The sequence below is a fragment of the Streptomyces sp. NPDC056738 genome (genome assembly GCF_042790435.1).
GTDB lineage: Bacteria > Actinomycetota > Actinomycetes > Streptomycetales > Streptomycetaceae > Streptomyces.
In genome coordinates, this window is the sequence record NZ_JBHTZF010000024.1 from 55,503 (window position 1) to 106,416 (window position 50,914).

At 68.6% G+C, this 50,914-nt stretch carries 44 protein-coding genes and 3 pseudogenes (1 of these 47 running past the window's edge); 33 read left to right on the forward strand and 14 right to left on the reverse strand.

Features of this window, described 5'->3' with window-relative positions; all coding sequences use genetic code 11:
- The 3 genes in view from ACFRIC_RS39080 to rfbB are tightly spaced (each overlapping or abutting the next) and all read right to left on the reverse strand, a layout consistent with a single transcriptional unit that may run on beyond the window.
- Positions 1-209, reverse strand: partial view of a DegT/DnrJ/EryC1/StrS family aminotransferase gene (locus ACFRIC_RS39080; protein ID WP_382796448.1) — the 5' portion only. 925 nt of this gene lie to the left of the window's left edge; 209 of the gene's 1,134 nt are visible here — the first part of the coding sequence; it begins with the start codon at positions 207-209; its stop codon lies beyond the left edge, outside the window.
- On the reverse strand, positions 206-1,219 hold the full coding sequence (locus tag ACFRIC_RS39085; protein ID WP_382796450.1) for an ATP-grasp domain-containing protein: 1,014 nt from the start codon (positions 1,217-1,219) through the stop codon (positions 206-208). Before ACFRIC_RS39085 ends, ACFRIC_RS39080 begins: the two co-directional genes overlap by 4 nt.
- A complete protein-coding gene (gene rfbB, locus ACFRIC_RS39090) occupies positions 1,209-2,231 on the reverse strand; it encodes a dTDP-glucose 4,6-dehydratase (RefSeq protein ID WP_382796528.1) in 1,023 nt (340 codons plus the stop codon). Before rfbB ends, ACFRIC_RS39085 begins: the two co-directional genes overlap by 11 nt.
- A gap of 323 nt (positions 2,232-2,554) precedes the next feature.
- Here rfbB and ACFRIC_RS39095 point away from each other — a divergent pair, with 323 nt between their 5' ends.
- The 23 genes from ACFRIC_RS39095 to ACFRIC_RS39205 all read left to right on the forward strand — a co-directional run bounded on the left by ACFRIC_RS39095 (position 2,555) and on the right by ACFRIC_RS39205 (position 30,566).
- Positions 2,555-3,865, forward strand: coding sequence for an XRE family transcriptional regulator (locus ACFRIC_RS39095; protein ID WP_382796452.1), 1,311 nt, complete (start codon positions 2,555-2,557; stop codon positions 3,863-3,865).
- A gap of 1,089 nt (positions 3,866-4,954) precedes the next feature.
- Complete coding sequence (locus tag ACFRIC_RS39100) at positions 4,955-5,686, forward strand: conjugal transfer protein (protein WP_382796454.1); 732 nt, start codon at positions 4,955-4,957, stop codon at positions 5,684-5,686.
- Complete coding sequence (locus tag ACFRIC_RS39105) at positions 5,683-6,024, forward strand: hypothetical protein (RefSeq protein ID WP_382796456.1); 342 nt, start codon at positions 5,683-5,685, stop codon at positions 6,022-6,024. The genes ACFRIC_RS39100 and ACFRIC_RS39105 overlap by 4 nt, the downstream gene beginning before the upstream one ends.
- Before the next feature lie 62 nt (positions 6,025-6,086).
- Positions 6,087-6,599 (forward strand): hypothetical protein, encoded by a 513-nt coding sequence (locus tag ACFRIC_RS39110; RefSeq protein WP_382796458.1) that lies wholly within the window; start codon positions 6,087-6,089, stop codon positions 6,597-6,599.
- Entirely contained in the window at positions 6,596-9,280 is a 2,685-nt protein-coding gene (locus ACFRIC_RS39115; RefSeq protein ID WP_382796460.1) for an ATP-binding protein, read from the forward strand. Before ACFRIC_RS39110 ends, ACFRIC_RS39115 begins: the two co-directional genes overlap by 4 nt.
- Positions 9,277-9,627 carry a hypothetical protein gene (locus tag ACFRIC_RS39120; RefSeq protein WP_382796462.1) on the forward strand — a complete coding sequence of 117 codons (351 nt, stop codon included), beginning with the start codon at positions 9,277-9,279 and terminating at the stop codon, positions 9,625-9,627. Before ACFRIC_RS39115 ends, ACFRIC_RS39120 begins: the two co-directional genes overlap by 4 nt.
- A 25-nt stretch (positions 9,628-9,652) precedes the next feature.
- A complete protein-coding gene (locus ACFRIC_RS39125) occupies positions 9,653-12,397 on the forward strand; it encodes a hypothetical protein (protein WP_382796463.1) in 2,745 nt (914 codons plus the stop codon).
- A gap of 35 nt (positions 12,398-12,432) precedes the next feature.
- Positions 12,433-13,545, forward strand: a complete 1,113-nt coding sequence (locus tag ACFRIC_RS39130) for a C40 family peptidase (protein WP_382796465.1) — start codon at positions 12,433-12,435, stop codon at positions 13,543-13,545.
- Positions 13,542-14,168, forward strand: coding sequence for a hypothetical protein (locus tag ACFRIC_RS39135; RefSeq protein WP_382796467.1), 627 nt, complete (start codon positions 13,542-13,544; stop codon positions 14,166-14,168). Before ACFRIC_RS39130 ends, ACFRIC_RS39135 begins: the two co-directional genes overlap by 4 nt.
- Complete coding sequence (locus ACFRIC_RS39140) at positions 14,144-16,771, forward strand: ATP/GTP-binding protein (RefSeq protein WP_382796468.1); 2,628 nt, start codon at positions 14,144-14,146, stop codon at positions 16,769-16,771. The genes ACFRIC_RS39135 and ACFRIC_RS39140 overlap by 25 nt, the downstream gene beginning before the upstream one ends.
- Positions 16,768-17,694, forward strand: a complete 927-nt coding sequence (locus ACFRIC_RS39145) for a replication-relaxation family protein (RefSeq protein WP_382796469.1) — start codon at positions 16,768-16,770, stop codon at positions 17,692-17,694. The genes ACFRIC_RS39140 and ACFRIC_RS39145 overlap by 4 nt, the downstream gene beginning before the upstream one ends.
- A gap of 208 nt (positions 17,695-17,902) precedes the next feature.
- The gene (locus tag ACFRIC_RS39150) at positions 17,903-18,511 is read left to right on the forward strand and encodes a hypothetical protein (protein ID WP_382796471.1); all 609 of its coding nucleotides are present in this window, start codon (positions 17,903-17,905) and stop codon (positions 18,509-18,511) included.
- A gap of 1,005 nt (positions 18,512-19,516) precedes the next feature.
- Positions 19,517-20,107 (forward strand): SAF domain-containing protein, encoded by a 591-nt coding sequence (locus ACFRIC_RS39155; RefSeq protein ID WP_382796530.1) that lies wholly within the window; start codon positions 19,517-19,519, stop codon positions 20,105-20,107.
- Positions 20,107-20,928, forward strand: a complete 822-nt coding sequence (locus tag ACFRIC_RS39160) for a hypothetical protein (protein WP_382796472.1) — start codon at positions 20,107-20,109, stop codon at positions 20,926-20,928. Before ACFRIC_RS39155 ends, ACFRIC_RS39160 begins: the two co-directional genes overlap by 1 nt.
- Positions 20,929-21,022: 94 nt before the next feature.
- Positions 21,023-22,399: a CpaF family protein gene (locus ACFRIC_RS39165; RefSeq protein WP_382796474.1), complete on the forward strand. Its 1,377-nt coding sequence runs from the start codon at positions 21,023-21,025 to the stop codon at positions 22,397-22,399.
- A complete protein-coding gene (locus tag ACFRIC_RS39170; protein ID WP_382796476.1) occupies positions 22,396-23,346 on the forward strand; it encodes a type II secretion system F family protein in 951 nt (316 codons plus the stop codon). The genes ACFRIC_RS39165 and ACFRIC_RS39170 overlap by 4 nt, the downstream gene beginning before the upstream one ends.
- Positions 23,343-24,227 carry a hypothetical protein gene (locus ACFRIC_RS39175; protein WP_382796478.1) on the forward strand — a complete coding sequence of 295 codons (885 nt, stop codon included), beginning with the start codon at positions 23,343-23,345 and terminating at the stop codon, positions 24,225-24,227. The genes ACFRIC_RS39170 and ACFRIC_RS39175 overlap by 4 nt, the downstream gene beginning before the upstream one ends.
- Positions 24,228-24,271: 44 nt before the next feature.
- Complete coding sequence (locus ACFRIC_RS39180) at positions 24,272-24,487, forward strand: hypothetical protein (RefSeq protein WP_382796480.1); 216 nt, start codon at positions 24,272-24,274, stop codon at positions 24,485-24,487.
- Entirely contained in the window at positions 24,487-24,912 is a 426-nt protein-coding gene (locus tag ACFRIC_RS39185) for a TadE family protein (RefSeq protein WP_382796482.1), read from the forward strand. The genes ACFRIC_RS39180 and ACFRIC_RS39185 overlap by 1 nt, the downstream gene beginning before the upstream one ends.
- A complete protein-coding gene (locus tag ACFRIC_RS39190) occupies positions 24,909-25,352 on the forward strand; it encodes a TadE family protein (protein ID WP_382796485.1) in 444 nt (147 codons plus the stop codon). The genes ACFRIC_RS39185 and ACFRIC_RS39190 overlap by 4 nt, the downstream gene beginning before the upstream one ends.
- A complete protein-coding gene (locus ACFRIC_RS39195; RefSeq protein WP_382796486.1) occupies positions 25,352-25,792 on the forward strand; it encodes a pilus assembly protein TadG-related protein in 441 nt (146 codons plus the stop codon). The genes ACFRIC_RS39190 and ACFRIC_RS39195 overlap by 1 nt, the downstream gene beginning before the upstream one ends.
- Entirely contained in the window at positions 25,792-29,106 is a 3,315-nt protein-coding gene (locus ACFRIC_RS39200; protein WP_382796488.1) for a hypothetical protein, read from the forward strand. The genes ACFRIC_RS39195 and ACFRIC_RS39200 overlap by 1 nt, the downstream gene beginning before the upstream one ends.
- On the forward strand, positions 29,103-30,566 hold the full coding sequence (locus tag ACFRIC_RS39205; protein WP_382796490.1) for a DUF2637 domain-containing protein: 1,464 nt from the start codon (positions 29,103-29,105) through the stop codon (positions 30,564-30,566). Before ACFRIC_RS39200 ends, ACFRIC_RS39205 begins: the two co-directional genes overlap by 4 nt.
- Positions 30,567-30,570: 4 nt before the next feature.
- Here ACFRIC_RS39205 and ACFRIC_RS39210 read toward each other — a convergent pair whose 3' ends face one another.
- From ACFRIC_RS39210 to ACFRIC_RS39220, 3 genes are all read right to left on the reverse strand, one after another.
- On the reverse strand, positions 30,571-30,738 hold the full coding sequence (locus tag ACFRIC_RS39210; RefSeq protein ID WP_382796492.1) for a hypothetical protein: 168 nt from the start codon (positions 30,736-30,738) through the stop codon (positions 30,571-30,573).
- A gap of 1,194 nt (positions 30,739-31,932) precedes the next feature.
- Positions 31,933-32,379 carry a hypothetical protein gene (locus tag ACFRIC_RS39215; protein WP_382796494.1) on the reverse strand — a complete coding sequence of 149 codons (447 nt, stop codon included), beginning with the start codon at positions 32,377-32,379 and terminating at the stop codon, positions 31,933-31,935.
- A gap of 1,011 nt (positions 32,380-33,390) precedes the next feature.
- Positions 33,391-34,242, reverse strand: a complete 852-nt coding sequence (locus ACFRIC_RS39220; RefSeq protein ID WP_382796495.1) for a hypothetical protein — start codon at positions 34,240-34,242, stop codon at positions 33,391-33,393.
- A gap of 913 nt (positions 34,243-35,155) precedes the next feature.
- On the opposite strand from ACFRIC_RS39220, the gene tcmP reads away from it, so the two are divergent.
- A complete protein-coding gene (gene tcmP / locus ACFRIC_RS39225; protein ID WP_382796497.1) occupies positions 35,156-36,292 on the forward strand; it encodes a three-Cys-motif partner protein TcmP in 1,137 nt (378 codons plus the stop codon).
- A 19-nt stretch (positions 36,293-36,311) separates the two neighbouring features.
- On the opposite strand, the gene ACFRIC_RS39230 is transcribed toward tcmP, so the two are convergent.
- The 4 genes and pseudogenes from ACFRIC_RS39230 to ACFRIC_RS39245 all read right to left on the reverse strand — a co-directional run bounded on the left by ACFRIC_RS39230 (position 36,312) and on the right by ACFRIC_RS39245 (position 38,892).
- Positions 36,312-37,058, reverse strand: a complete 747-nt coding sequence (locus ACFRIC_RS39230; protein ID WP_382796498.1) for a DUF5131 family protein — start codon at positions 37,056-37,058, stop codon at positions 36,312-36,314.
- Between the two features lie 244 nt (positions 37,059-37,302).
- A complete protein-coding gene (locus tag ACFRIC_RS39235; protein ID WP_382796500.1) occupies positions 37,303-37,464 on the reverse strand; it encodes a hypothetical protein in 162 nt (53 codons plus the stop codon).
- A 155-nt stretch (positions 37,465-37,619) separates the two neighbouring features.
- Positions 37,620-38,292, reverse strand: a pseudogene (locus ACFRIC_RS39240) (transposase family protein); the annotation flags it as partial.
- Between the two features lie 444 nt (positions 38,293-38,736).
- Complete coding sequence (locus tag ACFRIC_RS39245; RefSeq protein WP_382796502.1) at positions 38,737-38,892, reverse strand: hypothetical protein; 156 nt, start codon at positions 38,890-38,892, stop codon at positions 38,737-38,739.
- Positions 38,893-39,140: 248 nt separating this feature from the next.
- Between ACFRIC_RS39245 and ACFRIC_RS39250 the strand changes: the two genes are divergently transcribed.
- Both ACFRIC_RS39250 and ACFRIC_RS39255 read left to right on the forward strand, forming a co-directional pair.
- Positions 39,141-39,662 (forward strand): hypothetical protein, encoded by a 522-nt coding sequence (locus tag ACFRIC_RS39250; RefSeq protein ID WP_382796504.1) that lies wholly within the window; start codon positions 39,141-39,143, stop codon positions 39,660-39,662.
- Between the two features lie 184 nt (positions 39,663-39,846).
- Entirely contained in the window at positions 39,847-40,263 is a 417-nt protein-coding gene (locus tag ACFRIC_RS39255) for an NADAR family protein (protein ID WP_382796506.1), read from the forward strand.
- 231 nt (positions 40,264-40,494) lie between these two features.
- Here the strand turns inward: ACFRIC_RS39255 and ACFRIC_RS39260 are convergent, their stop codons facing one another.
- Positions 40,495-41,031 (reverse strand): DUF4240 domain-containing protein, encoded by a 537-nt coding sequence (locus ACFRIC_RS39260; RefSeq protein WP_382796508.1) that lies wholly within the window; start codon positions 41,029-41,031, stop codon positions 40,495-40,497.
- A gap of 53 nt (positions 41,032-41,084) precedes the next feature.
- Positions 41,085-41,969, reverse strand: a pseudogene (locus ACFRIC_RS39265) (transposase); the annotation flags it as partial.
- A gap of 627 nt (positions 41,970-42,596) precedes the next feature.
- On the opposite strand from ACFRIC_RS39265, the gene ACFRIC_RS39270 reads away from it, so the two are divergent.
- On the forward strand, positions 42,597-43,025 hold the full coding sequence (locus ACFRIC_RS39270; protein ID WP_382796510.1) for a LuxR C-terminal-related transcriptional regulator: 429 nt from the start codon (positions 42,597-42,599) through the stop codon (positions 43,023-43,025).
- Positions 43,026-43,104: 79 nt separating this feature from the next.
- Positions 43,105-43,242: a hypothetical protein gene (locus ACFRIC_RS39275; protein ID WP_382796512.1), complete on the forward strand. Its 138-nt coding sequence runs from the start codon at positions 43,105-43,107 to the stop codon at positions 43,240-43,242.
- A gap of 212 nt (positions 43,243-43,454) precedes the next feature.
- Here the strand turns inward: ACFRIC_RS39275 and ACFRIC_RS39280 are convergent, their stop codons facing one another.
- Positions 43,455-44,063: a TetR/AcrR family transcriptional regulator gene (locus tag ACFRIC_RS39280; RefSeq protein WP_382796513.1), complete on the reverse strand. Its 609-nt coding sequence runs from the start codon at positions 44,061-44,063 to the stop codon at positions 43,455-43,457.
- 96 nt (positions 44,064-44,159) lie between these two features.
- Between ACFRIC_RS39280 and ACFRIC_RS39285 the strand changes: the two are divergent.
- The 4 genes and pseudogenes from ACFRIC_RS39285 (at position 44,160) to ACFRIC_RS39300 (ending at position 46,842) form a co-directional block, all read left to right on the forward strand.
- Positions 44,160-44,899: pseudogene (locus ACFRIC_RS39285) on the forward strand (SDR family NAD(P)-dependent oxidoreductase).
- Between the two features lie 12 nt (positions 44,900-44,911).
- A complete protein-coding gene (locus ACFRIC_RS39290; protein WP_382796515.1) occupies positions 44,912-45,565 on the forward strand; it encodes an NADPH-dependent F420 reductase in 654 nt (217 codons plus the stop codon).
- Between the two features lie 114 nt (positions 45,566-45,679).
- Complete coding sequence (locus ACFRIC_RS39295) at positions 45,680-46,072, forward strand: ester cyclase (protein ID WP_382796517.1); 393 nt, start codon at positions 45,680-45,682, stop codon at positions 46,070-46,072.
- A gap of 83 nt (positions 46,073-46,155) precedes the next feature.
- Positions 46,156-46,842: an SDR family NAD(P)-dependent oxidoreductase gene (locus ACFRIC_RS39300; protein WP_382796519.1), complete on the forward strand. Its 687-nt coding sequence runs from the start codon at positions 46,156-46,158 to the stop codon at positions 46,840-46,842.
- 686 nt (positions 46,843-47,528) lie between these two features.
- Here the strand turns inward: ACFRIC_RS39300 and ACFRIC_RS39305 are convergent.
- A complete protein-coding gene (locus ACFRIC_RS39305) occupies positions 47,529-48,401 on the reverse strand; it encodes a TetR/AcrR family transcriptional regulator (protein WP_382796521.1) in 873 nt (290 codons plus the stop codon).
- A gap of 140 nt (positions 48,402-48,541) precedes the next feature.
- Between ACFRIC_RS39305 and ACFRIC_RS39310 the strand changes: the two genes are divergently transcribed.
- A complete protein-coding gene (locus ACFRIC_RS39310; RefSeq protein ID WP_382796523.1) occupies positions 48,542-50,755 on the forward strand; it encodes an MMPL family transporter in 2,214 nt (737 codons plus the stop codon).
- The last annotated feature ends 159 nt before the right edge of the window (positions 50,756-50,914 follow it).

The window sequence follows — 50,914 nt, forward strand, 5'->3', positions numbered from 1 at the left end:
AGGGCGCTGTGCAGGGCAGCGGTGCCGGAGGCGACCGCCACGGCGTCGGGAACGCCGAGGAAGGCGGCGATCTGCCGCTCGAACTCCTCGGTGACGTCGCTGTGTCCGTACTGTCCAGAGGCCAGGATCCGGGCGACCGCCGCGGCTTCCTGCCCGTAGAGGTAGGGGCTGGCGTTGCGTGCGATGCCCGGCTTCGATGACACGGTCACGACGGTCCTTTCCTGGGAGCGGCGAAGAGCGCGAGGTCGGCGGCGTCGCCGACGGCCAGGGTCTCGACGTAGTTGGTCAGGAACACGCCCGCCCGGTAGGCGAGGCGGCCATGATCGACCGGGAGGCCGCACAGGCCGTTGACCATCTGCCCCACGAGATCGGCTCCGGCGGCTTCTGTCAGGGGGAAGCCGCCGGCGATGCGGACGTTGAGTTCCGTGATGCTGACCGTGCCGTCGTCGCGGATGAAGCCCTGGACGCAGCAGACTCCTTGCGCGCGGACGGCCGCCAGCACTCTCGCGACGAGGTCACGCACGGCGGGGGCATAGAAGGTGGTGGAGACCGCGGCAAGGCCTGCCTTCACCAGGTCCCGGCGGCGCAGGATCACCGAGGCTCGCCCGTTGCAGTCCACCAGGCAGTCCGCGGTGAACTCGGTGCCATAGACCCGCTCCTGCACCATGGGCTGAGGGATGAGCTCGCACAGGACGCGCGCGTGCTCGCGCCGCTCGACGAAGTGAACGTGCTGCGCCCCGTGGCCACACCGGGGTTTGACGACCAGCTCCGCCCCGTCGGGGACCTGGCCGATCGCCTCGGGCCGCCAGATGCGCGGCGTCGTGATGCCGTGCCCGGTCAGCACGTCGTGGAAGGCAGCCTTGTCGATGCAAGCGTGCACCGATGCTGCGTCCGGGAGCCACAGACGCACGCCGTCGGCGTCCAGCTGGGGTGCCATGGCCAGCAGCGGCGGGATGTCGTTCTCGATTCCGGCCACCACCGCATCGACGGACAAGTCCCGGCACAGGCCGGTCATGACGTCGCGGTAGCCGGGATCGTCGGCGAGGGGAATGACCTGGGGCACGGTGGCGGGCAACAGGAACCCGCGGGCGAGAGGGTTCGCGTCGGCGGCGATAACCGTGTGGCCCAGCCGGGTCAGGCTGCGGGTCAGCCCGAAGCCCGGGTTGGCTCCGACACCGGTGACCAGGATGCGGCGCGGGACGTGCGGGTCAGTGAGCACGAGCTTCCTCCCCTGCGGGTGCCGACACGGCGGTGGCGCCGGCCGCGTGCGGGTTGCGCGTCAGCGGTGCCCACCGGTCGGGGTTACGCCGGTACCAGTCGATGGTCTCGGCGAGACCATCCTCGAAGTCGCGCTCCGGCCGGTAGCCGAGGTCGGCGAGTTTCGTCCAGGTCATGGAGTACCGCAGGTCGTTCGACCGCCGGTCGGGTACATAGCTGACCGAGTCCCAGCCAGCGCCGGTCAGACGCAGGATGTGGTCGGTCAGCTCTTTGTTCGTGAAGTCGGTACCGCCGCCGATGTTGTAGACCTCGCCTGGGACACCGGCGCGCAGGACGAGGTCGACGCCGGCGCAGTTGTCCTCCACGTGCAGCCAGTTCCGCATGTGCTGGCCCTGGCCGTGGAGCGTGACCTGCTGGCCTCGAAGGAGCCGGGTGGCGAACAGCGGGATGATCTTCTCGGGGTGCTGGTGGGGACCGTAGTTGTTCGAACTGCGCGTCACACACACCGGGACGCCGTAGGTGTGGAAGTAGCTCAGCGCGACCAGGTCGCTGGCCGCCTTCGACGCGGCGTAGGGCACAGTCGGGCGCGGCGGGTCGGTCTCGTGCGCCGAGCCCTGCAGCAGCGGTCCGTAGACCTCGTCCGTCGAGACGTGCACAAACTTGCCGATGCCGTGCCGCATAGCCGCGTCCGCGAGGGTCTGGGTGCCGAGCACGTTCGTCGCCAGGAAGGCGCCAGCGGCAAAGAACGAGCGGTCTACGTGGGACTCGGCGGCGAAATGGACGATCGCCGTGTGCTCCCGCACGAGGGAATCGACGAGGGCGGCGTCGAGGATGTTGCCATGGACGAGCGTCAGCTTCGGGCTGAGAAACGCCTCACCCAGGTTCTCGATGTGCCCCGCGTACGTGAGGGCGTCCAAAACGGTCACCCGGGCAACGTCGTCGGCCTGCAGGATGCGCTTGACGAAGTGCGAGCCGATAAACCCGGCCCCGCCCGTCACGAGCACCCTTTCCAGGGATGCCTCCGCGAAGGTGCGCGGGTTGTCGGTCACGGGGTCCTCCCCCGTGCGCTGAGTGATGTACCGGATGGCGGGTCCGGCTGCGGTGCGATGCCCAGGACATCTGTCACGTCTGACCTCACTGGAAGAGTTGGCATGAACGAATCCGCTCGGCACTCCCGGGCCAGCGACGGATCGCGCATCGCCCGGCCGGTACCGGCGTCTGGCCACGAGGATGGGCTCAGCCGTTCGAGTCCGTCGACCAGTTGAAGGGGGTCCCCCAGGGGGTCCCCCTTGCCAAGGAGTCACCGCCGTTATGCACCGAGTGATTCACTGGAGGCGTGGAAGCAACGCCCCAGCACCCACTCGCAGTTGCGCGCCTTGCAGCCGGCCAGACGATGGATGCATTCGTCTCCGGCATTCATGACGCTGCCGCCCGGCGCGGTCTGCGCTCAGGCACGGACGAGGCACGGGTGCGCAAATGGCAGCGGGGTGTCACACCCAGCGAGGAATCTCAGATCTATATCGCCGAAGCGCTCGGCTGGTCACCAGACATCGTCCGTGCCGACGACTGGCCGAACTGGCTGCCGAACGGGCTGATCGCCCTCGGCCCCCGCAGCTCCGTGCCCGCCCTTCGAGAGGCCCTGCGAACAGCAATGGAACGCCGAACCTTCCTGACAATCAGCGGCGCCGCCGTCACCGCCCTGGCAGCAGACTGGGCAACCGGCTCTCCCGACGCCCTCACCCGGACCATCAACGACGGCAAACCGATCGGCGAGGATCTCGTCACCTACCTGGAAAACTCCACCACGCACCTCGCCGACCTGCCCACCGAGCAACGGCAGCACACACCCGCACTGCTGGACGCCCACTTGGCCACCGTGACCGACCTGCTCGAACACGGCCGCTACACACCCGGCATCGCCCTGCGCCTTCACACCCTCGCGGCATCCCTGTCCCAGACCATCGCCTGGCACCGCTTCGACCAAGGCCACCACACCCGCGCCAGCCAGCACTGGATCGCCGGCCTGCACAACGCCCACGCCGCCAGCGACCACAATCTGGGTGCAGGCCTTCTGGGTGACCTCGCCTACCAAGCCGCCTGGCAAGGCGATCACACCACCGCAGCTCGCATCCTCGAACACGCCCTCACCCGTGCCCAGAACCCCGCCGCCCGCAGCCTCCTCCAACTACGACTCGCCCGCACCCTCGCAGCACGCCATGGCCCCAGCGAACGAAACGCGATCCTCCGCGCCCTGGCCGCAGCCGAACTACACCTGAACGACGCCAGCACCGACCGGCCCGCCTGGTGCGCTTGGATGTCCGAAGCCGACCTCGCTGTCGACTCCGGACAAACCCTCCTCGACCTCGGCGACACTCGCCGCGCCCACCAACTGATCACCGAAGGTGAGCAGATGCTGCCCTCCGCCCGGGACAAGACCCGCGGTGTCTTTCTCACCTACCGAGCCGCAAGCTACCTGGACCAGGAGGAACCCGAACCGGCCGCAGCCGCCGCAGCCGAAGCCCTCCTCCTCGCCCGCCGTATCGGAGCCCCCCGCTGCGTCAAGCTCGTCGACGACCTCCTGCCGCGATTCGAGCCCTACTCTCACGCCTCAGGCGTTCCTGAATTCCTTCACCTCGCCGCGGCGTAGCGCGGTTGACCGCGTCGCCCCAAAGTGGGGGGCGTTTTGTATGCAGTCGCGCACGTGACCGCGCCCGCTCCCCCGCAGCCCGCCGGGAACAATCCGAGATCCATCCCTGCGGGCGCGGGGAGCAGTCGCCCGTGTCGAACAGGCCGTTCTGCTGCTGAGGATCATCCCCGCGGGTACGGGGAGCAGGACTACGAGGACATCAGCTGGTGACCGTCATCGGGACCATCCCCGCAGGTGCGGGGAGCAGACTGCGTGACCTCCGACGCTATCGGGTCGGCAGAGCGTTTCCATTGACTTTCACCGATCTCGGCAAATCAGTCAAAACGCCCCCCTTGCGCGGTCTCGCTTGCAGATCTACATCCATCACCGAGTCTATGAGGGGGTACCCCTACTGCCGGTGGAACTCCAGCAGCCTGCACGCTGGACTGCCGCGGTCGGACTCGTGGTCAGGCCAACCACAGACATCCCCAAGTGCTCGGCAGCAATGCGGAATCCCGGGTTATGCAGCGGTGAGCACGAGGCCCTGCGCAGTTGCTGGACCCAGGCCGCTACCCACATTGAGAAGCCCTCGGTCTTCAGCTGCGCATTCAACCCGGCGGCATGAAGCAGGACCGTCCCGGCTCCTTTCTGGAGGCGGCGCACCCGACGCACCGGGCAGCCCATCTGCGTCCCGGGGCGAGCGTTTAGACCGTCGCTGGAGCCAGCGCTTCCTACCGGGCGCCCTTGGTCAGGCCTGTGGTCGGCCCAACCATGAGGTCAACCATGGGTTTTTTATCCCCATCGTGTCCGTGGTCGGGGCTGCTTGGTCGGGGGGCAGGTCGGGGTCTGCAGGTTTCCTTCGAGGTCAGCAAGTACGTGATCTGACCTGGGGGTTTGACTATGTCTCCTGGCAAGCAGGCACTACGGCATGGCGGTTCCCCTTCACGGGTCGCAGGCGTAGAGCTGGAGAAGATGAGGCGCCGCGTGCGTGTGTCGCGCCTGGTCCTGCTTACTGCGATCACGGCAGGCCCCGTCGCCCTGGGTGTCGCAGTGATGTCCAGGCAGGCTCCTGCAGCGGCTGCCCCGTCGGATGAGAGGGCCTCGGTCTCTGTGCGCACTGCGGCTCCCGGAGCCGACCCGGCGGGCTATGCGCAGCTGTTCATCGACGCCTGGCTGCGCAGCAGCGCCGACAACGCGAGCAGTGCGCAGGCGCGGCTTGTGCAGTCCCTCGCACCTGGCGTCGATCTGCCGGATCCCATCGCCGGTGCGCAAGCGGAGCCGGCGTCGGTGACTGCGGTGCGCAGTGTGCAGCGCGGTACCGGCGTGTGGGCGGTGACGGTGGCTGCGCAGTACGCAGGCGGACAGCTGCGCTACCTCGTCGTCCCCGTGGCAGCCGACGCGAGCGGTACCTCATTCGCCGTGACCGGCGCCCCCGGTGTCGTGGCCGGCCCGGCGCGCGCGGAGGTGAGCCGGTCGCCGTATCGGGTGAGTGTGCCGTCCGAGGGCGATCTGGCCACAGCCATCGGCGAATTCATGGGGGCATACCTGACCGGGTCCGGGGAGGTCGACCGCTATCTCGCGCCTGGGGTGCGGCTGTCGCCCATCTCCCCCACTCCATACGCCGCGGTCACCGTTCAGGATGTGTCAGGCGCTGAGGAGGCTGCAGCCGACGAGAAGGTGCCAGCCGACGGCACGAAAGTGCGAGTCCTTGCCCAGGTGGAAGCCCGGGATGCCGCGGGTCGGTGGCCGCTGTCCTACGAGCTCACGCTCCAGGCCCGTTCGGGCCGTTGGGACGTTGCCGCGATCGAGTCCGGGACCGCTCAGGACGGTGGTGCCCGGTGATTACGGTGCACACTCTGCTGCTCGCCGGGCAGCTCAATGACCTCGGTGACTCGTGGATCAACATGTTCCGGCAGTGGGCGACCAAGGGTCTGCAGGCCGGTCTCGTCTGTCTCGTCGTCACGATCATGATCCAGAAGTTCAGTCTCAAGGCCGGCATCGGTGCCCTGCTCCTGATGGTGATCGCGCTCGGGCTGTACAACTCGCGCAACGACTTGGCGAGCATGTTCGAGGACGAGGTGAAGAACCCATCGAAGAGCGCACCCGCCGTCCCCGGCATCATCCAGTCCGAACTCCCCTTCTCCCGTAGCCACTCGCCGGACGACGGGGGCCGGCTGTGAGCGCCGCTGGATCAGCGGGGCGAGTTGGGCGCTTCTACACCGCGGCTCGACGCCATCCCTGGGTGCTGGGCAAGGTCGCTGACTGGAGGATCCCGCTTGGCCCCTACACGCCTGCGCAGATCGCGGTTGCGGTCGGCGGCGGCTTCCTGCTGGTGAAGACCATCCTTTGGTGGTCGTGGATGGGGCCGGTGCCGATCGTCGCGTGGGTGCTGGCGATCTGGGTGGTGCGCGAGCCGAAGATCGCCGGCCGGGCACCGATGCAGGCCGCCGTGGGCTGGATGCTGCTCGGCTGGCAACCGAGGGGAGGGCGGATCGGCGGCCGTGCAGCGCGCGACCGCGGTCCGCGGCCGCTGCTCGGGGCATTCACCATCGAGGGTGCGCCAGCGCCGGACCTCGCTGTGACGGCCCCGGGGGCTCGGTGCGGTGCCCTTCGGGCGCCGCTCCCCCAACCGGCCGCCGGCCGCTCGTCCGCGCGCCACCGCACGCAACCGGCTGCTCCCGCGGTTCTGGCCGGGCCGGTGTCGGGTGTGCAGCAGCTGGTCGCACTCGCCCAGCAGACGGGGAGTGTGCGGTGAGAGTGCCGATCCGCCACATCGCTGGACACCTGGTGTGGTCAACGCAGGGCAGCGTGTGGGCCCTCTACCGCCTGCATCCGGGCCCGGACACTCAGGGGCAGCGCGAGGAGACCATCCAGGGCACCTATGTGCCCGCAGCTGTCCGGGACGAACAGCTGGCGAAGGTCACTCACTTGGTACGGTCGCTGCCCGGGGCGCGGCTGTTCGGTCTGTGTGCCCAGGTCGACCCGGGTGAGATCGCCCTGCGGATGATCGAGGGCATCGAGCCGGCCGAGCAGGCACCCGGTGCGGGCTCCCACCCGTGGGTGGAGAACGTCGAGGCCGCCTTGGATCTGCTGGACGGCCAGGAGATGCACCGCCGCACCCTGTGGCTGGCTGTACCCCTGGAGAATCAGACCGCGGATGTGCGGGTGCCGGCGTCACTCGGTGCGGCGTGGGCCGAGATCGCGCCGCTGCTGGGCATCCGGCCGGTGCCCGTGGCCCGACGGGAGGTGAGCGCCTGCCGTGAGCAGGCATCCCGGGTGGAGGCCGCGCTCGCTGGCGGTGTCATCTTGCGCCCGGCCCGTCCAGCCGAGATCGTGTGGATGGTCCAGCACGCCCTGCACCGCGGTCTCGCGGAGCCCTTGCTGGCTGAGGCAGAGACCTCCGATCTGTACGCAGGACAGGTCCGTAATGGCGTGCTGCGCTCCCCCAGCTACGCCGACCTCGGCCAGATCCGCCTGCAGGAAGGCGGCCTCGAACCTGGTCTGGACGACGTCGAGGAGCTCAAGAGCACGGGCCGGATCACCAGGTCGGGCCGCACGGCCTGGTGGCGGCTGGACGCGAGTTCGCCGCTGGGGCGGCGCTGGCTGCAGGTCGAGTCCGACGCCGGAATCGGCTACCAGGCGCACCTGGTGCTGGCCGAGTGCCCACCCGCGGTCAGCCAGGACGCCGCGGATCTGTTCGCCCAGCTGGAGAGCCTGGACTTCCCCGTCGACTACACCGTCGACCTCACCCTCGTGCCTGCGGAGAAGGCGCGCGCTCAGGTACGGCGCAAGAAGAACGAACTGATCGACCAAGCCGACCAGTACGACGCCCGGCCGACTGGCATGCCCGCCTCGCTCACGGAGGCTGCCCGCGACCTGGGCGAGCTCGACGCCCGGCTGTCGCGCACCAGCGTGGAGGTCGAGGTGCAGTCGGTGAGCGTGCTGACCGTGTGGGGGCCGACCGCGGCCGCCTGCGACGCCCGGGCCCGCACTTTGGCCGCGCTGCTCGGCGGCGCCGACTACCGCGCGGTGCGCCCAGCCGGCCTGCAAGAATCCCTGTTCACCCTGGGACTGCCCGGAACTGTCCGGCCGGGCGTGGTACGGGAGTTCACCCAGCACCAGGTCAGCGAGGACTGGGCGCTGAACGGCGCGTTCACCGCTTCGGAGGTCGGCGACCCGGCCGGCATGTTCCTCGGCATCGACCTCGACAGCGGCACGACCCGCCCGGTGATGATCAACGTGGCGGACGCGCCCAAGGCCGATGCCTCGGCTTCCATGGGCATCGTCGGGGATCTCGGTGCGGGCAAGAGCGTGCTGCAGAAGCTGATCGCGGAGGCGGTCTGGGCGCGTGGTGGCTGCGCGATCTGCATCGACCGCACTCCGGTTCGCGAGTGGGCGGCCTTCGCCCGCACCGCCGCCGCGGGCCGCGTGCAGATCATCGACGCTGCTCAAGCCGAGGTGTCCATCGATCCGCTGCGCGTGTTCGATGGGCCCGAAGCCCGCCACTACGCCTTGTCCTACCTCACCCTGCAGCTCGGCATCGGCCCCATGAGTACCAGCGGGGAAGTCCTCCACCACGCCGTCGGCCAGGCTGCCGCGGGCAGCAGACCGTCGATGCACCGCGTCCTTGAGGCCCTCGAGGAGATGGCCACGACCGAGGCGGGCCAGCGGAAGGATGCGGCTTCCACTCTCGCTGGCCTGATCCGTGTCGTCGCCACCAGCCCGTTGGCGCGGATGGTGTTCGACCCGGTGCTGGCGCCGGTCCGGCTGGACGCTTCTAGCACCACCGACATGATCGTCATCACCACGACCGGGCTGACGCTGCCGCCCACGGCTGCGTTCGACAAGCCCGAAGTCCTGCGCCAGCAGCCGCTGGAGGCATTGATCGGCCGTGCGGTGCTCTATCTGATCGCGGCGATCGCCCGGCAGACCGCGTTCGAGGATCCTGAACGGTTCACTGCCGTGGTCCTGGACGAGCTGTACTGGCTGACATCCTCGGCCGAGGGCACCGCCCTGGTCCACGAGATCCTCCACGACGGCCGCAAACACGGCGCAGGGCTGCTGGCCGGCTCGCACGACGCCGTCGAACTCGGCCCCGACCGCGGATTGATGGCCTACCGGGCGCTCGCCCGCACCGCCGACCGCGAACGGGCGCGACGCGGCCTGGAGTTCGTCGGACTCGACCCGGACGACGGCGAACTGCTGCGGCTGGTGACCACCGGCCTGTCTCCCGTCGGACGCAAGGGCCGAGAAGGCGAGTTCCTGCTGACCTGCCCGCGGCAGAACACCGGCCGCATCAAGGTCGCCATCCCCCGTATCGAGCGGATCACCGCCTCCATCACCACCACTCCAGGACGCCGCGTGGGCACGGCGCCGCCCGCCGCGTCTGTGCCTGATGAGGCCGTGGCCTCCCGCTCGAAGGGGAACTCCGGATGATCACTTCTTCCTGGGACCGTTCCCGGCGCATCTCCGCAGTGGTGAGTGCGATCACCGTGACCGGCGTGGTCGTCTGCGCGGTGATCCTGGCCCTTGGGGTGGGCCTGCCGGAAGCGTGGTGGCCGCGCACCGGACAGGCCTTCGCCGCCGGCACCCGCAGCGCGCACCACGATCACTGCGCCTTGATCATCGGCCCGGCCAAGGCGTACTGCGAGCGCGGCATCACCAGCGCCGAAAACGGGCCGGGCGGGGCCGGTGCGGTATGGCGGCTGGGGTCTGCCAGTGCGGGTGCGGGTGCCCTGCTGCTGTGGCGGCTGCGGCACGCCTCTGGGCGGAGGCGGCGCTGACGTGTTCCGTCCAGATCGTGCGGCCTTGCGTTCGGCCGGTTTCGTCGTGCTGCTCGCCGGTGTGTTCGTCGTGGTCAACAGCCAGGTCGTCTACGCGGCCGGCAACACAGGCGAGAGCAGAGACTTGCTGTCCCCGTTGGATATCACCTCCTCCGAGGGAGTACCGATCAGCGGGTATGAGCTGAACGCTTCCGGGGGTTCTATCGTCGCGTTCAAGACGCAGGCCCTGGCCTTTGCCTTGTCCGGCCTCTTCACCCTGATCCGGCTCCTGGTCGGACTGGCGGGGTGGGCCGTTGAGGTGGCGTTCCGGTTCCCGCTGCTGAAGATCCTTGCCCGGCCGGCGCAGAAGGCAGCCGACACCTACACGAGCGTGGTCGTCGAATCGCTCGGGCTGAAGGGCCTGCTGCTGGCATGGGCCTTCGTCTTCGCCGGGTTCATGATCGTGCGCGGAAGGGTGGGCCGCGGTCTGGGTGAAATCTTCCTCACGCTGCTCATCGGGGCGCTCGCCTCCTCGACTCTCATCCGCCCCGACACCCTGCTCGGCGCCAACGGCCCTTTGGGCCAGTCCCAGCAGGTGGCCGCCGAAGTCGCCCGGCAAAGCGTCGCCTCCTACGACTGGGGAGGAAAGCTCGCCAGCACTGACCCGTGTGACGGTCTGGCCGGCGGCGCCGAGATCAAGTGTCTGCAGCGTGAGAGAGAGGGGCCCGTGTCCGCGGCGGAGGTGGCCCGGCCCCTGCAGGACTCGATCACGAACGCGTTGATCGTCAAGCCGTACATGCTGCTGCAGTACGGGCGCATCCTCGATCCCGCCAAGCCCGCCGACCGCAAGGCGTATGCCGTCCACCTGAAATGGATCACTGGCGGGTACAAGGTGGGCGCCCAGGTCACCGACGAGGGACGGGCCGCCTGCAAGAAGATCCACGGTCCGGCCAAGAAGTACTGCGAAAGCGGCTACGCCGAAGGCATCCCGAAAGCGGACGAGGAAGGCGGGGGCCTGCCGGCATTCACTCCCGGCGGTCAGCTCCTGGATGCTTCGACCGCGCTCGTCGACGACGAGGACCGCGAGTTCTACAGCTTCGTGCAGGACATGAAGCGGTCCGGCGCCGTCGGCAAGTCCTGCGCCGCCTACGCCGAAAAACCCACCTGGTGGCGCCTCGGCGGCGCCGCCCTGCTGCTGGTCGCCGCCGGGTTCATCTGCGGCATGCTCCTGTCGTCCGCGATCGTGCTGCTGGGCACCCAGGGCATCTGCGCAGCCGCCGCGGCCGCCGGCGCCGTCACCTTCATCGCGGGCATGCTGCCCGGGCCCGCCCGCCAGAGCGTGTGGAAGTGGCTGTCGCTGTGGGGGATCTCCGTCGTGGCCGTGGTCGCCGTCTGCGCGTTCGTGCCGTTCTTCGGCATCGCCATGGACGCCACCATCACCAACGGGCCCGACCTGATGGTGGAGCGGATCCTGTTGATCGATGTGCTGGCTATCGCCGGTGCGGCCGGGCACCGTCGCCTGCTGGCCGGCATCACGTCCTTTGGCCGGCGTATGGCGATGCGGATGCGGTACGCCAAGGTCGGCGGCACCCACTTGCCCGGCGACACCAGCGAACTCGGCGCTGCGCTCGCCATGAACTCCCCCGCCGCGCTCGGCGGCTACAGCGGAGGGTTACGGGCTTTCACCGGCGGCGGTGGCGGCCGGTTCGGGCTGCTGGGCACTCGCCGGCGGCTGATGGGTGCCCTTGCCTCGTTCAGCGACAGCACGGGCATGCCTGCGGACACCGGGGGGATGCTGGCCGATGCCACCGCAGAGGCCCGACGCGGACTGGCCCCTCTCACCGCGGCGGCCGCCGTGGGTGGGCTGGGCGCGCGGCTCGGTGTGAGGGGCGCGCACTGGCTGCTGATCGGCCGGCGCCCAGACCGGGAGCAGCTGGCCCGGTGGCGTAAGCCCACTGCCGACGGCGACGGCGACGGCCCGGGCACGGGTGGACCGTTGGATGGTGATGGCGGGAGCGGTGGTGTCGGCGGCAGTGGGCCGCGTCGACCTGGGGGTCCGCCCGACCGGTACCGCGGCGGGGACGGCCGCATCGTCGACCGCCGCTCGGACAGGACGCTGCACGACCAGAGGGCGGATCGCACTCTGCTGTCCACGCGTGCTCACAACCGTCTGGTGCGTCTTCGCGGGTATCGCATCCTGCACCGGGGCGGACGGGCCGCGTACGGGGCAACGGTCGGGCTTCCGGACAACATTCGGCGGGCCGGTTCGGGTGGGTCGCAGTTTGCGCAGGACGCCCGGCAGCAGGTGCGGGTGTGGGGCAACACCGTCCGCGAGGACGGCCGGGCCTGGGGTGATGCGGGCCGTCACGTCTCCGGGGTCTTGAGGGAACACACGGACGACCGTGGCGGGCCTGGTCCGTTCGTCGGCCGTCGCCGGCCGAGCGGGCCGTCGCCGGCCGCGGTCCACCGCCCGCCTGTCCCCCCGCGTCCTTCCGGGTCCGGCGGATCCAGGCGCGGTAGCGTCCCGTCTTCCTCACCGGCCAGTGCTTCAGCCTTGGGAGCCGGTGCCGCCCCGGTGACGCCGCCAGCCCCGACATCACGACGTCAGGCCAGCAGTACACCGCGGCCGCCGATGGGGAGTCGGCCGCCAGGGTCGGCTCTTCCCGGTGCCGGGAGCGCACGCAGCAGTACACGCGCCGAGGCGGCGGCCCGATGGCAGGAGTTGATGCGAAGGACCGCGCCGCCGGAAGCCGAGCAGCCGCAGCGGGGCGAGGACGGTGAGGAGCCGTGAGGCCGCCCGGGCGCCGCATCCGGCGGTGGGGGTGCATGGTGGCACTGTTGGCGTTCGCCGCTGTGTGCTGTGCTGCGCCGGTAGGGAATGCGATCAGCGCGTATATGGCGCTGAAGACGGGTGCGCAGGACACGGGCGGGATCGCGGAGGGTGGCAGCGCCGCAGAGATTCCGCCGCGGATGCTGACCGCCTACAAGAGGGCTGTCCAGGAGGTCGGACAGTACGTTGCTGGGTGTCGGGGTATGCGCTGGCCGGTCCTGGCCGGGATCGCCAAGGTCGAGTCCAACCACGCCGTGGGCCGCAGCATCGCCGGCAACGGCGACATCCGCCCGAAGATCTACGGGGTGCTCCTCAACGGCTCCGGCGCGGGCGGGAACACGACCGTCTTCCCGGATGCCGACGGCGGTAAGTGGGATGGGACCGCGAGCGGGGAGCGTGCCGTCGGGCCGTTCCAGTTCATGCCCGCCACGTGGGAGTCGGCCGGCCGGGACGCCAACGGAGACACGGTTGCCGACCCGCACAATGCCGACGATGCGGCCCTTGGTGCCGCTGTCTATCTGTGCGGGGGCGGCCGGAACCTGGGCCAGCGTGCACAGCTGAAGGCCGCGATCTGGCAGTACAACCACTCCAGCGCGTACGTGGCGAACGTACTGGGCTGGATCGACCAGTACACGGCGGCTGCCAACGCTCCGGACCTGAAAAACGTGTCGGGGAAGGTCCGGGCGGTGATCGAGGCCGCGCTCTCCCAGCGGGGTGTCTCGTACTCGTGGGGAGGCGGCACCGCCGGCGGCCCGTCGTACGGCGTGTGCTGCTCGCCGAGCGGGAGCAGCGGTGCGGGCACCAGAGGCTTCGACTGCTCGGGACTGACGCTGTACGCGTTCGCCACGGCCGGCATCCGGCTGCCGCGTACCGCAGCCGCACAGTCCCAGATGGGCAGGCGGATCCCTGCCGGCCTTGGCGCAGGCGCATTGAAGCCTGGTGACCTGGTCTTCTTCGCTGATATCCCCGGCCGGGACTCCACGATCTATCACGTCGGGATCTACCTCGGTGACGGTCAGATGGTCGACGCGCCACGGCCGCACACCGTCGTGCGCCTAGACGCGGTCACCACCATGTCCGGCTATGCGGGAGGGGCCCGCCTGCTATGACCGCATCCAGCCGCCCGCGCTCACCTGGCCTGCTACTGATCGCCACCGCGGTCCTGGCCGGGATGGGGCTGATCGTCCTCGACATGCCGCACACAACACCCCAATCGTCTGCCGTGACCGGCAGGGCTTCCCGACCAGATGTCCCCTCCTCCCCCGGCCTGCACCCCGCATCATCCATGTCACCGCCGACGGGGCCTGCCACACCGGCGAAGAGCACACGTGCGTCGGAGCTCCCACCGCACGGGGAAGGGGCGGCCGGCGACCGAATCATCCAGCAGACGCTGCAGACCGCCTGGCCCGCCGACCTCCCCACCCGCGATGAGACCCAGCTGCTCGCGGCCGGCCGCTCGCTGCTGCGGGCCGACGCCACCGGCATCGGCCGCAGCCACTGGCCGCAGATCTTCGACGACCAGACCCGGACCATCGCACCGGCGTTCAGCCGGTTCCGCGTCCAGGCTGCGATCGCCCGCCGCGACAAAGATCCGGACCGGGCGGTGGTGCACCTGGTGTGGGCCGGGGCCGACCGCGGCGGTACCTACACCGACCGGCGCCTTGCCGACTGGCATTTCGTCCGCACGTCAACGAAAGGAGACACCGCATGGATGCCACAGCCCCGGATCTGACCAGCCGGCCGAGCGGCATGGCCGCAAGCCAGGTGCTCGGCCTGTGGGGCGGCCTGGTCGATGCTGCCGACTGGCTCTGCACGCACTGGTATCTGGTCCCGTTGGCCACAGCGTTGCTGTGGGCTGCGGGTGAAGTCCTCGTGCGGCGCCTTGCGTTGAAAGCGTCTGCCGAGCGGATGGCGCTCGAGCTGGAGGCGGCCCGGCATTTCGACCCGGGCCTTGAGGAGATTTTCCGCCGCGGGGTCCAGCTGGCCCGCGCCTCGACCAGCATGCCGTGGTGGGCGCCACGTCGCACCAAGGCGGTGCAGATCAGGCTGCGTGCTGATGGTTCGCGTCCTTTGCGCTACCGGATCGAGGGGCCGGTCGGTGGTGAACGGCTGCTGTCCATCACTCCGTTCGGCCCGGCCGTCACCGTCACCCGGGCCCGTCCGATCACCGACAAGCCGCGCAAGCACACGGTGCGGGCCGAGTTCGTTCTGCGGGGCAGGCCGATCGCCCCGTTGCGGGAGGTGCCGCTTGAGCCCGACCCGCTGCAGCCCCTGGTGGACGCGGTCTGTGATCTGCGTGCGGATCTCGGTGACCTCGCCGAGATCCGCCTGGACATCCAACGGGCTCCGAAATGGGCGTTGCGGGCGCGGCGGCTGCACCTGATGCAGGCCGCGCGCCGCGCGGAGCGCCGTGAGGTCCGGCGTTCCGTTCACTGGATGCGCCGGGATGCGGCGGGGATCGAGGACTCGCTGGGCCGCCAGTTCTGGCAGGTGCTGGGCGCACAGGGCGGCTCGGGGACGCGGCGGCTGGTGATGCCGCCGGTGCCGCAGCGTATCGATCCCGACGAGGCGCTGGGCAAGCTCGCGCATGACGATCAGCTAGTGCGGGTGCAGCTGCTGGTCACCTGCGCCTCCGACATCGAGGGACGGTCCGAGGCGCGGCTGGGCCAACTTCAGGCCGCCTTCGACGTGTTCGGTGCGCAGTCGCGTTGGGCGATGCGCGGTCTGCGGCTCGGGCCGTGGCGGGTGGGTGCCGACCGGTGGCCCAGCCGTCGTTCTTTCGAGCGGCGGTGGAGGTATGGGCACTGTCAGCCGCCCCGGGCGAACTGGGTGCGGCTGGAGGAGGTCACCGGGCTGCTCAAGCCGCCGACCGTGCACTGCCGTCTGCCGCTGCTGGCGCCGGAGTTGCCGTCGTTCGAGTTCGGCAATCCTGCTCTGCTGCTGCAGGGCATCCACCGGGCGCCCGACGGGCGCCGCCGGCTGGTGGCCACCTATGCGGAAGAGACCTTGTTCGAGTGCGCGGTCGGCAAGGCAGGCGGTGGGAAGACCGAGCGTGCCCTGGCCCAGGCGATCGGCTGGGCGCATGCCGGCGGCGGGCTGATGTTCCTGGATCCGCATCGTGACTCCTGGCCGCGTGCTGCACCATTTCTTGCGCACGCTGAGCTGATGGATCGCATCGCCTTGGTCGACCTCAACGCGGTCGGCCCAACCCCCCGGGTCAGTTCGTGGAATCCGCTCGGCTTGCACCAGGGGCAGGGCCCGGCTGCGCATGAGGTCGTGGAGGCGGTCGCCGACGGTTTCGCCGCGGCGCTGGGCTGGGACGATGCCGCCGCCCCGCGCGCACTGACCATCCTGACCGCTGCGCTGTCCGTCCTTGTGGCCGTCAACCAGGCTGCCTGTCAGGCCGGTCGGCCCGAGGACCAGGCCACGCTCTTCCAGGTGCGGTCCCTGCTGACCGACCCCGCCTTTCGGGCCGCGGCGCTGGCCGCTGTGGGGGACCGGCTCGATGAGGAGATCCGCTCCTGGTGGCAGAGCGTCTTTCCGACCTTTCCCGCCGACGCGTTCGCTGTCGTTCTCAATCCGCTGGGCCGCCTGGCCGCCAACCCGGTCACCCGCGCCTTCCTCGGCCAGCCGGCCAGCGTCTACGACATCCGCACCGCCATGGACCAGCGCATGATCGTGTGGGTGTGCCCCGGCGGCAACGGGCCCACCGACCGGCTCCTGACCGCGCTGCTCGCCCACGACCTGCTGCGTGCTGTGCGCTCCCGACGGGACACCCCAGCCGGCCGGCGGGTGCCGTTTCGCGCCTACTTCGACGAGCTGATCACCCTGACCGGCGCCGCGCCCGAGACGATCGCCGCCATGTTCGAGGACTTCCGCAAGTACAAGGTGCACGTCCACGGCATGACGCAGTTGCTGGCCCGGCTGCCCGGCCCGGTGCGGATGTCGCTGACGCAGAACGCGTCGAGTCTGGCGACCACCGCTGGATCACGGACTGCGGTCGCTGCGATCACCGCCGAGTGGGGCGACCAGCCCAGTCCCGAGCAGGTTGCCGCTCTGGACCGCTACGAGCATTACACGACGCTGACCGTCCACGGCCGGCGTATCGGCCCCCTTCAGCTGCGCGGCCCCCATCTCGACGACGTATTCACCGACCAGGCCCGCCCCCGCAATGTCCCGGCCCTGGAGCACGCCGCCCGCACGGCTGCCCATGCTCTGCCGCTCGATCAGCTCACCCGCCGCGCGCCCGGCCATCTCGACCGCGTCAGCGCCCTTCTCACCCAGCAGGCCACGAGATCATCCGCGCGTCCCAAGACCCAGAGGGGATTCCAGTGACCAGCGCGGCAGCGGCCGCCGGACCGTCGCGGTTCACGCCCAGTCCCCTCGAGCCGCTCCCCCACCAGCTGCTGGCTGCCCTCGCTCAGCACCGTATGGCCACCACCAGCCAGCTTCATCAGATGCTGCGCCCCGACGCGAGTCGCCAGACTGTCTCCCGCCCGCTGAACCGGCTCCGAGGCCGCGGCCTGCTCGACCACGTCGTGCTGCCCAACTCGAACCGCACCCGGGCCTGGTACCTCACACCCGAGGGGGCACGGCTCACCCGGGACTGGCCCGGTCTACGCGGGCGCCCGCCCTACCCGATCACCTCGGCCACCGCAGCATCGATGAAGACCCCACACACTCTGACGACGCTCCGCGCCCACCTCGCCTTCGCGGCCGACGCCCGCCGCCGCGGGGATGAACACGGCCCTCTCGACTGGACCCCCGAGGTGGCCCACCCACTCGGTGACCGTGAACGCGTCATCGCCGACGCCGTCCTGCACTACACCCTCAACGACAGCCAACAGCGCCGAAAACTACGCGCTTTCATCGAAATCGACCGCACCACCATGAGCAGCGAACGCCTCGCAGCAAAGCTGATCGACTACGCCCGGCTCTGGTCCCATCACCCCCCGCCCGCCAACCGCCGACACCCCAACCCGCGCACCGAGACCGGCCCGCTGTGGCAGCGCTGGTATCCGCTCTACCCGCGCATCCTGTTCATCCTCACCGGCGCCTCCCCCCAACGGCTTACCCGCCGGATCGAAGACCTGCAGGACATGACGGCCCAGCACCCCCACGTCGCCGCCCTCGCCCGCGAGGTACCCCTGGGCGCCGCCACACTCGACGATCTCGAGGCCCACTCCCCCAGCGCACCCGTATGGATCCCGCTCGCGGGCAGCCCCGAACCCCGCCCCTGGCACACCCTCCACCCATGATTCGCTTACGCAAAGACAAATTGTGACTAGATTCAAGCCAAGTAGCGCCTGTGGCGCGTCAGTCAAGCCGAAAAGGGACGTGCATATGCGTAGTCTTTCAACTCCGCAAACAGAGCAAGACAGTCCGGCCGACTGCACCGCACTGCACTCTGCGGACGTCGGCATCGCCAGCGCACCAGCTCGCACCATGCCGTACGGGGGAGACACCGTGACACGAGCACCACGCCTGCAAGGGCGCACCACTCTTCGCTGGAAGCCCGCAACGGCCCTGTTCGTCGCAAGCGGCCTGATGACGCTCTCCGCATGCAGTAGCGGCGGAGACTCCGACGGTGCCGCAGAACAGCCGTCAGCCAGCAGCAGTTCGCCGCGCTCCTCGACGTCCCCCAACTCAGATCCGCAGACCGCTGGACGCACGGATGTACTGGCGGCTTACAGCGCGTTCTGGGTCGAGCAGGTGAAGGCTTACAGCCAGGCGGACATCAAAGGCACTGATCTCAAGAAGTACGCCACCAAGAAGGCACTTGGCCAAGCGATGGCCGACGTCCTGGTCATGCAGCGGGCAGGCACCGCCACAAAAGGGGCTCCCACACACCGGGCCGAGGTCGCATCCCTGACCCTGAACGGAGCGGTCCCGAAGGCGACACTGCGAGACTGCCTGGACATCTCCCACTGGAACACGATCAAGAAGAAGACGGGGCAGGTAAAACCGTTCCCATCAGCGCAGCCGCTGCGCTACATCACCACAGCCAAGGCGGAAAAGTGGGGCAAGCAGTGGCGGATCACAGAGATCATCCCTGATGGGAAGCAGACATGCTGAGGCACCCCGTTTCAGCAATGCTCCTGGCAGCTGCCGCGACCACCATCGGTATCACCCCCAGCGCCGCAAGCGACGACCCTGTCATCGGCGGTGAGTGCGAGGGCGTGGGCCAGTACGTGACCGTGTGTCGAGAGCAACCACGCTCACCAGGAAGCACTCACCACAGCAGACCTGGCAGCCACCCCGCAAAGGGTACGAATCCCAAACCGCAGATCTGCGCGGTGGAACGCCTCAACCCCCAACCCCCCGCGAGCGATCCCGTGTGGAAGGGGCATAAGCCCGGCGACGGTGCCATCTACACACGAGTGTGTATCAGCGACGCTCTCGGGGGTGCGGTTGGCGCCCAGATTGTCCCTCAGGTGTTCTGGGCGGCCGGAAACCCCGCTGTGAACGTGGATCCTGAGCAACTGGCGCGCGAGGCCGTCGATCGGATGCTGTTGACGGGCCCAGACGTCGCCAGCCCACGCGCCGCAGGCCGCTACGTGGTTGGCATGCCGATGTGGATGTGGGTCCGCCAGTCCCCCACCACATACGGACCCAACTCCGCATCCGCGAGTCTGGCTGGCGTAACAGTCACGGCTACCGCCAAGGTCACCCGCATCAACTGGGCGATGGGGGACGGATCCGCAGTGATCTGCGACGGGCCCGGCACAAGGTACGCGGCCTCTTACGGCAGGCAGGAGTCCCCGACCTGCGGCCACACCTACACGCGTACGTCGGCCGATCAGAGGGGCGGGAGGTACTCCGTGGCCGCCGTCGCCACTTGGACGGTCGACTGGCAGGTCAACGGCGCTGGTGAGACAGGCCAGTTCACCGAGACACGGCAGTCGCAGACGCAGGTGAGGATCGGCGAGGTTCAGGTCGTCCGGTAGGACCGCTGGAAGGATCACGACATTGAGTAAGAGGAAGGAATCGACAGCGGTCGCCGAGCGTGGGTTGCCGCTGACCGACGTGGCTGGCTCCGTCAGCCCGCCGCGGGTGTCAGCCCGGCGCCGCCGGCCAGGCATGATCGCCTTGTCGCTGGGGCTGATCGCGGCCGGTGGTGCCGGTGTGGCAGTCCTGCTGCTCCAAGTCGGGCACCGCACGCAGGTTGTCACCGTGGTCCGCGACGTGCAGGTCGGCCAGGTCCTCACCGCGAAGGATCTGGGCAAGGCATCCGTCGCCTTGGACTCAACGGTGAAGGCCGTCAACGCCGATGACCTGGGCCAGGTGGTGGGCAAGCGGGCCGCTGTGGAGCTGCGGCCCGGCTCCTTGCTGGCCCCTTCGCAGGTGACCCGGGACGATCTCGTCAAGGCAGGCGAGCAGCTGGTGCCGATTGGGCTCAAGCCTGACCAGGTACCCGCTACAGCTCTCATGCCTGGTCAGAAGGTTCAGCTCGTGCACGTCCCTGTGCAGGGTGAGGCCGAAATAGACAAGGCGCCCGACTCTTCGCCCCGGACGCTGCCCGGACGCGTGGTGAAGGCTTCGGGCGCTGCACCTGGTACTGGTGTGGTGGTCGTCGATGTTGCCACGTCCGCCGATGACGGGCCGACCGCTGCGGCGTGGGTGGCGGCTGGCACCCTGCGTCTGGTTCTTGCGGCCCCCGGCGGCCGCTGATGGCAGTGATCGCCTTAGCCGGGTGCAGCGGTTCGCCCGGCGTGACCACGAGTGCGCTCGCGCTGCTGCTGGGCTGGCCATTGGAGCCGGGGCGGCGAATGATTCTCGCCGAGTGCGACCCGGATGGCGGGGCTGTGCTGCACGGTCTGCTGCAGGGCACTCTCGGTGATCGGTACGGGCTGCCCAACCTGTCGGTTGCGGCTCGCAAGGGCGAGTTCGGTGAGGCGTTCTGGCGGCAGTTGATCGACCTGAACGGCGAGGACGGGCCTCGTGACTCGGCGCCGGATCGGCTGTTGCTGCCGGGCATCACCGATCCCGCGCAGGCCGCGAGTCTTGGCTCGGTGTGGAAGGCCCTGTCGCAGATGTTCCGGGGCATCGAGGCCGACCACGGTCACGATGTCCTGCTCGATCTCGGGCGCCGCGGTGCGTTCGGCCCTTCCGCTGTCCTGGCCGACCGGGCCGATGCCGTGATCGTCGTGGTACGCAACACCCTGCGGTGTCTGCAGTCCGCGCAGGCACGAGTGCGTCAACTGGATGAACGAGTCGGGGACGTCGGGCTGTTGGTGATCGATGAAGGCCCCTACCCGGCGGGCGAAGTCCAGCGCGTGCTCCAGGTACCGGTCGTAGCGACCCTCCCGTATGCGCCGAAGGATGCCCGTGTCCTGTCCGACGGTGATGAGCAGCCGCGGCATTTCACCAAGTCGAAGCTGATGAAGACCGCACGGACTGCTGGTGCGCTGCTGGTGCAGCGGGCTGCTGTGCGGCGTGCTCGTCTCGATCCGCGTGCGGTGCTGGCTACGGGGGTGCGTCGTGCGCGGTAGGCCTCTGCACGCCGATCCGACGGTGGCGCCGCCGCCTGGTCCCCGTCCAGGGACAGGGACAGCTGCGCCTGCCGGTGCTGCTTCAGCTCCGCACGTGCTGGGCCGCTCCGCGCCGCAGGTCACCGTCGACTATCGGGTGGCCCGGCATATCGCTGCTCAGGTGGCCAAGCAGCGTGAGGAACTGCTGAAGACCACGCCGGGCATGGACCGTGCGAGTGAGGAGCAGCGCTGTCTGGACTGGATCAACGAGGCGGTCGCGCTGTGGTCGGATGCTCAGGCGATGACGCCGCAGCAGGACGAGGCGCTGAGGCGCGGCGTTTATGACCTGCTGTTTCGTGCTGGGCGGCTGCAGCCGTACCTGGATGACGAGCGGGTCGAGGACATCATCATCCAGGGCCCGGATGAGGTGTGGTTGGACTACGGCGACGGTGAGCGCCGCCGGGTGGGCCCGGTCGCCGATTCGGAGGAAGAACTCCTGGAACTGTTGCGGGAGTTGGCTCGTGGATCGGGGCACGGCGAGCGCACCATCTCGACCGCGAGTCCGACGCTGGCGTTGTCGTTGCAGGACGGCTCGCGTCTGCAGGCGATCACGGGGCTGGGGCCGATGACGTACGCGGTGATCCGCCGGCACCGGGTCTCCCAAGCTGGCCTGGACGACCTGGTCCGACTCGGCGCCATCGATCCGGTCCTGCGGGAGTTCCTTGGCGCGTGTGTGCGGGCGGAGAAGAACGTCATGATCGCGGGAAAGCAGAAGGCGGGGAAGACGACGCTGCTGCGGGCGATGCTGCGCGAGTTCGATCCGGAGTGCCGGTTCGCGACCATCCAGACCGAGGATGAGTTGTTCGCCCATGCCAACGGCTACCACCGTCAGGTCGTTTCCTTGGTCGGCCGCGAGTCCAACGGGGAGCGCGACGCTTCTGGGCGCAGTGCTGGCGAGGTGAGTCTGCTGGATTTGATGCATCCGGCGTTGCGGATGTCGTTGGAGCGGATCGTGGTCGGTGAGGTCCGCGGGCCGGAGGTCGTGGCGATGATGCAGGCGTTGACGAACGGCTCCGGCGGGAATCTGTGCACGATCCATGCCCGGCGTGCGGACATCGTCTTCGACCGGATCGCTGAGTTGTATGCGCTCGCCCAGGGGAATCTGTCGGAGGCTCTGGCGTATCGGCAGACGGCGAACGGTCTGGACTTTGTCGTGTACGTCGATATGACGGATGAGACGCAGATCGGCGGCCGCCGTCACCGCTACGTCTCGCATGTTCTGGAGCTGACTGGGATCGGTGAGAACGGCCGGCCTGCGACGAATGAGGTCTTCTCCCCCGGCCGCGAGTTCGGTGAGCTGCGGGCGGTGCCGCGGATGGACCCGGGATGCATCGATGACCTGCGTCGGGTCGGCTTCGACTCGGCTCTGCTGCAGCAGCCGTACGGGGCGTGGGCGGGGCCGTTGCCGCTGAAGGTGGGGGTTGGCCGGTGATGCTGTTGTGGGCGCTGCTCAGTGGCATGACGTTGGTTGCCGGGTTGGTGGGTGTGGTCGCCGGTGTGGTGGGCACGACTGCTCCTCGTCGTGCGCCGCTGCGGCGCCGGTGGCAGGCCCGGCATCACGGGTTGCAGAGTGAGGATGCTCGGCTGCGGCGGGGGACGTTGGCTGCGGCGGGGAGCGTGGTGTTCGTCGCGGTCTGGCTGGTCTCCGGCAACTTCGTGGGCGGCGTGTTGCTGGGTGCGGCCGTGGTCGGCGTGCCGTGGCTGATCAGTCCGGGGCAGCTGGCGAAGGAGCGGATCGGGCAGTTGGAGGGCTTGTCCGAGTGGACGCAGCGGCTGGCTGGGCTGCTGCGTCTGGGGATGGGCCTGGAGCAGGCGATGATCACGAGTCGTCAGGGGGCGCCGGAGGAGCTCGCCGGGCAGATCGCCAACCTGTCGGACCGGCTGCGGCTGGGGTGGCGGCCGCAGGAAGCGCTTCGCGCGTTCGCCGAGGAACTCGACGACGTCACGGCGGACAAGGTGGTTGCTGCGCTGGTTCTCTCGGTCAACGACCGGGGCCCGGGCCTGGCGCAAGCGCTCGAGGACTTGTCCGGGACCGTCCGTGAGGAGGTTGCCAAGAAGCGCGCCATCGAGGCGGATCGGGCCAAGCCGCGGACCACGGTGCGCTGGATGACGATCATCACGGTCGGGGTGGTGGTCGCCGGGTTCTTCGTCCCGTCCTACACCCGGCCCTACTCCACTCTGCTCGGACAGCTGGTGCTGGCGTTTTTGACCGCCGGTTTCATCGGGGTGCTCGCCCTGATGCGGCAGCTGGGCAGCTTCCGCCGCATCCCGCGCTTTTTGATCCCCGACCCGGCCAGCACGGTCCGCCTGCCCGCCCCCGTCCCGGAACCAGATCATCTGCGGAGCGCGGAGCGGCTGTCTGAAGGAGCCGCACCGTGAACCTGCTTCCCGTCGTAGCCTCTGGCGGCATCGTCGGCGCCGGTGTGGCGCTGCTGATCCGGGAACTCCTGCAGCCTCAGCCCGCGCTGGCGGCCGCGCTCGCGCGCAGCGCCCCGGCGACGTTGACGATGCCCGAGGTGGAGCTGGACCGGGACGAGGTGTGGGGGCGGTGGCTGCTAACCCGCCTTGAGCGCCTGCCCGGGGTGCAGGTCCCGGTGAAGAACCTGGCGCTGCTGGGGCTGGGCCCGGGGCAGTTCGTGCTCAAGAAGGTTGCGTTCGCTGCGCTGGGGCTGCTGTGTCCGGTGATCGCGACGATTCCGTGGATCGTCGCTGGGGTGGGCCTGCCGTTCTATGTGCCCGCTGGGGTTGGGCTGCTGGTTGCGGGAGGGCTTTTCATCACCCCGGACCTTGCGGTGCGTGACCAGGCCAGGCGGGCGCGGGAGGATTTTGCGCACGCGCTGTCGGCCTATCTGGACCTGGTCGCGCTCAAGCGGGCCGCTGATGCCGGCCCGGCCGAGGCATTGGAGAAGGCTGCCGTGGTCGGTCGCGGCTGGCCGTTCCTGTTTTTGCAGGGTGCGTTGCGCCGGGCCCGGCTGGAGAAGATCCCGCCGTATCAGGCGCTCACCGAGCTCGCGGCGGAGTACGACCTGCCGGTCCTGGGCGATGTCGCGGACATCATGCGGGGCTCGGCGACCGACGGGGCCGCCGTCTACAAGGCGCTGCGTGCCCGCACGGCCGCGCTGAATTCCGAACTGCTCGCCGCTCAGGCGGCGGAGGCGAACGCTGCCAGCGAGAAGATGACCGCCCCGGGCGCCCTGCTCGCCGTTTTGGTGATGCTGCTGATGGCGTTCCCCGCGGTGATCCGCATGTTGACCGTCTGAGAGACCCCGTCGACTTATCTCAACGCCCAAGGAAGGAACGGATCATGAGGTACACCGCAGCCCGTACCTATCGTGCGGTCGGTTGGCTGACCGCACGCCTGCAGGAGGGCTTGGAGGATGCCCGGCGGCGGCCGGACCGTGGGGACATCAGCACCACGACCGTGATCATCTGGGTGGCTGCGGTCACCGGCGCTGTGCTGATCGCCGGAACCATCGCCGTGGTGGTCTCCAAGTACAACGGCAAACTCTCCGGCTTGTGATGTCCCCCTCCCAGAGGTTGAAAGGCTGGTGGCGGGGGCGGCGTTGGAGCGATGACCGCGGTGACACGTCGATCCAGATGGCGATCGTCTTCCCTCTCGTGCTGTTCGCCACGATCGCGGTCATCCAGGCGTCCCTGTGGTACTACGCGCGGCAGATCGCTGTGACTGCCGCCCGTGAGGGGGCCGCTGCGGCCCGTGCCTACCAGGCGGGGCCCGGCGACGGTGTGGCCCGGGCCCGGGATGTGCTGGAGCGGACCGCGGGTGACAGCCTCAGCGACTACAGCGTGCGTGCGAGCAGCGACGGGCAGCGGGTGCGGATCGAGGTGGCGGGTACCGCCCTGTCGATGATTCCGGGTGTGGCCGGGCTGCAGGTGCGGCAGTCGGCTTCCGGGGCTGTGGAGCAGTGGACGGTCCCGGGGCGATGAGCGGCGGGCGAAGGCGCATCTCGGGTGATGCGGGCAGTGCCGCGATCGAGGCTGCGGTCATCGTCCCGTCGCTGATCATGTTCTTGTGTCTGGCGATCGCCGGCGGGCGGATCGTCATCTCCGGGGCGAAGATCGATGCCGCTGCCGAGGATGCGGCGCGGGAGGCATCCATCCACCGCACCGCGGCCTCGGCCCAGGCCGCTGCCCGTGCGGCGGCCGCCGAGTCCCTGGCCGACCAGGGCATCACCTGCTCCTCCACCACCGTCCACGTCGACACGGGCGGCCTCAACGTGCCGGTCGGCCAGGTCGGGACCGTGACGGTGAGCGTGACCTGCACCGTCGGCCTGTCCGACCTTCTGCTGCCGGGCGCACCTGGTGCCCGGACGCTGACGTCCACCGCGACGTCGATCGTTGACGCGTACCGGCAGCGAGGGGACTGATGATCTTGCGGTGGGCGGGTGGTGCAGGCGACCGTGGCGGTGTCACAGTGTTCGTCGCGGTGTGCGTGATCGCGCTGATCGGCATCATCGGCATCGCCGTCGACGGCGGGGCCAAGATGGCCGCTACCGAGCGCGCCGACTATGTCGCCGACGAGGCCGCCCGGGCAGGCGGGCAGGCCATCGACCCGGCCCAGGCCGTCACCGGCAAGGCGATCACCGTGGACCCGCAGGACGCGACCGCTGCCGCCCAGGCCTATCTGCGCTCCGCCGGCGCCACCGGCACCGTTCGTGTGTCCGGGGACGGCAAGAGCATCGCCGTCACCGTGAACGGCTCCACCGACACGGCGTTCCTGTCGGCCGTCGGGATCGGCTCGCTGCCGGTGACCGGACATGCAACGGCCACTCTCCTGCACGGCGTCACCGCACCCGAAGGAAACTGATGCCCGCCACCCCCACTCCCGCCCGGTCGGCCGACGGCGTCCTGGCTGCTATCGGCCGGGCCGTGCTCAGCCTGCTCGTTCTGACCGCGACAGTCGGCGCTCTGCCACCGCTGCTGGCCTGGGCCACCCCCGTCATCTGGGCGGCCGGCCACGACGACCTGGCGCACCTGCTGGACCGGCAGGACACCGGAGGCGTGTTCCTGCTCGTGCTGGTGGCCATCGGCTGGATCGGGTGGGCCCAGTTCACGTTCTGCATAGTGCGGGAGCTGGTCGCGCAGATGCGCGGCCGCCGGTGGCACGCCCCGCGCGGGCTGGGTGCCTCGCAGCGTGCCGCGGCGCTCCTGGTTGGCAGCATCCTGGTCTTACTGCCCGCCAGTTCGGCCCTGGCCTCCGATGCGCAGGCCGTGACGACGACCGCCGGCGCAGCCCGCATGCCTGGCCAGGCCTCCCCGCGTCAGGCGGCATCGCAGAGCGGCCGGGATGTGCAGGTTGCTGCTGCGGGCGGGAGTTCGTCGTACACGGTGCGCGAGAGCCGGCCTGCGGAGAGTCTGTGGAGCATCGCGGAAAGGGAGTTGGGCGACGGCGAACGGTGGAGGGAGATCGCCGACCTCAACGAGGGCCACACCATGCCGGGCGGGCACGTCTTCAAGTCCAGCAGCTTCCTGCAGCCGGGCTGGAAACTGGCCATGCCGGAGCAGTCGGGGCGTCAAAGCCTGCGGACGCAGACTGAGGAACGTGGGGCCGCGAGCGTCGAGAAGGGCGAGCACGTCGTCACGGTCCGCTCCGGTGACTCCCTCTCAGCGATCGCCGAGGCCGAGCTCGGCGATCGCAACGCGTGGCCCCGCCTGTTCGAGGCCAGCCGCGGCAAGCCACAGCCGGACGGGCTGCTGGCCATCACGGATCCCGACCTGATCTATCCAGGACAGCAGGTCATTGTGGCCGGTACCCGCCTTCGCCCCAGCGGCCCGTCCACGGACCGCCCGGGCAGCGATCACACCGGCAGCAAGCCGCCCACCGGCACAAACCGGGACGGCGACGACGCTCCGTCCGCCGCACCGGGCCGCAGCACCACACCCACAGCCGCGCCCGAGACCGACTCGTCCGCTCCGAGCACACCGCCGTCCATCAGCGCCGTCCCTGAGCAGCCGGAACCACCCTCCGCCTCGCCCGACACCGTCGAACCGGCCTCGGACAGTGGCGTGTTGAGTCTGCGTACCGTTCTGGGAGCCGGTGCGCTGCTGGCGGCCGCCGTCACCGCAGCCCTCGCGCTGCGCCGGACGCTGCAGCGCAGGCGCCGCGAACCGGGCGAGACGATCGCCATCGCGCAGGAGACCGCGCCCGCCGAAGCAAAGCTTGCGGCGGCCGCCGAACCTTTGGGCACGGCCCGCCTGGACGTGGTGCTGCGCACAATGGCCCACAGTGCGGACCGGGATGGCCGGGAGGTGCCTGCGTTGCGGGGAGCGCGGCTCGATGCCCGCACGGTGCAGGTGCTGCCCGATGACCTCGCAGCTGCGCCGCAGGCCCCGTTCGTTGCGGGAAAAGCCGGATGGTGGCAACTCGATACCGACGCCGAACTTCTGGCCGAGGACGAGGCCCATACGGTTCCCGCTCCGTGCCCGGCCCTGGTCACGGTGGGCAGCACCGATTCCGGTGACCTCGTCGTCGCCGATCTCGCCCGGCTGCCCGCCCTGCTGCTGGACGGAGACCCGGTGCACGTCAGTGAGGTGTGCACGTCGCTGGCCCTGGAGCTGGGCATGAGTCCGTGGGCGCAGGATGTCGAGATCGTGGCCGTCGGATTCGGCGAGGACCTGCCGGTCCTGTTGCCGAACTCCCGGATCGCGCACATGCGCCAGGCGGCGCACGCCTTGCGCGATCTGACCGAGCGGCTGCTGGAGGTCCACCAGATGCCCGAGACCGCCCACCACCCGTATGTGGTGCTGTGTGCAGTCGCCCTGGACAGCGACACGGCCTGGCAGTTCGCCGACGTTCTCGGCAAGAACCTGCCCATTCCCGTCACGCTGATCGCCCCGGCCGGCACCACGGCAGGCCACTTTCCCGAGGCGGACATCCTCGCCGTCTCCGCGCAGACACCGCAGCGCTTCGACCCGCTCGGCATCGACATCCTGGTGCAGCGCCTGGAACACGCCGCCTACCAGCAGATCATCACCGCTCTCGCGGTGTCCGCTCATCCCGCCGACCAGGCACAGGGCGCCTGGCAGCACGTCCCCGGCCCGCCTGACCTCGAAAAGCAGGCCGCACCTGACGAGCACCAGCACGAGGACCCGTCCGGCGACAACAGCGCAGCCTTCTCAGCGAGGCGGAACGGCTCGACACCGGCCAGCTCGGACGCGGACGATGCCGTCTTCCCGGCGCTGCTGCAGGCGTCCGCCGATCCCACTGCCCTGACCCTGCTGCCCCCACAATCCACCGCTCCCGCCAGCGTCGCGGCCCGGCAGGGGGACGACGGCGCGAGCGGGAGCGAGCGGGACATCAGCGCGGCTGGGACACCACCCCGCGCCCCGGCGCCGGCTGAGGGCGCGGACGGTGGAGAGGCGGTACAGAGCGCTCGCGGGCCGGAGATCCGGGTGCTGGGACCGGTGGAAGTGGACGGGGTAGCGCACACCGGCCACGGCCCGCGCTCCGCCCAGCTCGCCGCCCTGCTCTACTTCCGGCCCGCCCGCACGGCCGATGTGCTGTGCGCCGACATGGACCCCGTCAGCCCCTGGTCGCCAGCCACCCTCAACGCCCGCCTCCAGGGCCTGCGGCGGGCACTGGGCAACGATCCGAACGGCGACCCGTACGTACCGCGCCGCCAAAATGGCGACACCCCATATCGGCTGGCTGATGGTGTGCGCTGCGACTGGACACGTTTCCTTGAGCTCGCCGAAGGCGCACTCCCCCGCGGCTCAGAGTGTCTGCCCGATCTGGAGGAGGCCTTGTCTCTCGTGCTGGGTCGGCCCTTCGGTACACGGGCGCCTGCATGGGCGCTGCCGTTCCAGCAGGAAATGATCACCCGGATCGTCGATGTCGCCCACACCGTGGCAGCCCTGCGTACCGCAAAAGGCCCGCATCACGATCTCGTCGCCGCCCGGAAGGCCATCGCGACGGGGCTCGAGGTCGACGAAACGGCAGAGCTGCTCTACCGGGACCTGATGGTCCTCGAATCGGCGGCCGGGAACCGGGGCGGCCTGCACACTGCGATCGCCCGCATCCAGCAGGTCAACGCGGCTCTCGACTGCTGCCTGGAGACCGAAACGGAACAGCTCATCAACGAGCTGCTGCACCGCAGAAGCAACGAGGAGCCAGCCTTATGACCGCGGCCGCCAGGAAGAACACGGGAACAGTCCACCCTGCCAGACTCGGCCGCCCGCACAAGCTCCTGATCGGCGTGGTCGTCGCCGGTGCGCTCATCATCGCCGGCATCGGCTTCGCCGGTTCGTACGCGGCGGTCCGTGAGCTGGCGTTGCAGAAGGGTTTCGGGAACTTCAGTTACGTCTTCCCGATCGGCATCGACGCGGGTATCGGCGTCCTGCTCGCCCTCGACCTGCTGCTGACGTGGATCCGTATCCCGTTCCCGATGCTGCGCCAGACGGCCTGGCTGCTGACGATGGCGACGATCGCGTTCAACGGCGCGGCGGCCTGGCCGGACCCGCTGGGCGTGGGCATGCACGCCGTCATCCCGGTGCTGTTCGTTGTCTCGGTCGAGGCGGCCCGCCACGCGATCGGCCGCATAGCCGACATCACGGCCGACAAGCACATGGAGGGGGTCCGCCTCACCCGCTGGCTGCTCTCCCCCATCCCGACCTTCCTGTTGTGGCGCCGCATGAAGCTGTGGGAGCTGCGCTCCTACGAGCAGGTCATCAAGCTGGAGCAGGACCGGCTGGTCTACCAGGCCCGTCTGCACTCCCGCTTCGGCCGCGCCTGGCGCCGCAAGGCCCCCGTGGAATCGGTGATGCCGCTGCGGCTGGCCCGCTACGGCGTGCCCCTCGCGGAGACCGCCCCGGCGGGCCTCGCCGCGGCCGGCATCGACGAGTTCATGGACAACAGGTACCCGGGCGCCGCTGCTCTGCCGGACTACGTCTTCAAGCGCAACGGCATCATCACCGCAGTCGGTGAACTCCACGCCGCAGAAGACAAACAAGCTGCGGCGAGTGCCCAGCTCGATGACTTCGGCGATGGAGAGCCAGCCACTGAAGGGACGTCAACAGACTCCACCCATCTGAAAGACGGCTTGGTCCACGGCCGGGCCCCGACACCACCCACAGACGTAAGAGCGCACCCAGCTAAGGAAATGCGCAACAGGCGAGTGAACGCGGACATCGAAGAACAGCAGGGGCCAGAGGCGAGAAACGACAGTGGTCTCTCCGTGGTTGACCGGTACTACCTCGCCTGGAGGGACTACCAGGAGCTGTACGGCGCACAGCCCTCGGGCAAGGAGCTCTCCGCACACCTTGTCAGCAAAGGCGTAACTGGCCGCGACGGCAGCCCAGTCAGCCCCTCCACGCTGCGTCGGTACTTCCTCCACTTCCGCATCTACCAGATCTGGGCAGACCAGCGACTTGAGAAGACCGTTCCCTCACCGCACACCGTCGCTCAGATCTGTGCCCAGCACGGAATCACCGCCCAGTACAACCGGGCTATCACCACCGACGACATCCTCAACCACGCACACGACTACGAACGCCGCTGGCAGACAGTCAGGACCCGGCCGAGTGACTACCGGCCCAGCCAGGCCGTATATGCACCTGAAGGGCCGCCCCGGCGCGATGGGTGACGGGTCAGGGCGTTGGGGTGACGGCACGTGCATGACCGCCGCGCCACTCCACCCATCGCGGATCGTCCAGGACCTCGTCGGGGTCCGGGATGGCGGCGTTCTCGAGGAACACGACCAGATCGTGATCGCTGTAGGCGATGCCCAGGATCTGGTCCCGGCCGCGGCTGTGCACCGTGCCCTCCGGTCTCCCGTACGGGAGACCCGGTGCACGCCGGTCATCCACCCAGCCGAACTCCAAGGCGGAGGACTCGCAGACAGCGTTTCTTCAGCGCAGCAACGTGGGCGTATGAGAGGCGTCCAGCCTGGCTTCGAGGAGCCCTTCCAGACGTCGGGAGCAAAGGGCGCCCAAAACGGCCGAGGCTCTCCCGACCCGTCGGCGTCACTGTCACCGGATTTAGAAGATCGTCCTAGCGAGCGAGCGGGCAGCCCCGACGAAAGGAATGCCGCTGTCTGTCCCCGGAGGTGGCCGGACGAGCGGCGATGTTGGGCGTGACTGGACGGCTTGCAGGCGGTCGCCTTGACGTGGAGAGGCGACCGCCTGGTCCTGCCGTCGCTGACCACAACGGCAGAGAGCCGCCCTCGCCAAATCTGAAAGCGAGAGACGACGTGACGCCTGAATCGTCCCGCAGCCGTCTGCCGCCGGGGCGGCGACTCGCCCAAGGCAGTCGCCACCGGCAAGGACCCATTCGTCTGCCCTCGGAAGGGCCGGTGCATCCGCTTCGGGCCCCCTCCCCCTGTGCCGCATCCACGTGGCGACGGCGTTCTCGCTGATGCAGGCTGACGTTGCAGTCCAGCGCCGACTCACCCTCCGATGCCGGGCCGCCTCACCGATTCCCGGCCAGCATCTGTCCCTGGTGTCTACGGGGCATTGGGAATCGGGGGTTTTCGGCCCGGCTGGGTAAGGGGGTGCAGGAACAGCAAGCGGGCGAAGGCATCGTCCAGCAGACCCCGCAGCGCGAGGCGGGCTTGATCGTTGTTGTAAGGCGACGGAGATCCTGCGGGTAGGTCTCGCCCGGCGCCGCCGGGCAAGCTCGATACGTCCTGGATCGTCATGTCGTGAGCAACGAGACACAGCCCGAAATCCGTGTGCGCCGAACGGGTACGCGTACCAGCTCGGCGCCGACAGAGCCCGCCGCTGGACCTTGCTAGCCCTGCCCGCCCATCGCCTGGGCCGTTGACCCCAGACTGGCACTGTCCGGTGCGAGCCCGGAGGGCTGCCACCTCGTCCAACCGGCCGACGCGACATAACGTCAGACTTCAGGTTTCCGTGGTGGCCCTTTGGATCGCAGCGGGCCGTACCGACCGTGCACCTCGTTCACACCATGCGCGTCGGCTGCCGCCCGCCCGCCACGGCCGACGCGCTGCCTTACACGTGCTGCTCTACGGCTGTGAAGGGGCCGGTCGCGGAGGTCACGCACATGTCGACGACGGTCTCCTCACCGGCCGCCGAGCCGGACAGGCAAAGCCGTCCGCCCTGGTCGCGCAGATCGAGGAAGAATCGCGTAGCCGTACCGGACTGCTTGAGGCCGTGGATACGCTCGTCGACATAACCGAGGCCGTTCAGGATCGCCCTGACCTTGGCGGGGGTGGGATCCTCCACATCCCACAGCGCCTGCGTAATGCGCTCCTCATGGAAGCTGCCCGCGCACCAGTCGCGAGCGTTCAGCTCCACCTCCGGCCCCCCGATGGGGGCGGCCGGCTCGATCGCATCATCCGGCGGTGTCTGCCCGGACGGCAACACCTTCGTCGGACCGGTCGGAGGCACCGTGGGCGCAGCGCTCGGCGGGCACTGCTGCGCGACCTCGCTCAGCATCGTTGCAAAGGCCGTGCTGGGAGCGGGCCCCGACGGTGTCGGCGGAGCTGCTCTGCGGTCCGCCGGCGTCTGTCTTCTCTGTGCCGCAGGCAGTGAGGGTCAGCGCGGTGAGGGCCGCCATGCGAGCAGGGGGCGCAGGCCGTGCGGGGAGCGGGTGAACGTGCTGTTCAGGGCCGGGGTTCGTATCATGCGCCCAGTCTCCGGGCCGCCAGCCGCCACCACGTGAGTACAAGTACTCACGTGGACAGAGGTACTTGCTCAACTTCAGGTGAGACGTGAGCACACATCAGCCATCAGATGCGACCGGTGCTGTCGGCTCTCAATTCTCCTGAACACCTACCTCGCGGGATCTGCCGTTGGCCCTCTCCCATGCTGGCCGCCGCGCAACAGTGCGCGGGGAAGGCCGCCCCGCTCGAGCGGCGGCCCGCGCCCATTTCCGGGCAGGTGCGCGGGCCTTTCACTCCTGTGCCCCGCTGAGGTGGCGGGGTTCCTGGTCCGCTGACCATGATGAGCAGCGGCGGGCGGCCTGGATCGACTCCACCCCCCGAAGTCCCAGGCCGCCCTCCACGTCCAGCAGGCCGTGGGCCAAGCCGACTTCCACAGTGAGCGCGGTCGGGAAGTTCCCGAGCTCCTGGGACAGTTCGGAAGGCGCTGCGGGCCTACTGGAACCGGGCCGGCGTCTTCACTGTGGCCAACACGCCTTGTAGGGAAGGGTGTAGCGAGCGGCGGTGTTGAAGGTGGGGCCGAACAGTTCGCAGATCATCGTGTCGTACCCGACGTCGCGTCGTTGAAGCCCATGCCGGCGATATCTGTGCGGGACGATCCGCCTCGTGGCCCCGCCTACATCAAGCGACTGATCTGACAGCGTGGTCACCGGCCGCAGATACCTCAGCGACGAAGTCGCTGAAGGCAACAATCCGGGTGCGGCGTGGGCCTGGCATGAGACGACGGCTGACCGCTGAGGGTGAGATGGGCAAGGAGCGGAGCTTCGCGTGCCAGCCCGGAAGCCCATCAGTAGTCCTCGGGAGCGCGGGGGGCATCGGAACCAGCCCGGGCGTAAAGCTCTCGGATCGCGTCCACAAGTGACTGATGGTCAGTGAGGTCGACGTTGTCGCTGTCGACTGCGTAACCGACGAGGCTGAACATCTGGTGGATGAGGCGGGCGTATTTGACCGGTGTCAGCAGGGCCAGCGTCGGACCTGGGTCTTCGTGGAAGAGGTCTTCAGCGTGCTGCCGTGCTGCTGCTTCCGCTTCTCGGTGAGCTTCTTCGGCAGCCACTGTCTCGATGAGCCGAGCCGGCCACGGAATGTGGACGGGGGCAGGGTCCCGTTCGCCGTTGCGGCGCGCATGCAGCGCCGCCACCTTGTTGGCGCGTGTGACTTTGGGGCAGGAGTCGGCCCGCTGCTGAAGCTCGGGGACCGCGGCCAAGCGGGAAGCCAGGTCGATGATCTCACTGCTGTGCTCCGTCGCCCAGCGCTGCTCCGCTTTGCGGTCTCGCTGGGTTCGGGCGACTTCGACACGGTCGCTCTGAGTCAGAGGGTGGCCCACCATGCCGTCAATGTCCTGACGTAGCTGGAGGTAGCGGCGTTCCGCTGCCTGTCGGCTGCGCACTTCCAGGGCGGGAGCAATGCGTGACCAGGTGATGTTCCGGCGACGGGCGTCTGCGATCAGTCTCGGCTCGTCGATCTGGAGTTTGTCCCTCAGGGCTCGCTGCACAAGCAGGGCTGCAAGCAGGTCGGTCTCCTTCACCTCGTCCAGGGCGCCGTACTCGATGGCCTCGAGGATGCGGTCATATTTTTCCGCGATCTCTTTCAGGGTCCCGGTGTGGTCGAGAACGCGAGGGATCCCGGCCAGCTCGCCCATCCACAAATCAGGGTCGAGGGCTTCTGGGTCTCTTAGGTGCTGCCATGCATCGATTCGGTGCGTTTCAGAATCGGGCCGCCGAGAATGTGTCGTCTTAGAGACGACGCTTTTTGTCGTCCTCAGGACGACGCTATTTGATTCGGACACAGTGAACTCCAATTGGAATTGGTGAACGTGAAAGCTACTCGCTGCCGTCAGGGGCAGTGTCCTGCCCCTGACGCAGGGTTCTACGTCGACGCCAGGCCTTGGCCAGAGCACTTGCTGCAGCACTGGTGACCAGCACCAAAACTCCAGAGATGTACTCCGGCCAGGCCTGGGTCATGAGGTGATCCAACATCGCAGTTCAGCGCGCATAGCAGTACGCCGACCCCCTCGTTCCGGTGACAAATACGTGTCGCACATTCCCCTGCGGGACAGGCGGATCACAGCCCTCGCCACAACTGCTATGACAGGTCACAGACAGGCGGCGCAAGCCGGTTCCGCCGAACATTCTTAAGCCTCTGGCAACTGCCTCACCGCCAATTGGATGAGAATCCAGGGGTGGCGAAGCCTGGCGAATAGTGCACCTGGATAGAAATGTCAGAAAAGGCCGGATTCCTGGGTGGCTGCACTTCTCGGATGTGATCAGCGATCTCATTGCGATCACCGCCGCAACCATGACAAGCGGAATCCTTGATTCGCAGCCAGTGACGCCCCTGAGAACCGAGAGTGCTCCAGGAGATACGTCGCATCTGGGCGACCTCTCACACGTCGCAGTCCGCACCGAACCGCCGCAGGTGACGCAATGGCCATCTTGTCGGGCGGAGCGCATGGCCCGACCATGCAGGAGCGGGGGGTAGTTGAGGAACGAACTGGGGGCTGCATGTCGTCAGGAACGGGCGGGGACTACTGGTCGGACAAGGCACTGCCCAGCGTGCTCAAGCACGAGCTGCTCAAGCGCTACCTGCCGCAGTTCGGCGGGATGACAGGCACGCGGTCGCACGATGGGCGCGTGGTGTATCTGGACGGGTATGCGGGCGAGGGCCGCTACGAGAACGGCGAGCCGGCATCGGCGGAGATCGCGCTGCGGGTCGCCTCCCACTTCCGCACCCGGCACGGGCTGACGGTGGAGTGCTTCTTCGCCGAAGCGCAGCAGAAGTCGTTCGAGCGGCTGGACGCGGTGGTCGAGCACTACCGGTCCGGCGGCGTGGTGGCACATGCCCATCGTGGTGAGGTCGACGGGCTTTTGGACAGTGTGGTCAGGCGGGCCCTGTTTGAGCCGCTGTTCCTCTTCCTGGACCCGTGCGGTCTGGTACTGCCGCAGGATCGGCTGGTGGATGTGCTGGCGCGGCAGCGACCCGGAAGGAAGCCGGCGACCGAGTTGCTGATGAATTTCAGCATGATGGCTGTATGGCGTCTGGGCGGGCACGTGCGTTCGCCGAAGGGCAACGAGAGGTCGCTGCAGCGGTTCGACGAGGTGTGCGGTGGTCCGTGGTGGCGTAAGTACTTTGCCGACGCGGCGTCTTCCTCAGCCAGGGAGGGTGCTGCGGAAGACGCCATCGAGGCGGTGGCAGCCGAGTACGCTCGCCGCCTGGCCAGGCGGACGGGGATGCTGGTCCAGTCGGTGCCGGTGTCGCACTCGCCACGCAAGCGGGCTGTGTACCAGCTAGTGTTCGCGACCCGCAGTCAGTACGGCCTGTGGGTGTTCGGGGATACGGTTGCCCGGGCGCGAGACGAATGGTGGAAGACGCTTCAACTGCGCGAAGAGAGCGATGACCTGGCGTTGTTCTCGATGGCGTCTCTGACGCGCCCCGACCCACAGGAGGTCGAAGCCAGAGCCGTGCCGAAGATCGCCGAGAACCTGGAGAAACTGCTGGCCCGTACTCGGCACCCGATCAAGCTGGTCGACCACACGCTGGAGATCTTCGGCGATTTCTACGGGCAGGTCACCGAGCCGGTGGCGCGCAAGGCGGTACGGCTCCTGCACGAGCAGGGCAAGACTCCCAGCAACGGTGTGGGCGTGAAGAGGACCCGTGAGATCACGGTCTTTCCCAAGATCTTCGCTGCTTGACCACATTGGGCCGGTTCGGTCACACCGCTGCGGGCAACGGCATCTGGTCCCAGGTGCGGCCTTCCAGTTCGCGGCCGCCGGCTTTCGGCGTACGGCCGCCCCACTGCTTGAAGAAGAACGCCACCTGCGCCTGCTGGCACGTATCCCGGATCTGGGTCACCCATGCTTCATCCAACGGCCGATGTCCCGGCCCGGACTCACCGCCCGCAATGACCCAGTCGATGCCCGAGAGCTCCAAACCATCCAGCGGACCCAGCAGTGGCTCGCACGACAGGAACTTCACCGCCGCTGGCGCCTGCCGCAGATCATCGACCCGCGGCAGCTCCTTCGCGCTCTCCACCGAGACGCCCATCCAGAGATTGTCCGGCCACTGAAGCCGGTCGGCGACCTGCCTCAATCGACGAGCACGCTTGGTGAGGACCTGGTAGGTGTGTTGCGGCGTATCCGCCATGACTGCGAACACACGGCGGACATAGTCGAGCGGGACCCTGGCATGGAACAGGTCGCTCATCGAGTTCACAAACACGGTGCGTGGACTCTTCCATCCGTACGGCACCGTCAGTGCATCCGGATGCACTGTCAGCCCGAAACCGGGCCCGGACGTGCGCGGGTCGCCGTCGGCCTGGTACTTCGGGGAGCCCATCGCTTTCAGGCGCTTCGCCAGCGTCAACGCGTAGCAGTTGTCGCAGCCTTCGGAAACGCGGTCACATCCCGTGGTCGGGTTCCACGTCGCCTCGGTCCACTCGATCGAGCTGCGAACACCCACGACCGACCCTCCATCCCCTCGAACCGAGCCTGTTCACCCATACCGCTGGGGCTTGCCGTGCCCAACGACACGGCCCACAACCGGTACCTGCATCCAACCATTCGACTTCCGTACGGCTCTCTCAGCCCATGGATCGAGCAAACGTTCCCATGCTGAGGGGTGATCGGGCTGCCTCCCGGGATGGAGTTCGCTGCCGAGACGACGTGTCCGTTCGCCAAGGAACTGCACGACTCTGGACGTCCCTCTACAGCACACCGTTCATGGCGTTGTCTTCCCAGCCCTCAACGTCGTCGAAGTAGACCTCCAGGGCTGCGGAGTTCGCGGCCCATCCGCCGCGGACGGTGATGACCTGGCGGGGCGGCGTCGACGCCGCTGCCGCGGGTGGAGTGCCCAGTGTGGCGCACACTCAGGTCGGCACCGACCCCGGGCGAGGTAATGACGTCGCCGATGGCCTCCGGCTCCAGGGCGCATCTGGGCCCTGTTGGCTCGGTACGCGCCCTACAGTCCTTTGAACAGGGAGTTCCATTCCCATCCGCTGCCTTGTCAGGGGGCGAGCAGCATGTTCTTCATCCGGCCGATGACATGTTCCACCCGGGCACGGACCTTGCGATGCTCGGCGTTGTCGTCCTCCTCGGCCTGCAGCAGGGCCCGTCCCGGGCGTTTGCGGTGCGGTACCGCCATCCCGCAGTTGAGATAGGTGCCGTCACCCAGCATGGTCACACCCTGGCAGTGCCAGCTCAGCCCGGACGCCCGCCAGGCATGGGCATCCGCGGTCGTGCCCGGCACCGGACGGGCAGCTGCGATTACCAGCCGGGTCTCGGCATCCACGATGACCTGCACATTCGCCGAGAACCGGTAGTTGCGGCTGGAGGTCGCCACGCTCCGGTCCCGCAGCGGGACCAGCGTGCCGTCCACGATCCACAACCGATCCGCGGCATCCGCCGGACGGCTCACCGGCTCGATCGCAAGAAGTGGACCAGCCGCTGGATGACCCGGCACACGGTGGAGGAGGAGACACCGAACAGCGGACCGAGCTGCCGCATCGTGAGGTTGTGCGGTAGTACACCGCAACCAACAGCACCCGCTCGGCCAACGGCAGCGACCACGGCCGGCCCCGTAACGTGCCGTCGCCACCCCGTTACCGCACCACCTTGAGCAGACGTGCGAACTGCGTCACCCGCAACCCGGTGAACGTCTCCACCCACACCCGCTCTGCCCTTAACACCCCAGTCATACAAGGGAGATGCCCAGCTCAGAGCCTTGTGCAACACTCTTTAGGGGGCGACCTACTCGTGATCGGGTCGAACTCGTCAGCCACGATCAGCTGTTTCAGCTCCCGACTCTTGGCGTGGACATCGTGATGCCAGTTAGAGCCGCTGTTGCGGCGCTGGCGCCCTCAGCACCGAGGCATTCGTTGCACAGCTTTCGGAGCAATTGAATGAGCCAGCAGCCCTCAGCCGGACGGGGGGCTCGGCTGAGGGCCCTGCGCTCAAGCCCACCAGGAGGGCATCAAGCTCGCTCATCATGTCATTGACAGGCCAACCGTCGGATTGAGCTCGCGATCCAAACAATAGACGGAGTGTTGTACGCGAGGTACATAGGAGGCCGCTGCGCCAGGGTGTGTGCCTACAGAGGCCCTTCATGTCCCGGTCGGGCCAGGAGTGCGGCCCAATGCTGTTCAGGAACGCGGCCCCGAGCGTGCTATGGCAGCATTCGGGTCGATGTGCAGGCCGTCGTCGGCGAACTGCAGCAGCGGTTCGGGACGGTAGGTGCTCGCGATGAGCGACGGCTTGTCAGCAAGCGCGACCTTCGGCGGAGCAGGGCGTGCCGTCATCGCGGCGTTTCCTCTCCGTTCTCAGGGACACAGGGCGCGCCTGCGCCGGGGCGAGCGCGGGTGCTCCCGGGGCGGGCATGCCTGCGACCGCGGCGGGCGCCGCCGGGGCGGCCGGCTCCTGCGGAGCGGGGTAGAGCTCCGCGAGCTGCCGCAGCAGCCGCGTACATACGCCTCACGCTCCGGACCACGCGGCTCGGTCGGCTTTGTCAGCGACTCCCCGCCAGCGGCCACTCCGGCACAATCCCAGGATGATCGGCAACCGAATCACCTATCGCACGGCGGACGGCCTCCGCATACCCGGCACCTGGCGGCACGTCTTCATCCGCAACGGCGGCCACTATTTCCTCACCGACCTCTTCATCTTCGCTGACGGGCTCATCGACTGCTGGGGCTTGGTCACCGTTGTGGAGTTCGAGGAGAAGCTGCGCACCGGCTGGGTGGCGACCAGCTTCCCGGAAGGCGGCGAGGCTTCCGCACACGAGCTGGCGGACTGGAAGTTCTGCGAACCGAAGAGCTGGCTCGCGCCCGAGCTGTTGGTCGCTGAGGTCCGCGACACCATCGACCAACTGAACGGGCGGTCCGACTCGACCGGCCGCTGCCTGGCCGCCGTCGACGTCTTCCTCGCCGACCGGACCGAGGAGAACCGGGCCGCGGCCCGCGCCGCGTTCCTTAACATCCCGGAATCGCAGCGCCGCTACGCGCTGGGCGACATGGACAGCAAGGACCGGCCGCTACGGGTCCTGGTGGCAGGGCCCGGCGCCCAGACCTAGCTGCCGTTCGACGGAACGGTCACGCAGAAGGACTACGACAGCGCCGTCGCGTACTTCGAGGAGCGGGCCCGCTGGACGGCCGAGAGGGCCACTCGCGTCCCCGCGGACGGACCGGCGACACCGCACGCCCCCGCCGTCCAGCTCTACCACTCGTTCCCGGCGCAGCCGGTTGACGATCACCGGCATGCTCGGCCTGCGACACGACTACCCCGCCCCGATCACGGTCAAGGGAACCCGCTACCCCTCCGTCGCCCACGCCTACTGGGCCCTGTCGGTCGCCCAGCCGGAGACCCGGCTCGCGATCGCGGCAGCAGAGACCGCCGCCACAGCACGCGTGCTTGCGACTGAGGCCCCTCGCCGCGAGGGCTGGGAACACGCTCGAACCGCCGTCATGACACGCTTGCTGAAAGCCAAGTACGACCAGCACCCCGAACTGGCTGAGGTCCTGCTGGCAACGGACGACGCCACCGTGATTTACGACGACATGAACTCGACCTTCTGGGGCGACAACGCTGGCCGAGGCCGCAACTGGTCCGGACGCATCCTCGAACTCGTCCGCTCCGAACTGCAAGCACAACGAGCAGGGATTCTCGAGATGTGAAGCTGCCAGGTGTGCGACCTCCCTGAGTCGGTCAGACTTCGGTGAGACGGGTCAACGGGACCCAGAAGTGATGCGGCAGTGGATCTTTACCGCTCGGAGCGCCGTGTCCGGGCAGCTCGCGGATCGTTGGGCCAGAGACACCTCATGGTGCTAACTCGTCAAGCCACCAGTTGCGGTATTCGAACAGCGATCACTCATAGAGCTTCTCGGCGGGTGTGGATCCTGCGCGACTTACTCCAGGTAGAGAGCAGCCAGACGCGGCAGTCGGCGAGCCATCTCGTCTGAGTCCGAGAAGTCGAAGTTCCAGGCAGGGTCCAGCTGCGGGTAGCAGATGGTGAGTGTGCCCGGTGGAAGCTGATCACCGGTTGCCGTGATGTGAGCGTTCCATGCGATGACCAGCACGTCTTCGCCCTCCAGGTCGCTGCCGGCGGCTGCGGCGGCTTGAACTATGGGCAGTTTCGCCAGGGCGTCAGGATCAACGACGACGCGCTCGAAGACTTCACGACCCTGGGCGATCAGCCAGCCGCGGAAGTAGTCGAAGCCGTCGTCGGAGCATCCGCCGTTGGCGGTGTAGGCAGCGGCCCACAGAGGGTTGGTGTAGGACTCAATCATCAGGTCCCACAGCGCCTGCTCCGCGGTGATGATCTCCTCGACCGGCCGGGCGGCCAGCAACGAGGTCGCTTCGCGGGCGACCGCGTCGCTGTCGTGTGGGGTGATCGCCCGGTCGCGGGCCTCCGCGATGAGCTCCCAGAACTGCTCCTTGTTCATGGCGGGGAGCATGCCATCTCGTACTGACAGAAGGAGTTCTCGACCCTTGGGGATCAGGCTGCTGCCTTCCCCGCCTCCAGGCTCGGGGTCGGAAAGGCGACCAGTTCAGAGAGGGTCGTGTGCTCCTGGAGGCAGCGATAGAGCTGGCCGAGCATCCGGTTGAAGAGGCTGCGCAGGGCGGCCGCGTGCCAGTCTCCGTGGACGTCGCGTCGGCGACGGTAGTGGGCCTTGGCTCCGGGTGATCCGTTGGGGGCCGCGAAGGCCCAGAGATAGCCAGCATGGTTGAGCCGGTCGTTCTTCACCCGCCGTCGGATGATGCTTGACTTCTTGCCGGAAGCCCTGGTGATCGGCGAGGCGCCGGCATAAGCCTTCAGACCACGGGCGCCGGCGAACCGGCTTCGGTCATCGCCGATCTCGGCAAGCACCCGGGCGCCGAGTTGGACGCCAAGGCCGGGGAAGCTGAGGATGACCTCCGCGTCCGGGTGCTGAGGGAAAGCCTCCTCCACCGCCCTCGCGAGGTCGTCGGCGGCCGTGCAGGCAGCGTCGAGCTGGATGAGGAGGGCGAGCATCTGCTTGCCGAACGCGTCCTCGACCAACGGCGGCTGGTGGGCCCACACTGCCCGGAACACCTCGCGAAATCGGTCGGCCTCAGCCTCGATGCCCCGCTTGCAGCCGGCCCGCTTGAGCGCGGCATGAATCTGTGTGCGGCTCAGCTGCGCGGCCTGGGAAGGCGTCGGGGCGAGCTTGAGCAGCTCTCGCGCCTCGGGGCGGCAGAGGCCGTTCTGCCAGGTGGCGAAGGCGTCCAGGGCGGACGGGTAGTACTCGCGCAGAAGAGACCGGAGCTGATTGGAGTTCTGCTGACGGTTCCAGGTGGCGTCCTGCTGAGCCCGGGCGAGGACGGCGATCTCCCGGGCCAGATCGGTAGTTGGCGATCGCGGGACGGTTGCCGACCACCAGGATGTCGATGCGCTCAGTCAGAGTGCCGCCCTCTCGCGCGAGAGCCGCCACCGTCTCGGATGTGACGCCTTCGAAGCTCTTTGCCTCGTAGAACCGCACCTGTTTGCGGAGACGCACCACGTGGTGGACCTGAGGGGTGGCCATCGCGATGCGGCACGCACACAGCCCTGGTAGCGCGACAGTCACCACATCCACCGGGCCCTCGGTGCCGACTGAGCGCCCTGAAAACCGATGTGAACAACCGTTTCGTTCAGAGGGGTCGGCGATGACTGAGCACGCACCCACTCGCATCAATCACTGCCCGCGAACGATGATCCGCTTCCCGTTGGGAGAACGTCCACCATGGCCTCTGTACTCATTGCCAATGCCCAGCCCTTGCAGCGCCGCGGACTGCGCATGCTCTTGGCGGAGGAACCCGACTTGACTGTCGTCAGCGAGGCCTCGAGCGGGGCTGCGGCGGTCCGCATGAGCGCCGCACTGTGCCCCGACGTCGTGGTGACAGCAATATTTCCGACTCGGACGGCACCGAGACCATCCGCCGCATCACACGGCTTCCCGCCCTCCCCCGGAACTCCGAACTCTCCGGAACACAAGGGAACCGCCCACGCGTGCTGATCCTGACCCCCGCCAGCGACGAGCAGCGTGCCTACGCCGCTCTGCGCGCCGGTGCCGGTGGATTCCTTCTCCACGACGCCACCCCCGGCGAACTGACCGCGGCCATCCGTGTCGTGGCCGCCGGAGACGCCGTCATCATCCCCGGCCTGACCCGCGCTCTCATCGACACCGTCCGACAGTTGCAATTCGCGCTCCCTGCCGAGCGGGAAGTCGGGATCGGCAGGCTCACCGAGCGGGAGCGTGTTGTGCTCACCGCCGTCGCCTCCGGCTGGTCCAACGCCGAGATCGCTGCACGGCTGTCCATCGCCACGACCACCGTCAAGGCCCACGTCAGCAGCATCCTCGCCAAGATCGGTGCCCGCGCCCGTGTCCAGGCGGTGGTGTTCGCCTACGAAGCGGGCCTGGTGCGGTCGGCCGCCTGAACAGCCCCAAGTCCTGTTGCGGCCTTCAGTTGGTCGACCTCTGCGGGAGACCCCCTCCGACCTGGAGATTGCCGAGCAGGTGAACCGCCTGGTCCCGCTGTCGCGCCAGGCCGGGGACCTGGTGGTGTGGGTGCTGCACTCTCCGAGCCCGGTACCGGCGACGTCTTTGACCCGGCTCCCGGCCATGGAGGAGCTGGAGCGAGCGGAAGGGGTGTGACTTACCACCACCGCGGTCAGCCGGGACCCTTACTGCACCGGCGCGTCCACCCCGGCCGGAGCAGTCGCGCAGGTCGCCGTCGCGTATCCGCACTGCCTCGCCATGAGCCGGTGCTCGACAACCCGGGAAGCTGTCCATCACGCCGCCGAGGGATGAGCACTGATGAGCACCCGCCAGGTCCGTACGGCACGGCCCCCACCGCCACGGCGGTGTCAGGGCAGGGGCCAGTGGCGCAAGGCGGCGTCGGCCAGCTCCTGCAAGTCTTCGCGGGCGACGCCGCTCGCGGCCTGGACAGCGATGCCGTAGGCGAGGGTGGTGAGGTAGCGGGCCAGGAGGCCGGGGTCGGTCTGCGGGGGCAGATCGCCGTCATCGACGGCGCGCTGGAACCGCTCGCGGATGCGGGCGTATCCGGTAGTGCGCCAGTCGACGAGGAGGGAGCGGACGTCCTGGCCGGACTCGCTGGTGGTCAGGGCCCCCTGGACGCCCAGGCAGCCGTGGGGGTGGCCCGCGCGGGTGGTGGTGCGCACGGTGCCGGCCAGAATGGCGGTGGCGACGCCCAAGGCAGTCGGCTGCTCTAGGGCCTGGGCCAGGTAGGCGCTCGGGCCGTCGGTGTAGCGCTCCAACACCTTGCGGAACAGCTGCTCCTTGTTGCCGAACGCGGCGTACATGCTGGTGGTGGAGATACCCATCGCGTGTGTCAGGCAGGCGGTGCTGGCCCCCTCGTAGCCATGCTGCCAGAACACCAGCATGGCGCGCTCAAGGGCGGCTTCGGCGTCGAATCCTCGCGGTCGGCCGATCGGGCCGGTCGGTTTCGTCTCCACCCCCACACCCTACCCCTTCCACAGTGATCGCTACAGAAGTGCTACGGTCCACTTCTGCAGCGATCACTGCAGAAGTGGAAGGAAGGGGTGGCACACATGGGACTGCTCAACGGAAAGAACGCTCTCGTCACCGGGGGCAGCGCCGGCATCGGCTTGGCCAGTGCGGTCCGGCTGGCAGATGAAGGCGCGCACGTCTTCATCACCGGCCGGCGCGCGACTGAACTCGACGCGGCCGTCGACCTGATCGGTCCTGCGGCCACTGCGGTGACCGGCGACATCGCGAACCTGGACGACCTGGATCGGCTCTACGCCACCATCCGCAGCCGGGGCGGGGGCCTGGACTGCTGTTCGCGAATGTCGCCGTCGCCGCGCTCGCTCCGCTGGCGCAGGTCACCGAGGAGCACTTCGACACCCTGTTCGGCATCAACGTCCGTGGCCTGCTGTTCACCGCCCAAAAGGCTCTGCCGCTACTCAACGACGGCGCCTCGGTGATCGTGAACGGCTCGACCAACGGGGACGTCGGCGATGCGGAGCTCGGCGTGTACGCGGCAACCAAGGCCGCCACGCGCTCGTTCGCCCGGACCTGGGCAAACGAGCTCAAGGGACGCGGCATCCGGGTCAACACCCTCACCACCGGCCCGGCCGACACCCCCGCCCTGGCGGGGCTGACCCCCGACCCGGAACGGTTCAAGCAGCACCTTATGACGCGGGTGCCGCTGGGCCGGCTCGGGCGCCCGGAGGAGGTGGCCGCTGCCGTGGCCTTCCTGGCATCCGAGCAGAGCAGCTTCATCACCGGTTCGAGCCTGTACGTCGACGGCGGCCTGAACCAGATCTGAGAGGCGGACCCCATGCCCACCATCGCGATCATCGGCGCCGGCGAGGTCGGCGGCCAGATTGCCCGGGCGGCCCTGGCCCACGGCTACAGCATCGTGATCGCCAACTCGCGCGGACCGGAAACCTTGCAGCACCTAGCCGCCGAACTCGGGCCGTCCGCGCGGGCCGCCAGCGCCGCGGACGCCGCAGCCGCCGGGGATTTCGCCGTCGTGGCCGTCCCACTGAAAACGGTCAACAACCTGCCGGTCGACGCCCTCGCCGGCAAGATCGTATTGGATACGAACAACTACATGATCTGGCGCGACGGTCACTTCGCCCGCATCGACTCCGGCGAGACGACCGTACTCGAGATGCGCCAGGAGCACCTGCCCGCCTCCCAAGTCGTCCAGGCATTCACTCATATCCAGGCTCCCCGCATCACCACCGCCGGGCGCCCAGCGGGCGCCCCCGACCGGCTGGCGCTTCCGACCTCCAGCAACTTCCCCGACGCCGTCGACCTCGTGACCCGGCTCTATGACAAGTTCGGCTTCGACACCGTCAACAACAGTCCACTGAGCGCCTCGTGGCGCACGGCTCCCGGTCAACCCGCCTGGGCCGCGCTGGCACACCAAATGCGCGACGAGCTCATCGCCAACCTGGACCGCGCACAGCGCCCTGCTCCGCCGTGACGCTGACCGGCGGGCCCACTCCGCGACCGTCTGGCGCGGCCGCGGCGGGCACCCCCGCTCTGACCCTCCACGCGTGGCCCCGATCCAGAGCCACCCCATAGAAGGGCCCCTCACATGTCCGACAGTGATCTGCGCACGTTCTACCGGCGCTACCTCGAAGCGCTCAATGCCCACCAATTCGATGGCATGGACGCATTCATCAACGACCGGACCACGTTGAACGGGGAGCCCGCCACACGCGACGACCTCCTGGCCGTGCAACGGCATGACGTGGATGCGGTACCGGACCTGCACTGGGAGTTGCAGGAGTTGCTCTTCGACGGGGACCGTCTGGCCGCGCGCCTGGTCAACACCGGTACCCCCGTGAAGCCCTGGCTCGGCGTGGCTCCTACCGGCGCCTCGTTCGAGATCGTCGAGTACGCCATCTACCAGGTCCGAGACGGGCGGTTCGTGCACATGACCGCCCTGCACGATGCCAGTGAACTGCGCCGGCAGCTGACCGGCTGACCTGCCAGTTCGCGCCTGCCCCACTGAGACATGTCCGCATATCGAGAACGGCCCGCTCGGGCACTTCACTTGCGAGGATTTGCATGACCATCACACTGATCACCGGAGCCAACAAGGGCATCGGCTTCGAGACCGCCCGACAGCTGCTGGCGGTGGGCCACGTGGTCTACCTCGGCGCGCGGGACGTCGAGCGCGGACAGCGGGCCGCGGCGGCGTTGGGCGCGAGATTCGTGCAGCTTGACGTGACGGATGACGCCTCCGTGAACAGCGCGCTCGCAGCCATCGACGCGGCCGAGGGCCGGCTCGACGTTCTGGTGAACAACGCTGGCATCTTGGGGGACGGAGCCCTCGACGGCCCCACCGCCCTGCGCGCCTTCGACACCAATGCGGTCGGCCTGGTGCGGGTCACGGAAGCGGCCCTGCCCCTGCTGCGCAAGTCCGCGAACCCCACCGTGGTGACCGTCTCCAGCAGCGCCGGATCCTTCTGGGCTGTGACCAACCCGGGCCGTCCGGAGTACGCCTTGCCGCTGGCGCTGTACTCGGCGTCCAAGGCCGCCGCCACCATGCTCACCGTCCAGTACGCCAAGGCCCATCCGAGCATCAAGTTCAATGCTGTTGAACCCGGCACCACTGCGACGGACCTGACGGCGGCCTTCGGTGTCGGCAGGTCGCCGGAGGAGAGCGCGAGGGTCGTCGTACGTCTCGCCACAATCGACGCGGACGGCCCGACCGGCACCTTCCAGGACGAAAACGGGGAGGTGCCCTGGTAGGCAGGCCAGCGCGGCTGGGAGGGCCAGCCGCACCCTGGCCGGCGGGTCAGCGGGCACATCCATCCGGTGTCCCGTCCCTGCGGCGTGCGGCGCCGCACGCATCCTCGACGTCGTGCACGCGGACCGCCTCGCCCCACCCCATCCACGACAGAGCGCTCTTCGCCATGCACCTCATCGCCCGCCACCCACACGACGAGCTGCTGTCCAGCAGGCAGTGCATGGTGCGGACCCTCGCCGAGTGGGGCGAGGGTCCGACGCGAGCGCTGGTCGGCCGGACCCGAAGCGAGGGCAGGAAGCTGACCGGTGCGGTGGTCTGCCACCTCGGACCAGGTGAGAGGTCCGGGAGTGCGGTGGGCACGCCACCACGTGTGAAGGGACCGCCCAGGCGCTATCAGGTCTGCGGATTTGCTTGCCCGATGGCGAAGCCCCTTTCCCCGTGAAGGCAACGCGACGACAGCGGGTGCCCCAGATACGGGCGAGCGGCATACAGCCCTTTCCCAGCCGGCCTGTGGTCCGTCCCGCTCGGCGCCCCGGTGAGTTCACTCCGTTCATGGGGCTCCGTATCGCCCGAAGCGCGCCTCGACCGCCTAACCGGCCACCCGGTGCTGCCGATCGTGCCCCTGCCAGAAGGCGGGCTTCGGCCCTCGCTCAGTTGTGGACGCGCGGGCCGTGCGCGCCCTTGCACCTCACACCGCCCCGGCTCCAACGGCGCCCACGCTCCCGGAAATCCGCCGATGGATGTCCGCGAGCATGTTGCGCATCGCAAGGTGGAAGAGCTCAGCCTCGTGCTCCTCGAGGAACGAGGTGTGTCCGAACACCTCAAGGACGACCATGCCGTGCATGCGCCCCCACGCCTCCATGAGCAGGGCGATCGCGGGCGGCGGGAGGACTCCCGGCCCATCCGGGGGCAGGTGCTCCAGGTAGGCGCGGAACTGGGGCGAGAGCGGGGGCATTTCGGCCGCCGCGAGCTGCTCCATGCTGAAGCCGCCGAAGAGCTCACGCTGGAAGATCGTACTCATCCGGCGGGCGGCAATGGTGGAGGCACCGTCGGCCGGGGCCGCGTAGCCCCGCAGTGGTGTCCCGAACAGGAGCTTGAACCGCTCTGGATGGTCGACAGCCCAGCGCCGGTAGCCCTCGGCCGCGTCCAGCAGACGCGACACGAACGGCCGGTCCGCCACCGAGCCCGCCGCAGTGCCCCCAGCGCCCGCGGTCGAACCGGCCGTCGAGTCGACGGCGGCCTCGACTGCGGCGAACAAATCCTCGTACCCCTTGGCGACGAGCATCGTGACGAGCGCATGCCGGTTGGGGAAGTAGTGGTAGAGCGCCTGCACGGTCATGCCGAGGCTGCGCGCGACGGCCCGCAGGGACAGCCCCTCAGGACCGTGCTCGGTGATGTGCAGTTCGGCGGCGTCCAAGATCTCCCGCACCGCTGTGGCCCGCCGCCGCTCCCGCAGCGTGGGCGGAGCGGATGAGGCGGATCGAGCGGCCGGAGCGGAAGGAGCAGGCGGCGCGGACTGCGCCGGCAGGGCAGCGGTCTTCGGGCGTTCAGGTACGGGCATGCGCCCACCCTACGGCGCATATCTGACGCTTAAACATAAACCGAGCACTGTCAGGTAAATCTCGCACTGCCAACTTCCCCATGGCCTCCCCTAGCGTCGTCGCCGTCCCCGCAGACACATGACCTCAAAGGAGATTCCGCGTGTTCGAACGCATAGCCGAGCTGGCGATCCGCCGGGCCCGGCTGGTACTCATCGTCGCCGTCGTGGCGACAGCTCTCATGGGTGCCCTCGGTAGCGGCGCATTCACCAAGCTGCTGGGCGGCGGTTTCGATGACCCGGCTTCCCAGTCCACCCGGGCACGCAATCTCATCGACAAGAAATTCGGCGGCGAGACCAACCTCGTGCTGCTGGTCCGCGCCGGGGGCGGCCGGGTCGACACCCCGTCCGCCGAGCAGAACGGCAAGGCACTGGTTGCGAGCCTGAAGAAGGAGAAGACGCTCGCAAACGTCGTCTCCTACTGGGACAAGCGGAGCACCCAACTCCTGTCCAAGGACGGCCGCGAGGCCATGGTCCTCGCCCATGTCAAAGGCGACCCGACCCAGCAGCAGAAGAACGCCACGAGCCTGCTCGACGACTACGACGGCACGTACAACAAAGCCCTCACGGTACGAGCCGGCGGGGTGGCCGCCGTCGGCAACGACATGTCGACGCAGGTGGTCGAGGACCTTGAACTGGCCGAGCTGATCGCGATCCCGCTGACCCTCATCCTGCTGCTGTTCGTCTTCGGCAGCATGGTCGCCGCACTGCTGCCGCTGGCCATCGCCGTCATCGCCATCCTAGGCTCGTTCGCCGAACTGTCCCTGCTCGCCGATGTCACCAGCGTCTCGAACACGGCGACCAACCTCACCACGGCTCTCGGCCTGGGACTGGGCATCGACTACGGCCTGTTGATGATCAGTCGGTTCAGGGAACAGCTCGCGACCGGCGCGAGCGTGGAAGACGCCGTCCGCCGGACGGTGCACACCGCCGGCCGCACTGTCGCGTTCTCCGCCTCTACCGTGGCCGCCGCACTCGCGGCGCTTCTCGTCTTCCCGCAGTACTTCCTGAGGTCCTTCGGCTTCGCCGGGGTCGGCGTCGTCGCCATCGCGGCCGTCAGCGCGCTGTTCGTCATGCCGCCGCTGCTCGTCGTCCTGGGGCACCGGGTCAACAAGGGCCAGGTGCCGTGGGCGAAGACCGCGAACGTCACCACGCGCGTGTCCATATGGGCGCGGCTGGCGCGTACCGTCATGCGGCGGCCCGCGCTCACCGCGCTGCCCGTCCTCGCGATCTTGCTGGTGGCGGCGAGCCCGCTGCTCGGCATCACCTTCGGCACCCCGGACGAACGCGTGCTGCCCAAGGACGCCGAGAGCCGCCAGGTCTCCGCGACGCTCCAGAAGAACTTCAACGGCAACGACAACGCCGCCCTCCAGATCGTCATCGGCCAGGACGTGGGCAAAGCCCCGTTGGATACATACGCCGATCAACTGTCCCAGCTCAAGGGCGTAGTACGGGTCGAGACCAGCACCGGCACGTACACCCACGGGCAGGAATCGGCGGCCGGTCCCGGCAGCGCCAACCTCAGCCGCCCCCACGGCCAACGGATCAGCATCGTCAGCTCCTTGACGCCGAAGTCCGACGCGGCACAGAGCTTGGTCGGCGACGTACGGGCGCTCACCCCGCCCCCCGGCATCCACCCGCTGGTGGGCGGCATCGACGCCGAACTGGTCGACGCCAAGCACTCCATCAGCGGCCAAATCCCGCTCGCCATCGGCCTGGTCATCCTGACCACGTTCGTCCTGCTCTTCCTGTTCACCGGCAGTATCGTGCAGCCGCTGCGCGCCCTGGCTCTGAACGCGATCACCCTGGTGGCGACGCTCGGCATCATGACCTGGATCTTCCAGGAAGGCCATCTCTCCTCCCTGTTCGGCTTCACGGCGCAGCCGATGGAGATGTCGATGACCGTGCTGATGTTCTGCATCGTCTTCGGTCTGTCGATGGACTACGAGGTGTTCGTCACCAGCCGCATCAAGGAACTCCACGACCAGGGCGAGGACACCGAGTCCGCCGTCACCAACGGCCTCGGGCACACCGGGCGCATCGTCACCGCCGCCGCCTGCCTGCTCGCGGTGAGCTTCTTCGCCTTCGGTACGTCCAAGCTCAGCTTCATGCAGATGTTCGGCCTGGGCAGCGGGCTGGCCATCCTCATCGACGCCGTCGCCATCCGCGGTGTCCTCGTCCCGGCCGCGATGCGCCTGCTCGGCAGCTCTGCCTGGTACGCGCCCAGCTTCCTGCGCAAGTTCCACAGCCGGTTCGGCCTCAGCGAAAGCGCGCCCGAGCCCACTGCCGCGCCCGAACCTGCGGTCTCACGGGGTTGACTCCGGCCCACAGTGTCCTGCCCGGCGCGGAGTCCGGCCGGGGCGAGACCGCCCAGCGGGCCGCGAGCCTGCTGACGAGGCAGCGCCCCCGGCCGTCCTCGGCGTGCAGATAGTCCAGGGCGCACGGACCGGCGGGGCGGGCGGCAGCTGCCGCCCGCC

Coding starts and splice junctions, on each gene's coding strand:
- ACFRIC_RS39130 (WP_382796465.1), top strand. CDS start 12,433: ATGGTGGCACTGTTGGCGTTCGCCGCTGTGTGCTGTGCTGCGCCGGTA.
- ACFRIC_RS39295 (WP_382796517.1), top strand. CDS start 45,680: ATGTCCGACAGTGATCTGCGCACGTTCTACCGGCGCTACCTCGAAGCG.
- ACFRIC_RS39260 (WP_382796508.1), bottom strand. CDS start 41,031: ATGAACAAGGAGCAGTTCTGGGAGCTCATCGCGGAGGCCCGCGACCGG.
- ACFRIC_RS39195 (WP_382796486.1), top strand. CDS start 25,352: ATGATCTTGCGGTGGGCGGGTGGTGCAGGCGACCGTGGCGGTGTCACA.
- ACFRIC_RS39290 (WP_382796515.1), top strand. CDS start 44,912: ATGCCCACCATCGCGATCATCGGCGCCGGCGAGGTCGGCGGCCAGATT.
- ACFRIC_RS39255 (WP_382796506.1), top strand. CDS start 39,847: ATGCTCGGCCTGCGACACGACTACCCCGCCCCGATCACGGTCAAGGGA.
- ACFRIC_RS39140 (WP_382796468.1), top strand. CDS start 14,144: ATGGATGCCACAGCCCCGGATCTGACCAGCCGGCCGAGCGGCATGGCC.
- ACFRIC_RS39305 (WP_382796521.1), bottom strand. CDS start 48,401: ATGCCCGTACCTGAACGCCCGAAGACCGCTGCCCTGCCGGCGCAGTCC.
- ACFRIC_RS39185 (WP_382796482.1), top strand. CDS start 24,487: ATGTCCCCCTCCCAGAGGTTGAAAGGCTGGTGGCGGGGGCGGCGTTGG.
- ACFRIC_RS39220 (WP_382796495.1), bottom strand. CDS start 34,242: ATGGGCGAGCTGGCCGGGATCCCTCGCGTTCTCGACCACACCGGGACC.
- ACFRIC_RS39120 (WP_382796462.1), top strand. CDS start 9,277: ATGATCACTTCTTCCTGGGACCGTTCCCGGCGCATCTCCGCAGTGGTG.
- ACFRIC_RS39160 (WP_382796472.1), top strand. CDS start 20,107: ATGGCAGTGATCGCCTTAGCCGGGTGCAGCGGTTCGCCCGGCGTGACC.
- ACFRIC_RS39200 (WP_382796488.1), top strand. CDS start 25,792: ATGCCCGCCACCCCCACTCCCGCCCGGTCGGCCGACGGCGTCCTGGCT.
- ACFRIC_RS39205 (WP_382796490.1), top strand. CDS start 29,103: ATGACCGCGGCCGCCAGGAAGAACACGGGAACAGTCCACCCTGCCAGA.
- ACFRIC_RS39250 (WP_382796504.1), top strand. CDS start 39,141: ATGATCGGCAACCGAATCACCTATCGCACGGCGGACGGCCTCCGCATA.
- ACFRIC_RS39180 (WP_382796480.1), top strand. CDS start 24,272: ATGAGGTACACCGCAGCCCGTACCTATCGTGCGGTCGGTTGGCTGACC.
- ACFRIC_RS39135 (WP_382796467.1), top strand. CDS start 13,542: ATGACCGCATCCAGCCGCCCGCGCTCACCTGGCCTGCTACTGATCGCC.
- ACFRIC_RS39155 (WP_382796530.1), top strand. CDS start 19,517: ATGATCGCCTTGTCGCTGGGGCTGATCGCGGCCGGTGGTGCCGGTGTG.
- ACFRIC_RS39245 (WP_382796502.1), bottom strand. CDS start 38,892: ATGACGGCACGCCCTGCTCCGCCGAAGGTCGCGCTTGCTGACAAGCCG.
- ACFRIC_RS39190 (WP_382796485.1), top strand. CDS start 24,909: ATGAGCGGCGGGCGAAGGCGCATCTCGGGTGATGCGGGCAGTGCCGCG.
- ACFRIC_RS39215 (WP_382796494.1), bottom strand. CDS start 32,379: ATGCTGAGCGAGGTCGCGCAGCAGTGCCCGCCGAGCGCTGCGCCCACG.
- ACFRIC_RS39300 (WP_382796519.1), top strand. CDS start 46,156: ATGACCATCACACTGATCACCGGAGCCAACAAGGGCATCGGCTTCGAG.